Source organism: Bacillus sp. AFS098217 (genome assembly GCF_002551815.1).
In the GTDB taxonomy this organism is placed as follows: Bacteria; Bacillota; Bacilli; order Bacillales; family Bacillaceae_G; genus Bacillus_A.
The window spans coordinates 1-57,671 of sequence record NZ_NVPR01000042.1 but is presented as its reverse complement, the minus strand read 5'-3'; the positions used below and the strand labels follow the sequence as shown (position 1 = coordinate 57,671).

At 37.7% G+C, this 57,671-nt stretch carries 54 protein-coding genes (1 of these 54 running past the window's edge); 12 read left to right on the top strand and 42 right to left on the bottom strand.

The genetic code is table 11. From position 1 onward, the window contains the following. Positions 1-61 carry the beginning of a PTS sugar transporter subunit IIA gene (locus tag COO03_RS12340; RefSeq protein ID WP_097897473.1) on the bottom strand. 437 nt of this gene lie to the left of the window's left edge, so 61 of the gene's 498 nt are visible here — the first part of the coding sequence; the start codon lies at positions 59-61; the stop codon falls past the left edge of the window. A gap of 381 nt (positions 62-442) precedes the next feature. Between COO03_RS12340 and COO03_RS12335 the strand changes: the two genes are divergently transcribed. Then, a complete protein-coding gene (locus COO03_RS12335) occupies positions 443-829 on the top strand; it encodes a DoxX family protein (protein WP_097897472.1) in 387 nt (128 codons plus the stop codon). Between the two features lie 197 nt (positions 830-1,026). Beyond that, positions 1,027-1,638: a flavin reductase family protein gene (locus COO03_RS12330; RefSeq protein ID WP_097897471.1), complete on the top strand. Its 612-nt coding sequence runs from the start codon at positions 1,027-1,029 to the stop codon at positions 1,636-1,638. 438 nt (positions 1,639-2,076) lie between these two features. On the opposite strand, the gene COO03_RS12320 is transcribed toward COO03_RS12330, so the two are convergent. The 14 genes from COO03_RS12320 to spo0F all read right to left on the bottom strand — a co-directional run bounded on the left by COO03_RS12320 (position 2,077) and on the right by spo0F (position 15,776). Then, entirely contained in the window at positions 2,077-2,352 is a 276-nt protein-coding gene (locus COO03_RS12320; RefSeq protein ID WP_097897469.1) for a DUF3935 domain-containing protein, read from the bottom strand. Between the two features lie 256 nt (positions 2,353-2,608). After that, positions 2,609-3,157, bottom strand: a complete 549-nt coding sequence (locus tag COO03_RS12315) for a manganese efflux pump MntP (protein WP_097897468.1) — start codon at positions 3,155-3,157, stop codon at positions 2,609-2,611. 103 nt (positions 3,158-3,260) lie between these two features. Beyond that, a complete protein-coding gene (locus tag COO03_RS12310; RefSeq protein ID WP_097897467.1) occupies positions 3,261-4,304 on the bottom strand; it encodes an L-threonylcarbamoyladenylate synthase in 1,044 nt (347 codons plus the stop codon). Between the two features lie 108 nt (positions 4,305-4,412). Continuing rightward, positions 4,413-4,871, bottom strand: coding sequence for a mechanosensitive ion channel protein (locus tag COO03_RS12305; protein WP_097897466.1), 459 nt, complete (start codon positions 4,869-4,871; stop codon positions 4,413-4,415). Positions 4,872-4,921: 50 nt separating this feature from the next. Next, the gene (spoIIR, locus tag COO03_RS12300) at positions 4,922-5,815 is read right to left on the bottom strand and encodes a stage II sporulation protein R (protein ID WP_373605247.1); all 894 of its coding nucleotides are present in this window, start codon (positions 5,813-5,815) and stop codon (positions 4,922-4,924) included. A gap of 465 nt (positions 5,816-6,280) precedes the next feature. Beyond that, positions 6,281-7,132 carry a peptide chain release factor N(5)-glutamine methyltransferase gene (gene prmC, locus COO03_RS12290; protein ID WP_097897463.1) on the bottom strand — a complete coding sequence of 284 codons (852 nt, stop codon included), beginning with the start codon at positions 7,130-7,132 and terminating at the stop codon, positions 6,281-6,283. Next, entirely contained in the window at positions 7,132-8,199 is a 1,068-nt protein-coding gene (gene prfA / locus COO03_RS12285; RefSeq protein ID WP_141523333.1) for a peptide chain release factor 1, read from the bottom strand. The genes prmC and prfA overlap by 1 nt, the downstream gene beginning before the upstream one ends. Positions 8,200-8,517: 318 nt before the next feature. After that, positions 8,518-9,102: a thymidine kinase gene (locus COO03_RS12280; protein ID WP_097897461.1), complete on the bottom strand. Its 585-nt coding sequence runs from the start codon at positions 9,100-9,102 to the stop codon at positions 8,518-8,520. A gap of 110 nt (positions 9,103-9,212) precedes the next feature. Further along, positions 9,213-9,458: a type B 50S ribosomal protein L31 gene (locus COO03_RS12275; protein WP_000643436.1), complete on the bottom strand. Its 246-nt coding sequence runs from the start codon at positions 9,456-9,458 to the stop codon at positions 9,213-9,215. A 364-nt stretch (positions 9,459-9,822) separates the two neighbouring features. Beyond that, a complete protein-coding gene (gene rho / locus COO03_RS12270) occupies positions 9,823-11,094 on the bottom strand; it encodes a transcription termination factor Rho (protein ID WP_097897460.1) in 1,272 nt (423 codons plus the stop codon). Between the two features lie 383 nt (positions 11,095-11,477). Next, positions 11,478-12,443, bottom strand: a complete 966-nt coding sequence (glpX, locus tag COO03_RS12260; protein ID WP_003209232.1) for a class II fructose-bisphosphatase — start codon at positions 12,441-12,443, stop codon at positions 11,478-11,480. Positions 12,444-12,603: 160 nt separating this feature from the next. Continuing rightward, a complete protein-coding gene (gene murA / locus COO03_RS12255; protein ID WP_097897459.1) occupies positions 12,604-13,893 on the bottom strand; it encodes a UDP-N-acetylglucosamine 1-carboxyvinyltransferase in 1,290 nt (429 codons plus the stop codon). A gap of 446 nt (positions 13,894-14,339) precedes the next feature. Then, positions 14,340-15,197, bottom strand: coding sequence for a class II fructose-bisphosphate aldolase (locus COO03_RS12250; RefSeq protein WP_097897458.1), 858 nt, complete (start codon positions 15,195-15,197; stop codon positions 14,340-14,342). A 210-nt stretch (positions 15,198-15,407) separates the two neighbouring features. Then, positions 15,408-15,776, bottom strand: a complete 369-nt coding sequence (gene spo0F, locus COO03_RS12245; RefSeq protein ID WP_097897457.1) for a sporulation initiation phosphotransferase Spo0F — start codon at positions 15,774-15,776, stop codon at positions 15,408-15,410. Positions 15,777-15,980: 204 nt separating this feature from the next. Here spo0F and COO03_RS12240 point away from each other — a divergent pair, with 204 nt between their 5' ends. After that, positions 15,981-16,508: a DUF2529 domain-containing protein gene (locus tag COO03_RS12240; RefSeq protein WP_097897456.1), complete on the top strand. Its 528-nt coding sequence runs from the start codon at positions 15,981-15,983 to the stop codon at positions 16,506-16,508. Between the two features lie 37 nt (positions 16,509-16,545). On the opposite strand, the gene pyrG is transcribed toward COO03_RS12240, so the two are convergent. The 8 genes from pyrG to COO03_RS12200 all read right to left on the bottom strand — a co-directional run bounded on the left by pyrG (position 16,546) and on the right by COO03_RS12200 (position 26,666). Continuing rightward, on the bottom strand, positions 16,546-18,153 hold the full coding sequence (pyrG, locus tag COO03_RS12235; protein ID WP_097897455.1) for a CTP synthase: 1,608 nt from the start codon (positions 18,151-18,153) through the stop codon (positions 16,546-16,548). A gap of 257 nt (positions 18,154-18,410) precedes the next feature. Then, positions 18,411-18,932 carry a DNA-directed RNA polymerase subunit delta gene (gene rpoE, locus COO03_RS12230; protein WP_097897454.1) on the bottom strand — a complete coding sequence of 174 codons (522 nt, stop codon included), beginning with the start codon at positions 18,930-18,932 and terminating at the stop codon, positions 18,411-18,413. Positions 18,933-19,187: 255 nt separating this feature from the next. Then, positions 19,188-19,817 (bottom strand): TetR/AcrR family transcriptional regulator, encoded by a 630-nt coding sequence (locus tag COO03_RS12225; RefSeq protein WP_097897453.1) that lies wholly within the window; start codon positions 19,815-19,817, stop codon positions 19,188-19,190. 63 nt (positions 19,818-19,880) lie between these two features. Then, positions 19,881-21,020, bottom strand: a complete 1,140-nt coding sequence (gene acdA / locus COO03_RS12220) for an acyl-CoA dehydrogenase AcdA (protein ID WP_097897452.1) — start codon at positions 21,018-21,020, stop codon at positions 19,881-19,883. Positions 21,021-21,166: 146 nt separating this feature from the next. Next, on the bottom strand, positions 21,167-22,297 hold the full coding sequence (locus COO03_RS12215; RefSeq protein ID WP_097897451.1) for an acyl-CoA dehydrogenase: 1,131 nt from the start codon (positions 22,295-22,297) through the stop codon (positions 21,167-21,169). Between the two features lie 94 nt (positions 22,298-22,391). After that, positions 22,392-23,243, bottom strand: a complete 852-nt coding sequence (locus tag COO03_RS12210; protein WP_097897450.1) for a 3-hydroxybutyryl-CoA dehydrogenase — start codon at positions 23,241-23,243, stop codon at positions 22,392-22,394. An 18-nt stretch (positions 23,244-23,261) separates the two neighbouring features. Then, positions 23,262-24,545 (bottom strand): acetyl-CoA C-acetyltransferase, encoded by a 1,284-nt coding sequence (locus COO03_RS12205; RefSeq protein ID WP_097897449.1) that lies wholly within the window; start codon positions 24,543-24,545, stop codon positions 23,262-23,264. A 12-nt stretch (positions 24,546-24,557) separates the two neighbouring features. Beyond that, positions 24,558-26,666 carry a (Fe-S)-binding protein gene (locus COO03_RS12200; protein ID WP_097897448.1) on the bottom strand — a complete coding sequence of 703 codons (2,109 nt, stop codon included), beginning with the start codon at positions 26,664-26,666 and terminating at the stop codon, positions 24,558-24,560. 254 nt (positions 26,667-26,920) lie between these two features. Between COO03_RS12200 and cls the strand changes: the two genes are divergently transcribed. Together cls and COO03_RS12190 are read left to right on the top strand one after the other, a co-directional pair. Further along, positions 26,921-28,114: a cardiolipin synthase gene (cls, locus tag COO03_RS12195; RefSeq protein ID WP_097897447.1), complete on the top strand. Its 1,194-nt coding sequence runs from the start codon at positions 26,921-26,923 to the stop codon at positions 28,112-28,114. A 205-nt stretch (positions 28,115-28,319) separates the two neighbouring features. Next, the gene (locus COO03_RS12190; RefSeq protein WP_097897446.1) at positions 28,320-30,998 is read left to right on the top strand and encodes a DUF4084 domain-containing protein; all 2,679 of its coding nucleotides are present in this window, start codon (positions 28,320-28,322) and stop codon (positions 30,996-30,998) included. 16 nt (positions 30,999-31,014) lie between these two features. On the opposite strand, the gene COO03_RS12185 is transcribed toward COO03_RS12190, so the two are convergent. Further along, the gene (locus COO03_RS12185; protein WP_097897445.1) at positions 31,015-31,161 is read right to left on the bottom strand and encodes a quorum-sensing peptide PapR; all 147 of its coding nucleotides are present in this window, start codon (positions 31,159-31,161) and stop codon (positions 31,015-31,017) included. A gap of 87 nt (positions 31,162-31,248) precedes the next feature. Continuing rightward, positions 31,249-32,109, bottom strand: coding sequence for a helix-turn-helix domain-containing protein (locus tag COO03_RS12180; protein WP_097897444.1), 861 nt, complete (start codon positions 32,107-32,109; stop codon positions 31,249-31,251). Positions 32,110-32,277: 168 nt separating this feature from the next. Here COO03_RS12180 and COO03_RS12175 point away from each other — a divergent pair, with 168 nt between their 5' ends. Further along, a complete protein-coding gene (locus COO03_RS12175; protein ID WP_097897443.1) occupies positions 32,278-34,035 on the top strand; it encodes a M4 family metallopeptidase in 1,758 nt (585 codons plus the stop codon). 238 nt (positions 34,036-34,273) lie between these two features. Here COO03_RS12175 and COO03_RS12165 read toward each other — a convergent pair whose 3' ends face one another. From COO03_RS12165 to COO03_RS12150, 4 genes are read right to left on the bottom strand one after another with little or no spacing between them, the layout of a single operon-like run. Then, the gene (locus COO03_RS12165; RefSeq protein WP_097897441.1) at positions 34,274-34,876 is read right to left on the bottom strand and encodes a response regulator transcription factor; all 603 of its coding nucleotides are present in this window, start codon (positions 34,874-34,876) and stop codon (positions 34,274-34,276) included. After that, positions 34,873-36,003, bottom strand: a complete 1,131-nt coding sequence (locus COO03_RS12160; RefSeq protein ID WP_097897440.1) for a sensor histidine kinase — start codon at positions 36,001-36,003, stop codon at positions 34,873-34,875. The genes COO03_RS12165 and COO03_RS12160 overlap by 4 nt, the downstream gene beginning before the upstream one ends. Next, on the bottom strand, positions 36,004-36,738 hold the full coding sequence (locus COO03_RS12155; protein WP_097897439.1) for an ABC transporter permease: 735 nt from the start codon (positions 36,736-36,738) through the stop codon (positions 36,004-36,006). Further along, positions 36,735-37,637, bottom strand: a complete 903-nt coding sequence (locus COO03_RS12150) for an ABC transporter ATP-binding protein (RefSeq protein ID WP_097897438.1) — start codon at positions 37,635-37,637, stop codon at positions 36,735-36,737. Before COO03_RS12150 ends, COO03_RS12155 begins: the two co-directional genes overlap by 4 nt. Before the next feature lie 157 nt (positions 37,638-37,794). On the opposite strand from COO03_RS12150, the gene map reads away from it, so the two are divergent. Continuing rightward, positions 37,795-38,589 (top strand): type I methionyl aminopeptidase, encoded by a 795-nt coding sequence (gene map / locus COO03_RS12145; RefSeq protein ID WP_097897475.1) that lies wholly within the window; start codon positions 37,795-37,797, stop codon positions 38,587-38,589. A 702-nt stretch (positions 38,590-39,291) separates the two neighbouring features. On the opposite strand, the gene argS is transcribed toward map, so the two are convergent. Then, positions 39,292-40,962 (bottom strand): arginine--tRNA ligase, encoded by a 1,671-nt coding sequence (gene argS / locus COO03_RS12135; RefSeq protein ID WP_097897437.1) that lies wholly within the window; start codon positions 40,960-40,962, stop codon positions 39,292-39,294. Further along, positions 40,962-41,399 carry a DUF1934 domain-containing protein gene (locus tag COO03_RS12130; protein ID WP_097897436.1) on the bottom strand — a complete coding sequence of 146 codons (438 nt, stop codon included), beginning with the start codon at positions 41,397-41,399 and terminating at the stop codon, positions 40,962-40,964. Before COO03_RS12130 ends, argS begins: the two co-directional genes overlap by 1 nt. Positions 41,400-41,602: 203 nt before the next feature. On the opposite strand from COO03_RS12130, the gene COO03_RS12125 reads away from it, so the two are divergent. Beyond that, entirely contained in the window at positions 41,603-42,589 is a 987-nt protein-coding gene (locus COO03_RS12125) for a S66 family peptidase (RefSeq protein WP_097897435.1), read from the top strand. Between the two features lie 25 nt (positions 42,590-42,614). On the opposite strand, the gene COO03_RS12120 is transcribed toward COO03_RS12125, so the two are convergent. Further along, a complete protein-coding gene (locus COO03_RS12120; protein ID WP_097897434.1) occupies positions 42,615-42,977 on the bottom strand; it encodes a YxeA family protein in 363 nt (120 codons plus the stop codon). A 235-nt stretch (positions 42,978-43,212) separates the two neighbouring features. Here COO03_RS12120 and COO03_RS12115 point away from each other — a divergent pair, with 235 nt between their 5' ends. Further along, entirely contained in the window at positions 43,213-44,250 is a 1,038-nt protein-coding gene (locus COO03_RS12115) for a PTS sugar transporter subunit IIC (RefSeq protein WP_097897433.1), read from the top strand. 228 nt (positions 44,251-44,478) lie between these two features. On the opposite strand, the gene speB is transcribed toward COO03_RS12115, so the two are convergent. From speB to COO03_RS12100, 3 genes are all read right to left on the bottom strand, one after another. Beyond that, positions 44,479-45,351, bottom strand: coding sequence for an agmatinase (gene speB / locus COO03_RS12110; protein WP_097897432.1), 873 nt, complete (start codon positions 45,349-45,351; stop codon positions 44,479-44,481). Positions 45,352-45,671: 320 nt separating this feature from the next. Continuing rightward, positions 45,672-46,499: a polyamine aminopropyltransferase gene (speE, locus tag COO03_RS12105; protein WP_097897431.1), complete on the bottom strand. Its 828-nt coding sequence runs from the start codon at positions 46,497-46,499 to the stop codon at positions 45,672-45,674. 185 nt (positions 46,500-46,684) lie between these two features. Next, positions 46,685-47,107 carry a MerR family transcriptional regulator gene (locus tag COO03_RS12100; RefSeq protein ID WP_097897430.1) on the bottom strand — a complete coding sequence of 141 codons (423 nt, stop codon included), beginning with the start codon at positions 47,105-47,107 and terminating at the stop codon, positions 46,685-46,687. Between the two features lie 236 nt (positions 47,108-47,343). On the opposite strand from COO03_RS12100, the gene COO03_RS12095 reads away from it, so the two are divergent. Both COO03_RS12095 and COO03_RS12090 read left to right on the top strand, forming a co-directional pair. Continuing rightward, a complete protein-coding gene (locus COO03_RS12095; protein WP_097897429.1) occupies positions 47,344-48,069 on the top strand; it encodes a glycerophosphodiester phosphodiesterase in 726 nt (241 codons plus the stop codon). A gap of 95 nt (positions 48,070-48,164) precedes the next feature. Next, complete coding sequence (locus tag COO03_RS12090) at positions 48,165-50,216, top strand: transglycosylase domain-containing protein (protein ID WP_097897428.1); 2,052 nt, start codon at positions 48,165-48,167, stop codon at positions 50,214-50,216. 168 nt (positions 50,217-50,384) lie between these two features. On the opposite strand, the gene COO03_RS12085 is transcribed toward COO03_RS12090, so the two are convergent. Further along, a complete protein-coding gene (locus tag COO03_RS12085) occupies positions 50,385-50,894 on the bottom strand; it encodes a YwhD family protein (RefSeq protein WP_097897427.1) in 510 nt (169 codons plus the stop codon). Between the two features lie 25 nt (positions 50,895-50,919). Continuing rightward, positions 50,920-51,594: a site-2 protease family protein gene (locus COO03_RS12080; protein ID WP_097897426.1), complete on the bottom strand. Its 675-nt coding sequence runs from the start codon at positions 51,592-51,594 to the stop codon at positions 50,920-50,922. Between the two features lie 112 nt (positions 51,595-51,706). Here COO03_RS12080 and COO03_RS12075 point away from each other — a divergent pair, with 112 nt between their 5' ends. After that, positions 51,707-51,892, top strand: a complete 186-nt coding sequence (locus tag COO03_RS12075; RefSeq protein ID WP_001147171.1) for a 2-hydroxymuconate tautomerase — start codon at positions 51,707-51,709, stop codon at positions 51,890-51,892. A gap of 41 nt (positions 51,893-51,933) precedes the next feature. On the opposite strand, the gene COO03_RS12070 is transcribed toward COO03_RS12075, so the two are convergent. From COO03_RS12070 to COO03_RS12050, 5 genes are all read right to left on the bottom strand, one after another. Beyond that, the gene (locus tag COO03_RS12070) at positions 51,934-53,238 is read right to left on the bottom strand and encodes an HD domain-containing protein (RefSeq protein ID WP_097897425.1); all 1,305 of its coding nucleotides are present in this window, start codon (positions 53,236-53,238) and stop codon (positions 51,934-51,936) included. A gap of 285 nt (positions 53,239-53,523) precedes the next feature. Next, positions 53,524-54,465: an ABC transporter substrate-binding protein gene (locus tag COO03_RS12065; RefSeq protein WP_097897424.1), complete on the bottom strand. Its 942-nt coding sequence runs from the start codon at positions 54,463-54,465 to the stop codon at positions 53,524-53,526. A gap of 201 nt (positions 54,466-54,666) precedes the next feature. After that, a complete protein-coding gene (locus COO03_RS12060; RefSeq protein ID WP_097897423.1) occupies positions 54,667-55,479 on the bottom strand; it encodes an ABC transporter ATP-binding protein in 813 nt (270 codons plus the stop codon). A 15-nt stretch (positions 55,480-55,494) separates the two neighbouring features. Next, positions 55,495-56,511, bottom strand: a complete 1,017-nt coding sequence (locus COO03_RS12055; RefSeq protein ID WP_097897422.1) for a FecCD family ABC transporter permease — start codon at positions 56,509-56,511, stop codon at positions 55,495-55,497. Beyond that, a complete protein-coding gene (locus tag COO03_RS12050) occupies positions 56,508-57,563 on the bottom strand; it encodes a FecCD family ABC transporter permease (protein ID WP_097897421.1) in 1,056 nt (351 codons plus the stop codon). The genes COO03_RS12055 and COO03_RS12050 overlap by 4 nt, the downstream gene beginning before the upstream one ends. Positions 57,564-57,671: the final 108 nt, after the last annotated feature.

Here is a 57,671-nt window from a genome sequence, read left to right as displayed (position 1 = left end):
ATGGAGCTACGATTGTTTCTGCATTTGTTTTTGAACCAAAACCGAATAATTTTTTAAACATAGGATAGTCCTCCTTATAATTGGCTTAAAAACGTATATTTCAATCTGTAGTAAAGATTGAAATATACGTAAGACTTCATACTTCAAATACTATACTGTAAAAACGCTTTCGAAATAAATCGCATCATTACCAATAGAATCTTATTGTATCGCTTTGCAAAATTCCAGTCAATTCAGATTATCTGAATAACAATGAACTCCTTATCTTATATCTTCTCTGTTTTCTTCCTACTTATCTAGATATCTTGACAATATATTTGTTTTTTATAAATGATTTGTAAAATTTCTTCATGTTTTGATCGATATCAACTTGACTAAAGTAAGTAACTGATTTATTATAACTTACATAAGATAAGTAAATAACTTTTTGGAGGTTTTATAAATGATGAACATCGGTCTTCTTATTATTCGTCTTATTATCGGAATTACAATCATGGGTCATGGTACTCAAAAATTATTTGGTTGGTTTGGTGGCCACGGCCTGAAAGGAACAGCTGGCTGGATGGAATCAATCGGCTTACGTCCTGGCGTATTTATGGCATTTATGGCTGGAGCGACTGAATTATTAGGTGGTTTCTTATTCGCAGCAGGTATCTTTACTTGGGTTGGTGCATTATTTATCGTTGGTACAATGCTAGTTGCAATCTTTACAGTTCACGGTAAAAACGGCTACTGGGTAACACAAAACGGGTTTGAATATAACATGATCTTAATTGCTATTGCAGTTGGTGTTGCATTAACTGGACCTGGTGCTTACGTTTTACTTTAATCAACTATCTCAGTTTCAAAATATTTATAGATCCTAAAAGAGCAGCCCCCATTCTATACAAGATAGGGAGGCTGCTCTTTTTCTTTTTAAACCATTTACAAAAAGCGTCAAAAAAATATTTTTTTAGCAGGAGTTTTCCTTCATTATCTTGTAAACAAACAAAGAAGTATTCATATGAAGGAAGGGAGATTACAAATATGCTTTCGATTAACCCAAATGAACAAACAGAAAAAGATAATTATAAACTATTAACAGGGAGTATTATTCCGCGACCAGTGGCATTTGTGACTTCTATGACAAAAGATGGCGTTTTAAACGGGGCTCCATATAGCTACTTTAATATTGTTGCTGCTAATCCACCGCTCATCTCTGTTTCTGTACAACGAAAAGAAGGTGTGCGAAAAGATACTTCACGAAACGCAATTGAAAAGGGGGAATTTGTTGTACATATCTCCGATGAATCCTATGTGGAGGCTATTAACGCAACAGCTGCAAATCTCCCTCCAAATCAAAGTGAAATTGAATTAGCAAAACTAACTCCTATCGACAGTGATGTTATTTCAGTTCCAGGTGTAAAAGAAGCAAATATTCGAATGGAATGTGTATTAGAGCGTGTTATCCCACTCGGCGGAACAGAAGACTCCCCAGCATGCGACCTATTAATCGGCCGCGTTGTCCGTTTCCACATTGCAGAACATCTATACGAAAATGGACGCATTCATGCAGAAGAACTAAAACCAGTAAGCCGACTAGCAGGGCACAACTACGCAAAACTAGGAGAACAATTTGAACTTGTAAGGCCTATTTAAAAGTGGCGACGGCCCGTTCAGCTCTGACTGGCTAAGGTTCCTTCGCCCCAAAGGCGCTCTTTTCCTTTTGGGGCGGAAGGTTCTTAGACACGAAGAGCTTGCCGTCGGAACTGGATATCTTTAAAAGTGGAAGCGGCTCGCTTAGAATCGAAGGTGGATGGAGCCTCTGACATAGAGGCGACCTTTGCCTCGTAGGAAGACGCGAAGCCACCGACCATTCTTGCCGCTGGAACCAGATATACCTCAAAAATCCCCCGCCATTATAGGCGGGGGATTCATAAAAGAAGACAAAAAAGAATCAAAATTGGTCATTGCTCTCTCTAGCTATCATTGGTTATTAGTAACAAGTAACAGATATACTTTTCAACTTCACAGCTTCCGCTAGAGAAGTTTTAGACATGACTCCTACTCCTTTATTACACACGATTTTTTATTTAATTATACTTTCTCAGGCTTCTCTTCGAACGTAGGTACATTCTCTTTCTTTGGCTTTCCAAGCTTTACAACGAAGAAATATAAAGAAAGTAATGTAATTAGAAAAACGATTAAGAAGGGATACGGTGAAGAAAACATACGTGCTGTTTCTGTTTTACCCACAATAAATTTTAAAGAATCTATATCTAAGAACTCAGCAAACATCTGTACACCGAGCATACTAAACCAAAATACGAAAAAGCTAATAATGATACCAAAAATTTGTTTTATTCTTGTCATTCATATCATCCTTTCTATGTATATGGGCTATTTTATTATAACGAATATGAATAGAAACAATATGTCATACAGAAAGGAACTTATTTTACCATTCACGAATTAATTTAATCTAACCAAGTACTGCAGTTTGTAAAATAGCACCCCAAATGATTAGTCTACGCAGCCACCTTGGAAAAAAAGTTAACAGCTTAATATACCATTCCAACAATTTCTTCATACCCCTCACCTTTTCCTATTTTCTTACATAATAAAAGGGTTATACCGGAAAAAGAAGGATCAATCCAAAACCGACAAGAATGATACCGCCAAGTATTTCACCGTATGTACCGAGCATACGCTTTGCATGTCTCCCAATTAACAAACCAATCCACGCTAATATCATGCTAATGAATCCAAAGAGCAATATTGTTATAATCATTTGCGCTCCATAAATCCCAAGACTTAATCCAACCGAAAAGCTGTCGATACTCACACTAAATGCGAATACAAACAAACTAATCCCAGCAGGAGTAGACCTTGTATCTTCACTTTCTAAAATAGAAGAGTAAACAATATAAAAACCTAATCCAACTAATAAAATAGCCCCGGCAATCGTAGCAACTTGGCCAAATTTTTCCGATAAAAAGCGTCCAAGAATCATACCGAAAAATGGCATAAAAATATGAAACGCCCCTATTATCACACCGATATAAATAATTTGCCGCATTCTTAATGCTACCATACCCATGCCGAGGCTTACAGAAAATGCATCCATCCCTAAAGCGAATGCCATAATAATTAAAGGTACTAGTTGTTCAACCGTCATCCTTGTCCCTCCTCGGACGTGCTACTTCAAAATATGCTCATCCGAGGAGAAATAGAATCTATGAAAGTATTCTATTTATTAGAAAGACAAGTTACATACTCACCTACTCTTCAGTAATAATGTGATGTCCTGCCGCTTTCGTTAAGCGATTCATAATCGCATTCCCAATTCCTTCATTCGGAAATGATTCACTAAAAATAACATCTACTTTGCTTGCATCAAATGTTCTAAGTACGTCATATAATTTAGTCGCAACGGTTGCCAAATCACTTCTTACCCCACAAGATAATACAACATCCGCTTTATACACATGTTGATATTCCTCTGTCGTTAGTATACCGACTGTATATCCTTGTTCTTTCTTCTCATCCACAAGTTGTTGAATAAAATCACGAGATCCTTCGACAATACTAAGAGGTGCTTTCGGCGCATAATGCGTATATTTCATTCCTGGTGCTTTCGGTTTTTCGGTTTCATCCTTTAATGCAGGATCTAAAGAAACTGTTCCGATCACTTCTTCTAACTGCTCCTTCGTAATCCCTCCCGGACGTAAAATCGTTGGCACTTCACTCGTACAATCAATGACTGTTGATTCAACACCAACGCCTGTTGCACCGCCATCAACGATACCAGCAATTTTTCCATTTAGATCTTCATATACGTGAGAAGCAAGCGTCGGACTTGGTCGTCCAGAACGATTAGCGCTCGGTGCTGCCACAGGAACATTTGCTGCTTCGATAAGTGCCAGTGCCACTTCATGATCAGGCATTCGAACCCCAACTGTATCTAGTCCTGCTGTAACCTTCTCTGAAATCCCGTCTTTTTTAGGTAAAATAATTGTTAATGGTCCTGGCCAAAAGTGCTCCATTAATACTTCCGCAACTGGTGTAATTTCTCTTACAATCCCACTTAATTGTGATTTTGCACCAATGTGGACAATCAGTGGATTATCACTTGGTCTTCCCTTTGCTTCAAAAATTTTCGCAATCGCTTTATCGTTCATGGCGTTTGCCCCTAGCCCATACACCGTTTCTGTAGGAAAGGCGACCGCTTCATTTTCCCTTAATAATCTTGCTGCTTCTTGTAATTGTGGATAATCTTTTTTTGTTTCCACAACATTATCCACAACCCACATATTTGTATGCATTTTTTTCCACGTCCTTTTCTTCCATGAAATACTTGTCTATTTGTAGTTTACTATGAGATTTATCCAAAAGACAAACAAGGTTTATCCACAAAATGTGGATAAACCTGATTAATCAGTGGATAACTCTGTGAATAGCTGACAATTTAGTATTATTACATTCTGTTGTTTTATATTTTCACAAAAATGTTCTAGCTGTTTAATATCATCCGGAACTTTATCCTTTTCCACAGTTGTAAAGTCAAAAAACTGAAAGATTGTCACGGATTGTGGATGATTTGTGAGTAAATACAATTGCTGCATCCTTTTTTCTTTCATATACTGCAAAAACATTTCAAAAAAATATAAGAAGGTTTTATTATCCACAGTAGGTGTGAACAAACAAGAGCGAACAAGTGCATTCATTCCTTTTTGTTCATAACCAATGACAGCCTGTATTTCTCCCTCATCTTCCAATATCATAAATTGTTCATACAACTCATTTATTTTATCATCTTTTTTGTTAGCTTGTCCGAAAAAAGAATGTAATCTTTCAATATCAGCGTTTGTAGCAAAATAAGTCTTTTTCACAATAAATCCCTCCTCATTTCTATATATGAGAAGGGATGTACAAGTAGTACTTATTTAGAAAACAAAGAGGAAAATGCTTCTACAATAAACAGTTTTACTTCCGGTTCTTTTTCTTGCTCTTCTATTTCCACCGTTTGTTTTTGTTTCTGTTCCACAGGTTTTTCTGCTTTTTCCACAACTTCTTTTTCTTCTAGTTTTTCACTTCTCTCTTGGGCAGTCTTTGCATTTTTTACTTTCACGGCGGTTTGCACTTTTGTAGCAATTTCTTTTTCCGTTTCTTGCTTTGGAACAACTTCCTTATTTTGTTTTCTTACTTCTTGCTGTGATGTATTTTTTGCATTTGTTTTTTTCGATACTTCTTCTTTTTCTTGTTGTGGTACTACTTGTTCTTCTTCAACGGATTCTGCTTTTACAACATGCTCTTCTTTCTTTACAGCTGTTCCACTAGAGAAATCCAGAAAGCACATTGGCGGAAACAATACACACCACCAATTTGCTCCTTCACCCTTACCAATTGTAATCAGCACCGCTTCATATTCTCCTGCCGGATAAATGAAATTCCCGTATACTTTTGTAGGAAATTTTATATGTTTTCCAAATGTAACTTGAAATGATTCTTTACTTCCTTCTCGTTTTAACGTACTCGCAACTGTTTTTTCAATTTCTGGGATGTGACTCTGGATGACTTGGCGTGCTTCTTCAAACGATTTTAAATCGGCTACCCAACTATCAATTTGCATTTTTACTTCATCGCGCACTTTACGTTTTAGCGCTTGATCTTCATTTGAATCGCTATTCGCTAAAATGCGTAATCGAACCGCTTCCTTTGGAATAACAGCAGGTCCCTTTGCATCAGCTTTCATATATCCAAACTGCACAAGTAACTGTGCACCAATTAATAATAAAATAAAATAAGCAATCACTTGTTTTTTCATCCTCTGCACCGTCCCTTCTGTAAACAGTGTAGACACACTTACTTCTTTCTAAACTATTAAATTCTAAATCTATAGAAAAACTTTCAAGGAACCGATACAAACCTTTTCCTTTTTGAACGGGCGAGAGCGTCCGACCATGCATAGATGCGGTCAGTTCCTTTTTTTGCCCCATGCCATGTGAAAACACAAGGAGAAAATGAGCGGAGGTCTTCTTTTACTTTCATACCCGCGACTTGTATGCTAGGAGATATTTATGTATACATACAAATTGAAAAAACGATATAAGGCCTTTCTTTTTTTGATTGGAAGAGAGCGTCCAGCCATGCATAGAAGCGGTCAGTTCCTTTTCCTGCCCTATGCCAAGTTAAAACAAAGAGAGAAAACGAGTACAGGTCACCTTTTGTGCTTCGTGACAGCGACTTATGTGTTAAAAAGCCAAAATGGATTTATAAAAAAATGGAGTAAGGTTCTACCTTACTCCATTTCCGCAAATACCATACGATCTTTTCCGTTAATATCAAAAGCAACTTCTACATGAGCTTGTGGAAAGGCCTGCTCCAATAACCCTTTTACATCTTCCCCTTGCCCTACACCTACTTCAAAAGCAACAATTGCTTTTTTCTGTAACACCCTCGGTAACTCCTCCATAAAGCGACGATAAAAATCAAGCCCATCTTCTCCACCAACAAGTGCACGCTTTGGTTCATGCTCTTTCACAACCGAAGAAAGCCCTCTCCAGTCCTCTTCTGGTATATATGGAGGATTTGAAACAACAACATCTAACTTTTGCCCCGTTTCATAAAATGGCGATAATAAATCACCATGATAAAACGTCACATTCGCTCCTAACGCCTTTGCATTTTCTTTCGCAACCTCAATTGATTCCTGTGCAATATCTACTGTATACATATGAAGACCTTTATTTTCTAAAGCAAGTGTAATTGAAATCGCTCCGCTTCCCGTTCCAATGTCAGCTACATGAAGTTCCTGCTTACCAAACTTACGCTGGATTCTATTTAATACACCTACGATAAGCTCTTCTGTTTCTGGTCTTGGTATTAATACCTCTTCATTTACGAAAAATGAACGACCATAAAACATTTCGTATCCAAGCATATATTGAACAGGAATCCCATCAACATGTTTGTGGATAAATTCCGTAAAAGCCTTGTCTTGTTCCTCAGGTATCTCTTCACGCATGTTCATCATTAAACCTGTTCGATTCGTCTTTAATACATGACAAAGGACGATTTCTCCCGCATTTTCATCTCGTCCATTTTCTTGTAAAAAAGAAGAAGCCCATTTCAGGGCTTCATAGACACGCATTACTCAGCTGCCTCCATCTTTTGCGCTTGATCTTCCATCACTAAGGCGTTAATGAAATCATCTAACTTACCTTGTAAGATTTGATCTAGCTTTTGAATCGTTAAACCGATTCGATGGTCTGTAACACGGTTTTGCGGGAAGTTATACGTACGGATACGCTCTGAACGGTCTCCTGTACCAACAGCTTGCTTACGGTTTTGATCGTACTCAGCCTGAGCTTCTTGTTGGAACTTATCATAAACACGCGCACGTAATACTTTCATTGCTTTTTCTTTGTTCTTAATTTGTGACTTTTCATCCTGACAAGATACAACTACACCAGTCGGTAAATGCGTTAAACGCACCGCTGACATCGTTGTATTAACACTTTGTCCACCAGGTCCACTAGAAGCAAACGTATCAACACGAACATCTTTTTCATGAATATCAATTTCTACTTCTTCCGCTTCTGGTAATACAGCTACAGTTGCTGTAGAAGTATGGATACGTCCCCCAGACTCTGTTTCCGGAACACGTTGCACACGGTGTGCACCATTTTCAAATTTCAATTTTGCGAAAGCACCTTTACCGTTAATCATAAAGATAATCTCTTTATATCCACCTAATTCTGTATAGCTTGCCTCGATAATTTCAGTTTTCCAACCTTGCACCTCAGCATAACGGCTATACATACGGTATAAATCACCAGCAAATAAAGCAGCCTCATCGCCACCAGCAGCACCACGTACCTCCACGATAACGTTTTTATCATCGTTCGGATCTTTTGGAACAAGTAAAATTTTCAGACGCTCTGATAATTCCTTCTCTTGCCGCTCTAACTCAGAAACTTCTTCCTTTACCATTTCACGCATGTCAGCATCTAACTTATCTTCTAACATTGCTTTTGCATCTTTTAATTGCTCACGAACATCCTTATACTCACGGTATACCTCTACCGTTTCTTGAATATCAGATTGTTCCTTTGAATATTCACGAAGCTTATTCGAATCACTAATAATCTCTGGATCACTTAATAATTCGTTTAACTTCTCATAACGATTTTCTACAGCTTGCAAACGATCTAACACATCATTCACCTCAACATCCTAGTATCTAATATTATTAGTATATGGTACAAAATCAAAAAAACGCAAATTATTATTTTAAAAGCGTAGCCACCGACCATTCTTGCTGCCGGAGCTAGATATATTTAAAAGCGGAAGCAGCTCGTTCAGCTCTGACCAGCTAAGGTTCTTCCGCACACAAGGTGTTCTTTTCCTTTTGTGTGGAAGGTTCTTAGATGCGAAGAGCTTGCTGCTGGAGCTGGATACCTTTAAAAGCGGAACCGACCCGTACCACTCTTCATCTATTTTCGAAAAAAACCCGCTCTATGAAGCGAGTTTCACTTATCCTTGTTTTAGAGGTACTGCATGGCAATGACGACAGCGCGGCTCATACGACTCTGAAGCGCCAACTAAAATAATTGGATCATCAAATACAGCTGGTTCTCCATCGATTAAACGTTGTGTACGGCTTGCCGGAGACCCACATACAGAACAAACTGCTTGCAGCTTTGTTACATGTTCAGCAATCGCCATCAGCTGAGGAACTTGTCCAAATGGTAGACCACGGAAATCTTGGTCTAAACCGGCTACAATGACACGATAGCCACGATTTGCCAATATTTGCACCACTTCCACAATGTCCCCATCAAAAAATTGCACCTCATCGATTGCAATAACGTCCATGTCTTCTGTTATATGTTTAAATATATCCTTTGAAGCTGAAACAGGTACTGCTTTTACCTTTAATCCATTATGTGATACAACATCTTCTTCACTATAACGGTTATCAATACATGGTTTAAATACAATTGCATGTTGCTTTGCAAATTGTGTACGGCGTACACGGCGGATGAGCTCTTCTGATTTTCCAGAAAACATACTCCCGCAAATCACTTCAATCCAACCGTTTTGATTTATTAAGTACATTGAGCTCTCCTTTCATCCACTTTTATTATACAAAGTAGGGTAAAGGTTTAATATTTTCGCAAAAAAAACAGACAAGCGAATACATACACTTGCCTGTTTTATGTTTTTTATTACTTAAGACCGTATTTCTTGTTGAAGCGGTCAACACGTCCGTCTGCAGTAGCAAACTTCTGACGTCCAGTGTAGAATGGGTGAGAATCAGAACTGATCTCAACTTTTAGTAATGGATAAGTGTTTCCATCTTCCCATTCAACCGTTTCGCTAGATCCTTTAGTAGATCCGCTTAAGAATTTGAAGCCTGTGTTTGTGTCCATAAATACAACTTTCTTGTAATCTGGATGGATTCCTGCTTTCATTCTTTTCATCTCCTTCCGCCCTGAATCATTTTCGAAACAGAGTTTTTCATCTTTAGCTGCAATCACAACTATATTGATGAAACACATATGATGAAATTATAACAAGGCTAACTTCATTTTGCAACTACCTGTTTTTGTCTTTTTATAAATAAAAAGCGAAGGTGGCTCGTTTAGAATCACAGGACATTGGAGCTCCCGAGAGAGAAGCGCTTTTTACTTCAACTGATGAAGCGAAATGGCCGGAGATTCTTGCCGTTGCAGCTGGATATACATGAGCTCGCTTCGCTCTAACCGGTGAAATTCCTCTCACAAAAAGCATAAAAAAACTCGCTTAATATAATAAGCGAGTCCTCATCATTTCCCTTTACTTCGTTGTTACATATCTTTTAGAATCTGCAACAATGTTTTGTAAAAATTCTTCATTTGTTTTCGTTTGGCGTAGCTTACGTAAGGAATTTTCAACAAAGTCTGGTGTATCGCGCATTGTTTTACGAATGCCCCATAGCTTGTCTAAATGTTCCTTCGGAATCAATAGATCTTCTTTACGCGTACCAGAACGGCGAAGATCAATCGCTGGGAAGATACGACGCTCAGCTAACGAGCGATCTAAATGAAGTTCCATATTACCTGTTCCTTTAAACTCTTCGTAAATCACATCATCCATACGAGACCCTGTATCAACAAGCGCTGTTGCTAAAATTGTTAAGCTACCGCCTTCTTCGATATTACGAGCAGCCCCGAAAAATCGTTTTGGTCTATGGAAAGCAGCTGGGTCAATACCACCCGATAATGTACGTCCACTTGGTGGAATAACAAGGTTGTAGGCACGTGCTAAACGGGTAATACTATCCATTAAAATAATAACGTCTTTTTTATGTTCTACAAGACGCATCGCACGTTCTAATACAAGCTCAGCCACTTTAATATGGTTCTCTGGCACTTCATCGAATGTAGAACTTACCACGTCACCTTTAACAGAACGTTCAATATCCGTTACTTCCTCTGGACGTTCGTCGATTAAAAGTACAATTAATTCCGCTTCTGGATGATTCGTTGTGACACTGTGAGCAATTTCTTTTAACAAGATTGTTTTACCAGCCTTTGGAGGCGCAACAATTAAACCACGTTGTCCAAATCCAACTGGTGCCATTAAATCCATGATGCGTGTTGATAATTTCTTCGGCTCCGTCTCCAATTTCATTTGACGATCTGGATATAACGGTGTTAATGCAGGGAAATGCACACGCTCTTTTGCTGATTCTGGATCATCACCATTTACCGCTTCAACCTGCAGTAATCCAAAATAGCGTTCGTTTTCTTTCGGTGGTCGTACTTTACCAGAAACTTTATCTCCATTACGCAAATCGAAGCGACGAATTTGCGAAGCCGAAATATAAATATCTTCTGAGCTTGGAGAATAGTTGATTGGACGTAGGAATCCAAATCCTTCTGATTGGATAATCTCCAGTACACCTTCCATGAAAAAGAAACCTTCTTTTTCTGCTCGAGCTTTTAATATAGCAAAAATTAACTCTTTCTTTGTTAATTTGCTGTAATACGAAATCTTGAACTCTTTTGCAAGCTCATATAACTCTTTTAATTTCATGTTTTCTAATGCTGCAATTGACAAATTCATTTAGACACCACACTTTAATATTATTCTCTTTTCACATGGGTAAAGGGGAAAAAATACGGAAGGCAAATACATAGTAATGAAAGGCAATAAGTTCAAGTAGGGTAATATTCACTATTGTAACCTTTTTGTCTAGTTTTAATCAATACGTTGTAACACAAATACAAGAAGCGCAGACAAGAAATTTTGTCTCCGCTTTTTATATTGCTTCTGTTTTTTCTATTTATCTCATTTTGCAGAAGGCTGTGCGAGCCATTTCCACTTTTATTTAATCCAGCTCCGGCGGCTAGAAGGATCGGTCATTTCACCCCTTCCTGCGAGGCAAAAAGCACCTCTTCTTCAGGAGTTCCAATGCCCTTCCCTTCTAAATGAGCCGCCTCCGCTTTTTACTTAATAACCAAATTAGGTTTTTTATTTAAGCTATGGCGTCCATCAACGAAGCGAACTGTTCCAGATTTTGCACGCATAACAAGGGATTCTGTTGTACCAACGCTGCCTTTAAATTGAACACCGCGTAGTAATTCACCATCTGTGACACCTGTTGCTGCAAAGATTGCATCGTCACCTTTCACTAGGTCTTCCATGCGAAGGATACGATTTATATCTTCAATACCCATTTTTTTGCAACGTGCTAACTCTGCTTCATTTTGCGGAAGAAGTTTCCCATGAATTTCTCCACCTAAACATTTTAATGCAACAGCTGCAAGAACCCCTTCAGGTGCGCCACCAGAACCAAATAAAATATCAACACCTGTACGATCAAATGCTGTATTAATGGCCCCAGCTACGTCTCCATCATTGATTAACTTGATACGAGCACCCGCTTTGCGAATTTCTTCAATAATCGCTTGATGACGTGGTCGATTTAAAACTGTTGCCACAACATCTTCAATATCTTTATTTTTTGCCTTTGCCACGGCACGTAAGTTATCAATAATAGGTGCATCAATGTCGACCGCACCAACTGCTTCTGGGCCAACCGCGATTTTATCCATGTACATGTCAGGAGCATGTAACAAATTGCCGTGATCCGCGATTGCAATAACAGCAAGTGCATTCCAGCCTCCAGCTGCTACAATGTTTGTACCTTCTAATGGATCAACTGCAACATCGACACGTGGGCCATATCCTGTACCTAATTTTTCTCCAATGTATAGCATTGGCGCTTCATCCATTTCTCCCTCACCAATGACAACTGTACCTTTCATCGGAATTGTATCGAATACATCACGCATTGCTGATGTTGCTGCACCGTCTGCCTCATCTTTTTTCCCGCGTCCCATCCAGCGCGCTGATGATAATGCTGCAGCCTCTGTTACACGTACTAACTCCATAGATAAACTTCTTTCCACAATAATCCCTCTCCTTTAAGTCTGAATATTTATGCCGTATTTTGTGAACTGTTTCTTTCTATTAAAGTGCAGCTTCCGTCAGTAGTGATTCTTCGTTCCCCATTAACGGAAGCACCACCACTTCATTTGTATTTTTTACTAGCTAGTAAAAAATACACTATTATGCATTTTTCATTTCTTCAATCTCTTGCTGCGTCATTTGTTCCCGCCAAATATTTGCACCAAGCCCCTTAAGCTTGTCTACTATATTTTCATAGCCTCGATCAATATGTTCGAGACCTGTCACTTCTGTAATTCCATCAGCCATTAATCCTGCGATTACAAGCGCAGCTCCTGCTCGCAAATCGCTAGCCTTCACCTTTGCTCCTTGTAACAATACCGGACCCGTCACAATGGCAGAACGGCCTTCTACTTTAATTTGTGCATTCATTCGGCGCAATTCATCAATATGTTTAAAACGAGCACCGTAAATTGTATCCGTTACAACTCCAGTTCCATGTGCCTTTGTTAAAAGCGTTGTAAAAGGTTGCTGCAAATCCGTCGGAAAACCTGGATATACAAGTGTTTTTATGTCAACCGTCCTTAACCTACGATTGCCATTCACCGTAATTTGATCATCATTCGTTTCAACTTGCACACCAGCTTCTCTTAGTTTTGCAGTAATTGACTCTAGATGTTGCGGAATGACATTATCAACCGTTACCTCTCCGCCAGATGCGGCTCCTAAAATCATATACGTACCCGCTTCAATACGGTCTGGAATAATAGAATGGTGACAGCCGTGCAAGGAATCTACACCCTCGATACGAATCACATCTGTACCAGCACCTTTAATTCTCGCACCCATACTTGTTAACAATGTAGCTACATCAATAATCTCCGGCTCTTTTGCCGCATTTTCAATCACAGTTCTGCCTTTTGCCCGTACAGCTGCCAGCATAATGTTAATCGTAGCTCCCACACTTACAACATCCAAATAAATGCGCGCCCCTCTTAGTTCATCTGCTCTTAAATAAATGGCACCTTGCTCATTTGTAACATGTGCACCTAGCGCTTCAAACCCTTTAATATGCTGATCGATTGGTCTTGGTCCTAAGTGACATCCACCAGGAAGCCCAATTACAGCTTTTTTGAAACGACCAAGCATCGCGCCCATCAAGTAATAAGAAGCACGCAATTTTTTTACTTTTCCATTTGGTAAAGGCATCGCAACCATTTGGGAAGGATCAACCGTCATCTCTTCCTCCTGACCATACGTTACAACTCCCCCAATTTCCTCTAATAGGTCTCCTAACATCTTCACATCTGAAATATTAGGTACACCACCGATGGTTACTGGAGTATCAGCCAAAATTGTCGCTGGAATTAGAGCAACAGCACTGTTTTTTGCACCGCTCACGCGAATCGATCCGTTTAAAGGTCTTCCACCTTCAATCAGCAACTTTTCCATGTTGAGCTCCCTTCTTATGAATGTATTTCCTTTCGGCTTTTCTTTTTAATAAAGAAAAACGAAAATCTTTCCTTAAGAATCTCATTCGTTCAGCAAACTAGCAACATAAAGCTTCCATTCGTTTTTATTTCTTCCCCGCCCTAAACTTAACAAGCAGTAAGACCTCACCTGAAAATGGTTATGCCTTAAAGAAATAGATGAAGACTAACTGCCTATCAAGCTTTGTTCATCGATTGCCTTAGATACATTATCACATTTATTAATAGGACTATGCACATTATGTTCCACTTTATATTTATAAAAGAAGTAAAAAAATCTCTATCATATATAGGTAATATGAAGAAATGTATAAATTTAATTAATCTTAAGACTTGTTCACGCTTTCATTATACAACGAAAGGAAACCGTCTAAAAGACTAGACGGTTTCCAAAACGGAATTTTATTCTTACGCTTTACCGTTAGAACCGAATTCACGAATTTTACCAATAACAGTTGTTTTGATAGCTTCGCGGCCAGGTCCGATAAATTTACGAGGATCGTAAACTTCTTGGTCTTTATTTAATACTTCACGAACAGCTTTTGTAAACTCGATTTGGTTCTCAGTGTTTACGTTGATTTTTGAAGTACCTAAAGAAATAGCTTTTGTGATGTCAGCAGTTGGGATACCAGTACCACCGTGAAGTACTAAAGGTACACCAGTGAAGTCACGAACTTGTTCCATTTCTTTAAATCCTAAGTTAGGCTCACCTTTGTAAGGACCGTGTACAGAACCTAAAGCTGGAGCTAGGCAATCGATACCTGTTGCTTCAACAAGGTGTTTACACTCTTCAGGATCAGCGTAGATAACGCCCTCAGCGATTACGTCATCTTCTTGTCCGCCAACTGTTCCAAGCTCAGCTTCTACAGATACATTACGAGCGTGTGCATATTCTACTACTTTTTTAGTAGTTTCTACGTTTTCTTCGAATGGGTGGTGAGAAGCGTCGATCATTACAGATGTAAAGCCTGCATCGATTGCTTCTTTACATTTTTCAAAGCTTGAACCATGGTCAAGGTGAATCGCTACAGGAACAGTGATGTTCATTTCTTCGATTAAAGCTTTAACCATAGCTACAACTGTTTTGAAACCAGTCATATGACGAGCTGCACCCTCAGATACACCTAAGATTACAGGAGATTTTTCTTCTTCCGCAGCAGCTAAGATAGCTTGAGTCCACTCTAAGTTGTTCATGTTGAATTGACCAACTGCGTATTTTCCTTCTAGTGCTTTGTTTAGCATTTCTTTCATGGAAACTAAAGGCATGATGAATCCTCCTAAAAAACGTTTTTTGTATCCGATAAGTTCTTATCGCTGGTAGTATGACCAGGATAAGGAAAAATATGTATATCAACATACCGGACTTTTTTCTACACTCAATAGGATAACAACTTGTACTCAAAAACTCAACTGTATTCACCTGCTCATCAGTCCATGTAAACGCTTTTTTTCGTATTTTTTATAAAAAATTCATTTTTATGCCTCTATAGTGATTTCACTTCTCACTGCCTGACGAATTTCATCAATATCAAACGGCTTAGCAAAGTGCATTAAAGCCCCTAAATCTTTTGCTTCTTGGATCATATCAAGTTCTCCATAAGCAGTCATTAAAATAACTTTAATATCTTCGTTAATTTCTTTTACATGTTTTAAAATCTCTATACCATCCATACCTGGAATTTTCATATCTAAAATAACTAAATCTGGATTATCTTTTTTCACGATATCTAAAGCTTGAAATCCATTTGCAGCTTGGAACGTTTGATAACCTTCTTTTTGGAACACTTCATGCAATAACACACGAATGCCATATTGATCATCAACGATTAAAATTTTCCCTTCCATAATCCCCCAACCTTTCTATGTAAGTACAAGATTAAAAGCTTCTTATATCTTATCCGATTTACTTTCGATATTCTTTATCAAATTCCTTCCTATTCTTTCTTATTTTACCGTTTCCTATTTTGATATGCTACCCCTATTACTTCGCCTTTCTACAAAAATAGGCTATAATGAAAGCCGCCTAACACAATCGAAAGGAGCAGTCCAATGTTAAAAATTTTTTCTACTCAGCTAAGTGGCTATTTCACAAGAATTTCTCAAAAAGAAGAGATGAATATAGAAGATAGTGCCCGTCTACTTGCTCAAGCATTAGTTGGTGATGGCATCATTTATTTACACGGTACAAACGAAATGGAAGGCGTTGTCTCTGAAGCCTTATGCGGCGCAGAGCCAATGAAACAAGCAAAACGCTTAATAGATAATGGAAAACAAACAGAAGTTACCTCCGCAGACCGCGTACTTCTCATCAGTCGATTTTCAACAGATGAAGAAATTGTTTCAATCGCAAAGAAATTGCAAGAAGAAGGCCAATCTATTGTTGGGATTTCAACCGTTCAAGAAGGCTCTGAATCCCTAGAACAATATACAGATGTACATATTGATACAAGGCTATTAAAAGGCTTAATTCCAGACGATGAAGGCAACCGTTATGGATTCCCAAGTTTAATCTTATCTTTATTGGCTTATCACGGCTTAAAATTTACAATTGACGAAATGATTAATGAATATGAATAAAACAAAAAAGGCGCCGTTCAGGACGCCTTTTCTTTTTTTACTTACCTTCTTTATTCGTAATAGAAGCTTTTACGAAATCATGGAACAATGGTTGTGGACGGTTTGGACGAGATACAAGTTCTGGGTGGAACTGTGCTGCCACGAACCAAGGATGATCTTGTATTTCAATGATTTCTACTAAGCGACCATCTGGGCTTGTACCAGAGAAGATGAACCCAGCGTTTTCCATTTCTTGACGGAATTGATTATTGAACTCATAGCGATGACGATGACGTTCATAAACAACTGGCTCATTATACGCATTGTAAGCATTTGTTTCTAAAGCAAGCTTACATGGGTATAGACCAAGACGAAGTGTACCACCTAGATCTTCTACATCTTTTTGTTCTGGTAATAAATCGATAATTGCATATGGCGTGTCAGGATTGATTTCAGAAGAGTTAGCTCCTTCTAATCCTAATACGTTACGTGCAAATTCGATTGATGCAAGTTGCATGCCTAAGCAAATTCCTAAGAATGGAACTTTGTTTTCACGTGCATATTGAATTGCAGCGATTTTTCCTTCTACACCACGATCGCCGAAGCCACCTGGTACAAGGATACCGTCTGTGTCGCCAACTAATTCTTTTACGTTTTCTGCTGTTACATGCTCAGCGTTTACCCATTTCACTTCTACATCTGTATCAAATGAATAACCTGCATGACGAAGTGCTTCTACAACAGAAATATATGCATCTTGAAGCTCTACATATTTACCAACAAGAGCGATTTTTGTTTTCTTAGAAAGATTACGCACTTTTTCTACTAAAGCAGTCCACTCTGTCATATCTGCAGCTGGGTTGTCTAGTTTTAAGTGATCGCAAACGATTTGGTCCATGTTTTGCTCTTGAAGAGATAATGGAACTGCATATAATGTATCTGCATCGCGCGCTTCGATAACTGCTTTTTGATCGATGTCACAGAATAAAGCAAGCTTGTCTTTCATATCTTGAGAAACAGGCATTTCTGTACGAACAACGATAATGTTTGGTTGAATACCTAAGCTACGAAGTTCTTTAACGCTATGTTGCGTTGGTTTTGTTTTCATTTCACCCGCTGCTTTTAAGTACGGGATTAATGTACAGTGGATGTACATTACGTTGTCACGACCAATATCACTCTTAATTTGGCGAATTGCTTCTAGGAATGGTAGAGACTCAATATCCCCAACTGTTCCTCCGATTTCTGTAATAACAACGTCTGCATTTGTTTCGCGACCAGAACGGTATACACGTTCTTTAATTTCATTTGTAATATGAGGAATAACCTGAACTGTTCCTCCTAAATATTCACCACGACGCTCTTTTTGAAGAACTGAAGAGTAAATTTTACCTGTTGTTACGTTGCTGTATTTGTTTAAGTTAATATCAATGAAACGCTCATAATGACCAAGGTCTAAGTCTGTTTCTGCGCCATCATCTGTTACGAATACCTCACCGTGTTGATATGGGCTCATTGTCCCTGGGTCTACGTTAATGTATGGGTCAAACTTTTGAATTGTTACGTTTAAACCACGATTTTTTAAAAGTCTTCCAAGAGATGCTGCTGTAATCCCTTTTCCTAAAGACGATACTACACCGCCTGTTACAAAAATATACTTAGTCATGAAAATGCTCCCTTCTACTTTGTTGTTATATAATCACCGTTGCAGAGCGCAACGTATGTAGATAACACTATATCTATCTTATTGTTAGACTCTTTTTATTTTCTAAACAAAAAACAAAAAAGAAAATTGCTCCCCTCATTACAAAAAGTAATAAGTAGGGAGCAATTTTCTTTTATATTTACACTTTAAAAGTATTATCGTCCTGTTTTAAAGAGCCCAAAAATGATTCTACATGGACGATAATGAAAAGTCAAGAACTACAGTTCTTCCTCTTCCTCTTCTTCTGTTTCATCATACTCAAGTTCTTCATCGGCGAAGTCTTCATCATCATCATCTTCGTCATCTAAATCATCAAGATCTTCATCTTCTTCAAGAACCTCGTCCAAATCTTCTACATCGTCATCATTGTCGTCTTCATCATCGAAGTCGTTTTCATCTTCTTCAATGTAGTCATCAAAGTCATCTTCTTCAACTTTGCGCTTTTTCTTAGGTTTTGGTTGTGGTAGGATTTCTTCATCAATTTGCTCATATGGGTACCAGCTGCGCAAGCCCCAACGATTTTCTCCTAAATTAATGAAACGTCCATCGATATTTAAATCTGTATAAAATTGTGCGATTTTCGCATTAACTTGCTCTTGAGATAGTCCCAGCACTTGAGCGATTTCTTGAACTAAATCCTGGAATGACGTTGCTTGTCTTTTATCCTCTAAAACACTATGTACAACTTCAATCATGGAAAATTCTTGTAGCTCTTCTGGTGAATATTGCTTAAAATCCACTTATGCGGCACTTCCTTTCTTAAAATATAATCCTATATATAACGACCTGTTTAAAAAAATCCATACTATTCATTATAAACAAAACTCCAACAAATATGCTACAAAAAAAACATGAAACTTTCACAAGAGAGTAATAAAAGTTATTACGGATTATAATTTACGAGAGCAACCTTTTCGTAACTAGCTTTCTATTTCGTGCTTCAATCAAGGAAGTACCAATTGAAAGTAAGCCCAGCACCTTCAAATCATTTCACTTTATTTCGGAAGCATATGTGCTCCATGCAATACATACCTTATTTGCATCTCTGTATATTCCTCTAAAGTGTAAAGTTTTTGCAGAGCCCATCGTCTAAATCCCCACATTTGTCCTTGAATAAAAATATTATGAGCAAGTAGCTGAATTTCCTTCTTCGTTAATGTAAACGTCCCATTTTTCGTACACTGCTCTAAAATATTCTCAAACATTCCCACCATTTGAAACTCTTTTTCTAACACGTATGGGAGAGATTCTTTCGGTAAAAACCGAACTTCTTGATACATAATTAATACTTCTTCCTGCAGTTCGTCCATTACTTTAAAATAATTTGTTATCGCTATTTTTAAACTTTCAACGCTTCCTTTTTCTGTGCAGACCACTTCTTCTAATCGTTCTTTTACATGTTCATAAATGCTATCACATACTAAATACAAAACATCATCTTTCGTACGGATATATTCATAAAGTGTACCGATACTAAAACCTGCTGCCCTGGCAATTTCCCTCGTTGTTGTACGAGGAAATCCCTTTTGCTTAAAAAGTTGCACAGCTCCTTTAATCATCTGCTCACGTCTTAATGCAACTAATTTCTCATCTTTTACCGATGCATGCACATTATGTTTAACCATCCCCTTCACCTCTCTCTACCATTTGGAAGGAAAAAGCGTAGGAAAATACCTACGCCTTCTCTCTTATTTCGTTAACATACGGGAAATGACAAGCCTTTGTATCTCTTGTGTTCCCTCATAAATTTGCGTAATCTTTGCATCACGCATGAAACGTTCTACTGGATAATCCTTCGTATAACCATAACCGCCAAATACTTGCACCGCCTCAGTCGTTACCTTCATCGCCGTATCCCCAGCGAACACTTTTGACATTGCGGATTCTTTCCCGTATGGAAGCCCTTCTGATTCTAGCCAAGCAGCTTGATAGGTTAGTAGCCGCGCTGCTTCTACATTCGTTGCCATATCTGCTAGTTTAAAACCAATTCCTTGCTGCGCGGCAATCGGCTTCCCAAATTGATGTCGTTCTCTCGCATAATCAACAGAAGCATCTAAAGCCCCTTGCGCAATACCAACAGCTTGCGCCGCAATGCCATTACGTCCACCGTCTAGTGTCTGCATAGCAATTTTAAATCCCTGTCCTTCTTCGCCAAGCAAATTCTCTACAGGAATGCGGCATTCTTCAAACATAATTTCTGTCGTTGGTGAAGAGCGAATGCCAAGTTTACTTTCTTTCTTACCAACGGAAAATCCTGGTGTATCACTTTCTACAATAAATGCACTTGTTCCGCGCTGCTTCGATTCTGGATCAGTCAATGCAAAAACAACATAAATATCAGCGATTCCACCGTTTGTAATAAAAATCTTAGAACCGTTTAAAATGTAATGATCGCCATCACGTTTCGCTGTAGTTCTCATTCCACCCGCATCCGAGCCAGAACCCGGCTCTGTTAAACCATATGCACCAATTTTCTTTCCTTCTGCCATTGGGCGTAAAAACTTTTGTTTCTGTTCCTCTGTCCCAAATTTAAAAATGGGCCACCCAGCAAGTGAAGTATGTGCAGATAGCGTTACACCTGTCGAAGCACAGACACGTGATAACTCTTCCACCGCAATCACATAAGCCAAGTAATCGCTTCCAATTCCGCCGTATTCTTCAGGCCACGGAATCCCTGTTAAACCAAGTCCCGCCATCTGGTCAAATAAAGAGCGGTCAAATCGCTCCTCTTCATCACGCTCTGCCGCTGTTGGTGCCACTTCATTCCTTGCAAAATCTCGAACCATTTTTCGTATCATTTCATGTTCTTCTGATAATTTAAAATGCATGTTTCTTTCCTCCCCACTTTCTAACCTTTATCCTGTAATAACAATCCGTAAGATATCCACCTTAAAATTCAGCAAAAACAAAGAAGCCAGGTGACGGACCAATTGTCCGTAAAAGTCCGATTGATTCAACTAATTAAAGTTTCACTTTATAAAGCCCTGCTAATCACAAGCCTTTGTATTTCGCTCGTTCCTTCATAAATTTCACAAATTTTTGCATCTCGGAAAAATCTCTCAACCGGATAATCTTTTGTATACCCGTATCCGCCGAATACTTGCACTGCCTCAATCGCAACCTCAACCGCTGTTTTAGAAGCAAATAACTTCGCAATAGATGCTTCCTTTCCACACGGAAGCCCTTGTGCTCTAAGCGATGCCGCCCTATATACAAGTAACCTCGAAGCCTCTACACTTGTCGCCATATCCGCTAACTTAAAACCAAGTCCTTGCTGCGCGGCAATTGGCTTCCCAAATTGCTCACGCTCCTTCGCATAATCCACTGCACAAGTTAACGCTGCTTCAGCAATTCCAAGTGCCTGTGCCCCAATGCCAATACGACCAACGTCTAAATTTGCCATTGCTACCTTAAAACCTTGTCCTTCTTCACCAAGTAAATTTTCTGCTGGCACCTTCATATCTTCAAATGTAAGCTGTACAGTACGAGAACCAAGTAACCCCATCTTATGCTCATCTTTTCCAACGATTAAACCTGGTGTATCTTTCTCCACAATAAACGCGGAAATCCCACTTTTCCCTGCATCTGGATTTGTAGAAGCAAACACGATATATGTATCTGCCTCACCTCCATTTGTAATAAAAACCTTTGATCCGTTAATCACATAATGATCGCCCTGTTTTACGGCTCTTGATTTCAAGCCACCTGCATCAGATCCTGCACTCGGCTCCGTTAAAGCGAATGCACCTAAATATTCACCCGTTGCTAGTTTAGAAACATATTTTTGCTTTTGTTCCTCTGTTCCAAAATATAAAATTGGATTTGTTCCAACCGATGTATGTACCGCCAAAATAACACCAATTGTTGCACTCACCTTCGATAGCTCCTCAATAGCTAATATATAAGAAATAAAATCCATTTCCGCACCACCATATTTTGCTGGTGCTGGAATCCCCATTAATCCAAGCTCACCCATTTTCGTTAAAATCTCTCTAGGAAACACCCCTTGTTCCATATTTGGAACAAAGGGAGCGATTTCCTTTTGTGCAAAATCTCGAACCATCTTTCTCATCATTTGCTGTTCTTCTGTAAAATGAAAATTCATATGCCCCGCCTCCATTTGCTATATATCTTTTTTCAATCACCGGGTAAGACCACTACTTTGTAAAAAAAGAGGGAGACCTACCTTTCCTTGTTTCCTATTCGTATACGTAGAAGCCACGACCTGTTTTTCTACCTAACCAACCCGCATTTACATATTTACGTAATAACGGACATGGACGATACTTACTATCCCCTAGCCCTTCATGCAATACTTCCATAATGTATAAACACGTATCTAAACCGATAAAGTCTGCTAATGTTAATGGCCCCATTGGATGATTCATACCAAGCTTCATCACTTCATCAATCGCTTCTTTTGTTGCTACCCCTTCATATAACGTATAAACCGCTTCATTGATCATCGGTAATAAAATACGGTTGGATACAAAGCCAGGGAAATCATTCACTTCAACAGGTACTTTACCAATTTTCTTTGTAATATCTTCAATTGTTTCGTATACCACATCATCTGTTGCAAGCCCTCGAATAATTTCAACAAGCTTCATAACTGGAACAGGATTCATAAAATGCATACCAATCACTTTCTCTGGACGTTTTGTTACCGCAGCTATTTCTGTGATTGGTAAAGAAGATGTATTGGTCGCCAAAATTGCATGTTCTGGAGCAATTTCATCTAAATTCGCAAAAATTTTCTTTTTAATATCCATCTTCTCAACAGCTGCCTCAATAACTAGATCAGCCTCTTTTACACAATCCAATTCAATCGTTGCTGTAAGACGATTTAACGTTGCTTCCTTAGAAGCTTCATCCATTCTGCCCTTCTCTACTTGGCGTGCTAAATTTTTTGTAATAATAGCTAATCCTTTATCTAATTGCTCCTGCTTTAAATCTTGCATATACACGTCATAACCTGCCATTGCACATACTTGTGCAATACCTGATCCCATTTGCCCCGCACCAATTACAACAATTTTTTGTACACTCATCTTTTCTCCCCCTCTTAATTAATGAACCTCAATCATAATTGCATCGCCTTGGCCACCACCGCTACAAATCGATGCGATTCCAATTCCGCCGCCGTGCTGCTTCAGCGCATGAATAAGTGTAACGATAATACGTGCACCGCTTGCTCCAATTGGATGTCCCATCGCAACTGCACCGCCGTTTACATTGATCTTTTCAGGGTCAATCCCTGCGATTTCCGCGCTGGCAATTGCAACTGCTGCGAAAGCTTCATTAATCTCAAATAAATCAATATCTTCTATTGTTTTACCAGTCTTCTTCAAAAGCTCGTTAATCGCATAACCTGGTGTTCTTGGGAAATCTTTTGCCTCTACTGCAATCGCGGTATGCCCTAAAATCGTTGCTAGCGGTTTTCTTCCTTCTTGCCGCGCTCTGTCCTCGCTCATTAATACGAGTGCCGCTCCGCCATCATTTAGTCCTGGCGCATTCCCGGCTGTTACTGCTGCCGTTTTATCAAATACAGGCTTTAACTTCGCTAACTTTTCAACCGTTGTATCTTCACGCGGCGCTTCATCTTTGGCAACAACAATCGGGTCTCCCTTTCGCTGCGGTACAGATACAGGTACGATTTCCTCTTCAAATCGCCCTTCCTTCTGCGCGGCAATTGCACGCTGATGACTACGATACGCCCATTCATCTTGCGCTTCGCGAGAGATCCCATCTTCCTTCGCAACTTCTCCACCATACACACCCATATGTATGCCGGAAAATGAACATGTTAAGCCATCTACTATATTTAAATCGGCAACTTCATTATGGCCCATCCGGTATCCCCAGCGCGCGCCTCGTAAAATATAAGGACTATTACTCATCGATTCCATTCCGCCTGCCACAATAAGCGTTTGATCGCCAGTGCGAATAATTTGATCGCCTAACGTCACAGCACGAAGACCTGATGCACAAACTTTATTTACAGTTTCCGTACGCGTCTCCCATGGAAGTCCTGCTTCTCTCGCGGCTTGACGCGAAGGAATTTGCCCCTGTCCTCCTTGAATAACCGTTCCAAATATAACTTCTTCAACGTCGCCCTCAGAAACATTTGCTCGTTCAAGCGCAGCTTTAATCGCAATTCCTCCAAGTTCCGTTGCTTTTACGTCCTTTAAAGATCCCCCAAACTTTCCAACCGGTGTTCTTGCAGCACTTAAAATAACTGTTCTGACCAAGTTTCTTTCCCCCATTTCTTTTTTCGGCGCTGAGCGCCCGCTCGATATTACTACGTTGAGAAGAGGTGCAAATCTTGCACCTCTATCTAAAGTTGTATGAATTCTTACATATGATTACATTGCTTCTTTCTTCGGCCCGATAACAGATCGTTCTAAAATCTCCGTTACATCAAGCGTTTGAACTTGTTCTTCTACTTCTTTTGCTTTCGTACCGTCACTAATCATTGTTAAGCAATACGGACATCCCGTACCAATAATTGACGGTTTCACAGCAAGTGCTTGTTCTGTGCGTGCAACGTTAATACGTGAACCTGTTGTTTCTTCCATCCACATCAGTCCGCCACCTGCGCCACAACACATACCTGTTTCGCGATTACGCTCCATTTCAACAACAGTTACGCCTGGAATCGCTTTTAAAATGCTGCGCGGCGCCTCATATACTTCGTTGTATCTTCCTAAATAACAGGAATCATGATACGTGATTGTTTCTTCAATTCGGTGAACTGGCGCTAAGCGCCCTTCTTTCACCCACTGTGCTAATAATTCTGTATGGTGATAGACTTCTGCTTGTAAGCCAAAGTCTGGATACTCATTTTTAAACGTGTTATAAGCATGCGGATCAATCGTAACGATTTTCTTCACACCTGCTTTTTCAAACTCCTCAATGTTCTTCGTCGCCATCTCTTGGAACACGAATTCATTTCCGAGGCGGCGCGGCGTATCGCCGGAGTTCTTCTCTTTGTTACCAAGAATCGCAAACGAAATGCCTGCTTTATTCATCAGCTTTGCAAATGATATTGCAATTTTCTGACTGCGATTATCATATGATCCCATCGAGCCAACCCAGAATAAATATTCAAATTCTTCGCCAGTTTTTGTTTTCTCTTTCACAGTCGGAACCGTTACTTCATCATCGCCTTGTCGCCATGTTTCACGCTCTTTACGATTTAGCCCCCATGGGTTCCCTTGGCGTTCAATATTTGTCATGGCACGCTGCGCTTCCGCATCCATCTTACCTTCTGTTAAAACAAGATAACGACGTAAATCAATGACTTTGTCAACGTGTTCATTCATAACTGGGCACTGATCTTCACAGTTACGGCACGTTGTACATGCCCAAATTTCTTCTTCTGTAATGACATCTCCAATTAAGCTTGGATCATAAGAAAGTGCCGCTGCCGATTCTTGTTGTCCTTGCCCCGCTGCCATCATCGCTAACTGATTTCCTTGTGTATTGTTAAACGCAACTGCCGGGACCCATGGTACTTTTGATGTCACCGCTGCCCCCTTATCAGTCAAATGATCGCGAAGCTTTACAATTAAATCCATTGGTGACAACATCTTGCCTGTCCCTGTTGCCGGGCACATATTTGTACAGCGACCACATTCTACACAAGCGTATAAATCAATAAGTTGTGTCTGTCTAAAGTCTTCAATTTTTCCAACACCAAATGTTTCTTGTGTTTCATCTTCAAAATCAATTTTTTCAAGTTTTCCTGGATTAGACAGACGTGTAAAAAACACATTGACCGGCCCAGCGATTAAATGTGCATGCTTTGATTGTGGAACATAAACCAAAAATGTTACCAAAATAAGTAAATGCACCCACCAAGAGAAATAGAACACCGAAATAGCTACGGTTTCATTTATCCCTGAAAAAACGTAAGCGATTCCAGAAGCAATTGGTTCGCTCCATGAAAGCTCCTCGCCATGCCATATAATGCCCATTCCGTTACCAAGTAGTACAGAAAGCATTAAGCCTCCGATAAAAATAAGAACAAGGCCTGATTTAAAATTACGTTTTAAACGAACAAGTTTTTCAACGTATCTTCTATAAAAAGCCCAAAAAACTGCGATTAAGATCATAAGTGTGATAATTTCCTGGAAGAATGTAAATGCAGGGTATAGTGGTCCAAGTGGAAGATGTGATCCTGGTGCTAGTCCTTTCCAAATGAAGTCAATTGCTCCAAATTGGACAAGAATAAATCCATAAAAAAACATAACGTGCATGATACCGCTTTTTTTGTCTTTCAATAATTTTTTTTGACCGAAAACGTTGACCTTGAGAATATCCCATCTCTCTTTAAAGCGGCGGTCAAATTCTACTTTTTTTCCTAATTGTATGTAGGCCATCCTCGTTCGTATAAGATATACAAACAAATATCCCGCATAAGCAATAACAACAATGGCAGCCAGCCAATTTACGATTAGTAAGCTATTCATTTTATGCTACCCCTCTCTTTGTAAGCCCTCTTTCTTTTAGAATCTTCAAAAATATAAAATTTTCTGAATTGTATCCCCTATTCCCATTATATAATGAGTGAGCATTCAGTCAACAGTTTTTTGTTATACAACAACACATTTTTTTCATAAAGCTATTTATTTAGGTGAAACTACAAAGTGAAACTTTAATTCGTAATGGTCTTACAATCCACAACTAGCAAAGTGAAAATAAATACGAGGGAAGGAGCTTAGTAATGGTCTTTTTATCTCTCTTACTAATATGTTTTGCCCTTTGGTTCATAATAGACCTTTTGTATGGAAGAATACTTCATTTAAAGCGACTAAAACCTCGCGCTTTTCCATTACGACGAAGCGACTTTCACCTTTATACATGTGGAACAAACTTATACAATGATTTATTTCATGACATCAAACAAGCAAAACACCATATCCATATTTTATTTTTTATTGTTAAAAACGATGAAATAAGTCAAACCTTTTTACAATTACTAATTAACAAAGCAAAACAAGGAGTCGAAGTACGTCTCCTCCTTGATCGTATCGGGAGTCATCAATTATCGAGAGAATCCATTCGCTCGTTACAAAAAAACGGTGTCTCTTTTTCGTTTTGTCACAAAGTAAAATTACCATTTCTCTTTTTTTCAGCGAATCAAAGAAATCATAGAAAAATTACGATTATTGATGGAAAAATTGGTTATATCGGCGGCTTCAATATCGGTGAGGAGTATTTAGGGCACAATTCTAAATTAGGGCTATGGCGCGATTATCATTTACGCCTGACTGGAGAAGGCGTACAAGATTTACAAAAGCAATTTTTACATGACTGGCGCGATGACACTTCTCAAGATTTACTAGAAAATGCGATTTATTTTCCAAAACAACAACCAGGCACCATGCTGCACCGTTTTATTCCAACAGATGGCGCTTACTTACAACAAACATTCTTAAACTTGATTGAGAGCGCTAAGAAAGAACTATACATAGGAACACCTTATTTTATTCCCGGAAAAAAAATTATGGATGCCTTATTACAAGCGAAAGGCCGAGGAGTTCATGTTACCATTCTTGTTCCTCATAAAGCCGATCATCCTCTCGTTCGAGAAGCAAGGCTGCCATATTGCCGAAAACTCATACAAGCTGGTTGCGATATTTATTCATTTCAAGAAGGATTTTTCCACGCAAAAATCATCATGGTAGATAACCATATTTGCGATATCGGAACAGCTAATGTTGATATGAGAAGTTTGTATCTCAATCACGAAATAAATTGCCTCTTATATGATGAAGCCTTTATAAAGAAAATTAAAACCGAAATTAACAAAGATATAGAAGCATCTACATTACTTTCTTGGAAAGATGTTACCTCCCTCACTATTGTTGATAAAGGAAAAGAATGGATTGGGACAATACTAGCGTTTTTCTTATAGAACCATTGAGCGTAAGCAAAAGGATTTGGCACTCTGATGGGCTCTCTTCTATAAGGAAAATAAAACGCAAAAACAACGTAACGTTACGTTGTTTTATGTTAAAAGAAGACGTCGTTTTTATAATGACAAAACCTTTACTTTATATGCTATTATTTAAATTAGCATTTTCCCCTTAGATTCAACTTTATTGAAACGGAGTAATAATATGATTAATCAAAGAAAGTATGTAAATTTTGTTATCATGTATATTCTTATATTTTTCCTTTGGATTATGTTTATTCCTAAAGGCTGGAGCGGAAAGGAGTTTGGCATTATCTTCTTATTTTCCTTCGCTGCTATTTTCTCCTGCGCTTGTTTGTATAAAGCTATCCACAAGATGAAAAGTGGAGAAAAATTATTTTGGATCTTAATCTTATGTACATGTTTATGCAGTTTCATAATGGAAATCACTTTATTTTTACAGTCTTTTTCTATTTATAAACAATCTATACTTTCACACGAGGCAGTTCCCTTTTTCATCATACAATACATTTTATTATTTACTGGTTTTGCAATAAAATTCACAAAACATTATTCTATTAAAGGTCTTTCCCAGTTTTTATTCGATAGCATATTTATCATTATTATGAATATCTATTTTATCCTTACTATCATACTCAACATTTCACAACTTAGCGACATAACAAACGAAATGTGGGTTATAACGGGATACTTCATTGCGCAATCATTAATGATATATGCTGTCATTAGCCTATATAGAAGAGAGCAGCATTCTTCTAGTAGAATTGCGTTAATTATCGGTTTTGCTATTATACTTATTTATGGATATGTTTATATTTTCCAACTAAATAGAGGTGTAGAAATCTCTGCTGAATTTACTTATTTCATCCATACCGCTTCTATACTCTCAATTGGTTTATCCTCACTACTGTATGTATTCAATAAACCAATTCAGCACGAAACAAAGATGAAATATTATCCATTTGATTATGTACGATTTATTTTGCCGTACTTTAGTCTAATCATAACTTTTATCTTTATAATCTCAGAGCTTGCAGACAAAAAACCTATGTTAATTGGATTTGCACTATCTCTTATCTTATTATTCTTAAGACAATTATACATGTGGAAAGCTAATCAAAAACTAATTAATACATATGAAAAGTTGACTACACAATTAGAAGGTAAGGTCGAAGAAGGAGCATTCGCTCTTTCTAAAAGTGAGCAAAGATATAAATCGCTATTTGAGGATCATCCCGATGCTGTATTTTCACTAGATATGGATGGAATTTTCCAGAGTTCGAATAAAGCTTGTGAAAGTCTCTTTACAGCCTACTACTGTGAAGTCACCAGCTATTCTCTTTTACATTTTATTGATGCACAAGACCATGAACTTCTAAATAGAGCATTACAAGTTACAAAAGAAGGCAGGCCCCAAACACTAGAAGTACGAACAAAGAAAAAAGAAGGCTATTACTATTATCTTCAGGTTACACTCATTCCAATTTCAATTGAAAAAGAAGTGGTTGGGATGTTTGGTATTGCTCGTGATATTACAGCTTTATATGAGCAACAAAAACAAGTCGAACATTTAGCATTTCATGACGCACTTACAGGACTACCGAATCGTCGAAAATTTGAAAAAGACTTACGCTCTGTTTTAGAGGAGGCACAAACGAATTTAAACGATGTTGCTGTATTGTTCCTTGATCTAGACCGATTTAAAAAAATTAATGATCGTCTAGGACATGATGTTGGGGATTTATTATTGATTGAAGTAGCAAAAAGGTTGAGAGGTTGTCTGCGCTCAAAAGATATTGTTGCACGTCAAGGCGGGGACGAATTCACAATTTTACTGCCGGATATGTATTCTGAGAAAAGTGCCTCTTTTATAGCTGATCAAATATTAACAGTATTAAACAAGCCATTCTTTATCCAAGATGAAGAACTTTCTATTACACCAAGTATTGGCATTGCAATGTATCCCGATTATGGCACTCACGCTACAGAATTAATGAAGCATGCAGACATGGCTATGTATCGTGCAAAGGCAAGCGGAAAAAATACATATATTTTCTTCTCAAAAGAAATGAGCATTGCCGAAAATGAAATACACTTTTTAGAAAGCGAGCTTTCTAAAGCGCTACAACAAAATGAATTTTTCCTTGAGTACCAGCCTCAAGTCAATATGAAAACAAAACAAATCATTGGATTTGAAGCATTAATTCGTTGGAAACATCCAAAGCTCGGTACTGTATCCCCAGCACAATTCATCCCGCTGGCAGAGGAAACAGGATTTATTATTGAGCTTGGAAACTGGATTCTCCGTACCGCTTGTTTAGAAGCGAAAAGATGGCACAACCAAGGTTTTACTCATTTAAAGGTTGGCGTGAACCTATCTGTCGTACAATTTAATCATGCAGACCTCATTCCAACTATTTCAAAAGTATTAGAGGAAACAGAATTAATCCCAGAAGCATTGGACATTGAAATTACAGAAAGCATTGCCATCAATAAGAAGCAATCTGTCATCGAAAAACTAGAACAACTTCAGAAACTCGGTATTCAAATTTCAATCGATGACTTTGGAACTGGCTATAGTTCTTTATCTTATCTAACAAAATATCCTATTAATACATTAAAAATTGCAAAAGAATTCATTAGTGAAATTAAAAATAGTCCTCTAGAAGAAGCAATTATTTCTTCTATTATTACATTGGCAAAAAAACTACAGCTGAATGTTATTGCTGAAGGCGTTGAAACACATGAACAATGGTCATTCTTACACAATCAAAATTGTGACCACATTCAAGGATTTTTAATTAGTAAACCTGTTTCTAGTAAAAATGTCTGGATGTTACTTCAACAAAAAACAACCGTCTAAATTTAGACGGTTGTTTTTAATATTCAAAAGGCAGATCAGAAGCTAATTGTACCTCTTGATTATTAGCAGGGATTACATGATTTTTTTCTAAAGCTGTACCTCCTGCTGAAATACCCCATGCCATCGCTAACGTCAACAAGCTGCCAATAAGTAACTTTTTCATATTCCATCCCCCTTATACTCTTTATTTTAATATATCATTAAAACTTATCTATATCGTATGCAATTATGCATATCCAATTTTAGGTAATTATTTGTTTATCTTTTTATTTAAAAGTATATCTTTATAGGCATGTAATTCTAATAAATCGAAAAAGAAATAAGCTTTTTCATAAGATGAACGAATTTCTTCCTCTGTATATTTTAATTTTTCAAGACACTCACCTTTTTGATAATATAGTTGTCCAATCAACACCATACTGTTAATTCGACAAGAGATTTCGATCGCCTTTTTAACTTGGTAAAGAGCTTCCTCATATTGATTATCTCTATATAATGCCTTAGCATGATTATATCTAACCTTCACAACAAACTCTTCATTGCTATGCAGGGATTCTAATTGTTTCAATATATCCTCAAATAACTCAATACTCTTTTTGAAATATCCATTCTCCGCATAAATATTAGCGATAGCATTTTCTATGTACAAGTTTTGAAACATGTCGATTCCTACTAATTGTTGATGCAGTAATTTTTTTAATTCCAAAATACAATATTCATAATTTATCTTTTTTAACATATATGCTGCTATATGGTACTGCCAATGAAGAAATTGTTGAAATTCAGGATGACATTCATCCTTTTTTAATTCAGTCCAAACCTTATCATAAATTTCCTTATACTTCTTTTGCTTACACAATAATATAATATGATCCTTGAATTGCTTCTTTCTTTCAATATCAGAATAAATGAGAACTTCATAAAAATGAATTATGGGAACTTGTAATTTCGCTGCGATTCCTTGCAGTATATCCATACTTGGATATACTGCACCTGATTCAATTCTACTTACTTCCGATTGATGACATATATTATCAGATAACTGTTTTTGCGTTAAACCCCTCATCATTCTAATCTTCTTTATTTCGCTTCCTAACTTTTCTGCATGCATGTTTGCTCACCATCCCATTACAGTAATCTAATTTTTCTAAGTGGTCATACCACTACAATAATTCTTTTTCGACAATTTTTGATATGAAATAATGCATAATATATATATAATTCAGCAGATTTTTCATACAATTCACCTCATACGAATACAAGATTAGGAGTGTTAGAGATGAATTATAAAAAAATCGCTAGTGCTTTTGTTGCTTTTGGTCTTCTCTGCCCTTTATCAACAGAAGTGATTCACGCCCAAGAAGTTGATAAAAAGGAAGTAAAAGTTGAAATTGCTCAACCCGGTTTAACAATCGGAACGTTAACAGAACCGCAAAATGATACGAAAGAAAATATTGCAAAAAAATACTTAAAAGGTGAAGTACACGGGGCCAAAGCACAGCAAGACCAAGTTACCACTGACAAAAACGTTGATTTTCAACCTACAAACAAAGAAACAAAAGAAAATCAAACAGAAATACGTCTTGCACAAACATATAAAAATTACAAAGTATACGGTCAAGATCTCATTGTTAAAGTAGATAAAAATGGAGTAATTACGACTGTTAGTGGTAAAGTAGCCCAAAATTTAGAACAACACCCTAATCTTACTATAACAAATTTTTTGTCGAAAAATGAAGTGAAATCTACATTACGTAATACTCTTCAAGTTCCAGATAATGCAGTAGAAAAAGAATTTTCTAGTGAAACTTTCGTTTATACGAAAAAAGATGGAAATTATACATTTGCAGAGGTAATGACATTTACATATGAAAATGATGCTCAAATTATAAACGGTCACGCAATCATTGATTTAAAAAATAGTGACGTACTCTTCCAAGAAAAATTTATTAAAAATAAAGAAAATAAATCTATTAATCAAGTAACAGCTCCTCGGTTATCTCCAGCTAAAGAACAAGGAACCGGCATAAATGCACTACAAGAAAATGTATCGTTTCATATCGCAAAAGGAACTGATGGAAAATTTTATTTAGCTGATCTATCTCGCGGAAATGGTATTTACATTTACAATGCAAATTATGCAGATGCAATGGATGGAACAAGTCAAGCTGGTTACCCAGGTACACTTATCTCTAGTAACACCGCTAATTTTACAGACAAAGAAGCAGCTGGTGTAATGAAAAATATGAGCAATATTTACGATTACTTTAAGAAAGAACATAATTTAAAAAGCTATGACAATAAAGATTCAAAAATCATTGCTAGTGTACATGGATTTGATTCTGCTGATGTGAAGGGTGGCATTAAAGAAAACTATGTGAATGCATTTTGGCATCCAGTTTGGAATCAGATGGTATTTGGTGATGGTCTAAACGGAAAATTAACATCTGCTTTAGACGTAACAGCTCACGAATTTGGACATGCCGTATTTAGTGGTGCAACAAAAAATAAAGTCGTAAGATATCCAAATCTTGAAACAGATGCCCTTAACGAAGGTCTGGCCGATTTCTGGGGTACACAGATTGAAATTTATGTAAAAAAAGATAAGGGAAATTGGATAATGGGGGACAGTTTAGATGAAGTAACCCGAGATATTCCAAATGAAATCGGTGACCATGGACGTAAACTATATACAAATTTACAAGACTTTTATAACGATGGAAATAATCAAGAACCTCATGTAAATTCAGGCATTATTAGTCATGTATTATACCAATTGGCTGAAGGCAAAACATACAACGGTGTATCTGTTCAGAAACAAGGAAACAACAAAGTAAGTAAAGTCGTTATGCGCGCTCTACAAAACTATGCAACTTCAGCAGAAGATTTCGAGTCACTTCAATCTCACATTGTACAAGCTGCTAAAGATTTATATGGTAATACAACTGCAGCAGAGTTTGAAAAAGCATTCCAAGCACACGGATATAAACCTTTAACAAACATAAATAAAGTGGTAGAAGTACAAAAAGAAAACTAATATATACATCAATTAAAAAACCGACAAAAACTCCTCTTTTCAGGTGGGAGAAAGCATCTGGCCATGCATAGAAGCGGTCATGACCTTTTTCTGCCACATGCGAAGTAAAAGCAGAAAGAGCAACCGAGTGTAGGTTACTTTTTGCTCTGCATAACAGGGATTTAGATGTCGAAAAATTAAAATGGATTTATATAATAAAAAAAGATGTTTTACCAATATATCTGGTAAACATCTTTTTTTATATCCATCCCTTTTCCTCTGCAATCGTGATGGCTTCAATTCTGTTTTTAGCATCTAGTTTTGTTAATACCTCTGAAATATAATTTCGCACTGTACCAGGTGAAAGATAAAGAGCCTTCGCGATTTCATTTGCTGTTTTTCCTTCTTTCGCTAATAAAAGTACTTCTTTCTCACGATCTGATAATGGATTTTGTTCTTGCCATAACCCAAACATTAATTCAGGGGAAATCTCTCGTTTCCCCTGCATTACATTACGGATTGCGGCTGCTAAATCTTCACTTGGGCTATCTTTTAATAAATACCCGTGAACCCCCGCTTTCATTGCTCTTTCAAAATATCCTGGACGTGCAAATGTCGTTAAAATCATTACCTTACATGATGATTTTTTCTTCTGCAATGTTTCAGCAACATCTAAGCCACTTTGAATCGGCATTTCAATATCCATAATACTAATGTCTGGCTGTAATGATTCAATTAACTTTAAAGCCTCTTCCCCATTTGCCGCTTGTCCAACTACTTCAATATCATCTTCTAAATCAAGCAGGGCTCCTAGTGCCCCGCGAAGCATTCGTTGATCTTCAGCAATAATAATTCGAATCATGCCCTCACCTCATCTTTTCCTGTTCTAATTACGATCGGAACTTTTACCGTTAAAAGCGTCCCAGGATGTGCCGCGCCTAGCTCAATTGCCCCATCAATAAGTGCAATTCGTTCTTTCATACCGCGAATGCCATTTCCATCATGACTTTGCCCTTGTAATCCCACACCATTATCCTTAACTTCCAAAATAAGTTCTCCTTGTGCTTCAAATATAGAAACTGTACACATCGTCGCCTTACTATGCTTGACAACATTTGTTATAGCTTCTCTTAAACACATACCTAAAATATTTTGTTCAAGCGGTGACAATGTACTAGAACTCGCCTTCTGTTCTACTTCTAGCGTAATATTAGCCGCTTGCAAAATTGCCTTTATTTGATCAAGCTCTTCCTCAACCGTAATCATCCGCATATCAGAAATTAATTCACGAAGCTGCTTTAAAGCTGTACGTGATGTTTGTGTAATCTCCTTTGCTTCTACACTTGCACGCTCTGGATTTTTCACAATCAACTTCTCAACAAGCTGACTTTTTAGAGTAATAAGAGATAACGTATGCCCTAACGTATCGTGAAGGTCTCTCGCGATTCGCTGACGCTCTTCACGTTTTACTAGTTCTTTAATTTGTTCGTTTGCTTGATTTAATTGATTCTTTAGCATCTTTTTTTGATTAAAATTACGCATTCCAAATGGTGTAAGGAGCATTAAAATAAACATTGGAACTATATTAACTAAACTTGTAGTTGTTAGTTGCTTAAAATATACAAATATAAAGGCCCCAAGCATTACAATTAAAAGGCCGAACAATACTTGAAATACTTTTTTACTTGGTGCAAATCCCATTGCACTTGCCGTAAAAAAGCCAAAAAAGATCATAAAAGGATTATAAAATAAAGCAAATAAAAATATGAATAGCATTTGAATACACGCCCATAAAATAAACGTCTTATTCACAAAATAAAGTTGACGGTATGTGACGACGAAAATCATCAACATACCGATCCCTATTAAAAGCTTCCATCCTGATACTTGCGTTAAATTGTAAATCGGGAATAACAGATACACAAACCACATATAGGGGAAAAACCCCATATGTTTCGGAAAAATCTCAAACTGCTTCTTCTCTATCATTTATACCGCTTCCTGTCTCTTTCTTATATATATTGATATTACAACAAATATAAGGAAATAGCCTCCTAAAATCGCGATATTTTCCCATCCTATCGATTTCCCAGCAACAATATCCCATGCGCCGCTTCCAAAATGATATGTCGGTGTCCATTCTCCAATAGATCTTAATACTTTCGGAAATACTTCAATTGGCATCCATAAACCGCCTAGAACTGCTAAACTCATATTTAAAATGTTAGCAAGCCCCGCAGCTGCGTCTGCTTTCTTAATTGAACCAATAACTGTTCCTAGCGCTAAAAATGGTGTAACCCCTAATAATAACCATAATCCAGCACCAATCCATTGCCCAACTGTTAACGATACGTCATTAATTAATATCCCTGCAATAAAGATCACGAGTATTGAAAAAGCATTTACCACTGTTTGAGAAATAATTTTAGCCGTTAAATACGCTCCCTCTGGAAGTGGAGTAATCTTTAAAAGGTGTGTCCACCCTTGCCCTTTTTCCTGAGAGATTCTCACACCGAAACTAAAAAGTGCAGTCCCTACTATACTGAAAGTTGCCATTGAAATTAAATAATGCGCTTTCCATGCATCTCCGTTTTGCGGTACTTGAATAACATTTGTAAAAATGTAATAAAACATAACTGGCATTAATAATGAGAAAAAGATAAATAATTTATTGCGGAATGTACGTAAAATCTCTATTTTGCATTGCATCCATAATGCTTTCATGCGATTCCCTCCTTCTGATTTGCGACAAATTGTTCAAAAGCTTCATCAAGACTTCCTCGTTCAACTGAAATATCGGTAACAGGTAAATCTTTCTTAAAGATTGCTTGCAACGTAGCATCCGTATCATCTGTTGTTAAAATAACGCGCCCTTCATGAGACTGCACTCCTGTTACATGTGGTAATTCCTTCAACAGGCCTGTAGGAATTTTTTCTTTCGAATAAAATGAAATTGTTTTTCGAGAAATCGTTGCTTTCATTTCCTCTGGTGTACCATCTGCAATAATCTCTCCGTTTGCAAACAATAAAATCCGATCTGCTAGTGCATCCGCCTCTTCTAAATAATGCGTTGTCAAAATAATCGTTTTCCCCTCACTTGCTAGCTTTCGAATCGTCTCCCAAAATGTTTTTCTAGATGTAATATCCATTCCTACAGTCGGTTCATCTAAAAATAATAAATCTGGATTTCCAGCAAGCGCGAGTGCAAAATTTAATCTTCTTTTTTGACCGCCTGATAATTTTTCACATCTCTGTTTTCTTTCTGACTCTAAGTTTGATAGCTGAAGTAATGTTTCTTTCGCAATTGGATTTGTATAATAACTGCGAAATAGCTCAATTGCTTCCTCCACTGTTATGCTATCAATAACACTTACTTCCTGTAACATTGCACCAAGGCGATTACGAACACTTCGATGTTTTGGACTCTTTCCAAATATCATGATGCTTCCTTCTGACGGATCTTTTAACCCAAGCATCATCGAAATCGTTGTTGTTTTCCCTGCACCATTTGGTCCAAGAAGTGCAACAATTTGCCCCTTCTCTACATGAAATGAAACGTTATTTACTGCTTTTTTATGTTTAAATGTTTTTGAAACACCATTTACTTCAATAATCTTTTCCATCTCTCCACCCCCGCCGTTTCTTATATTTACATTGTATACACTGGAAGAGTTAGGAAACAGTATGATGCGTCATGACATGCATATGACAATTGTCATGTATTTCCTATTAGAGGAATCAACTTGCATATCGCACGCAAGTAGCAGGACAAAAATAAACATGATACAATCGTGTAAGATAGATATTCGAGGAAGGACAGTGGTTTTCATGATTATTCGTAATGAACAAGATTTAGAAGGTTTACGAAAAATCGGCCGTATCGTTGCACTTGCACGCGAAGAAATGAAAAAACAAGCGAAGCCAGGCATGACAACGAAAGAGCTTGATTTGATCGGTAAAAAAATATTAGATGAGCACGGTGCTATTTCTGCACCTGAAAAAGAATATAATTTTCCGGGTGTAACTTGTATTAGTGTGAATGAGGAAGTTGCCCACGGTATTCCAAAAGATCAAGTATTAAAAGAAGGCGATTTAGTAAACGTTGACGTATCTGCAGCACTTGACGGCTATTATGCAGATACAGGTATTTCTTTTGTTCTTGGACAAGATGAAGAAAAGGAAAAACTTTGCCAAGCTGCAGTAGATGCATTTTGGGCAGCAATGAAAAAAGTAAAAGCTGGTTCAAAACAAAACCAAATTGGTCGTGCTGTTTCTAATTTCGCACATAAAAATGGCTATGCAGTCATCCAAAACTTAACTGGACACGGAATTGGTCTTAGCCTACACGAAGCGCCAAATCACATTTTAAGCTATTATGATCCAATGGATAATGCGCTTCTGAAAGACGGTCTTGTTATCGCTGTAGAACCATTCATCTCTATGAAAGCTGACCATATCATCGAACGCGGTGATGATGGCTGGACATTCGTAACACCAGATAATAGCCTTGTTGCACAGTGTGAACATACAATTGTTGTAACGCGCGGCGAACCAATTATCTTAACAGAACTATAATCAAAAACACAGAATTATAGTGATCTTAACAAAATAAAAAGATGATACCTCAAAGTATCACCTTTTTAACGGGAGGAGACTGTTCAAATGATGAACAGTCCCCTCTTTTTATATGGATGCCTTACATATATCACTGATGATAATCATGAAATGTGGGAACATGATTATCACGCTCACAAGGTTCAAGCAATAAGAAAAAGAAATCCTAAGCTGGAGGATCTCTTTTCTTTACATAATCTAAAGTTTGGGTACACTAGATTCATGCAATTTAGGGACTTTCAAAGTAGAAAGCGAACCTTTATCTAAAATAATAGCATACATATCCCTGCTTAAAATATGCAAATATGCATATTTTAAGTCCTCAATGGGATTGATTGAAAATACCAAAAAGTATATATACACCAATTTAAAAACCGACATAAAACCCCTCTTTTTAGGTGGAAGAGAGCATCTGGCCATGCATAGAAGCGGTCAGGGCCTTTTTCTGCCACATGCGAAGTAAAAACAGAAAGATCAAATGAGGGTAGGTTACTTTTTATTCTGCTTAGCAGAGATTTAGATGTCGAAAAGTTAGAATAGATTTATATAGAATAGAGTCGTTATCCGTCTTCTTTTGTCAGCCAAGGACAATAGAAGCATGAGAAAGAAAAAAGCAAAAAAAGAGACCGCGAGCGATCTCTTTTTTGCCTCTACTTTTCTTTATTACATTTTCTCCGGCGCAGATACTCCAACTAATGATAATGCATTTTGAAGTGTGATGCGCACTGCACGCATTAAGTCGTAACGAGCTTTACTTAATTCTAAGTTATCTTGGTTTAATACTTTTTCTGCATTGTAGAAGCTGTGAAGCGCTGCTGCTAACTCAAATGCATAGCTTGTAATGCGATGTGGCAGACGTTTTTGCGCTGCTTCTGCAACTGCCGCTGGGAATTCACCAAGCTTTTTCAGTAAATCTACTTCTTTTTCAGAAGTAACAAGTTTGTAATTTACATCACCGCCTGCAGCTAATCCAAGTTCTTCACCTTGGCGAAGGATACTGCATACGCGTGCATGAGCATATTGTGCATAGTATACAGGGTTTTCATTAGATTTTGATACAGCTAAGTCCATATCAAAGTCTAAGTGAGAGTCACCACTACGCATTGCAAAGAAGTAACGCATTGCATCCACGCCTACTTCTTCCATAAGCTCACGAAGTGTAACTGCTTTACCTGTACGCTTACTCATTTTTACTTTTTCACCGTTTTGGTATAGTTGTACCATTTGGATGATTTCTACTTCAAGCGTTTCTTTATCGTAACCAAGCGCTTGGATTGCCGCTTTCATACGAGGAATGTAACCGTGGTGGTCAGCACCCCAAATGTTGATTAATTTATCAAAACCACGCTCTAATTTATCACGGTGATACGCGATATCTGGCGTTAAGTATGTGTAAGAACCATCGTTTTTAATTAACACACGGTTTTTATCATCACCATAAGTCATAGAACGGAACCAAGTCGCTCCATCTTCTTCAAATATTTCATCGCGCTCTTTTAATACTGCAAGAGCCTCATCAATTTTTCCGTTTTTGTATAGTGATGTTTCAGAGAACCATACATCAAACTTAACACGGAAGCTTTCTAAGTCTTTTTGCAGTTTTGCTAGTTCATATTTCAAACCGTACTCACGGTAAAATTCATAGCTTTCTTTCTCATCAGCTTTTGCATAACGATCGCCAAACTCTTCTGCTAAACGTTTTCCGATTCCAACAATGTCCGCACCATGGTAACCGTCTTCTGGCATTTCTTTTTCTAAACCTAACGCTTGCATGTAACGAGCTTCAACAGAAAGAGCTAAGTTATGAATTTGGTTACCAGCATCGTTAATATAATATTCACGAGATACATCGTATCCTGCTTTTGCTAATACGTTACATAATGTGTCACCTACTGCTGCTCCACGTGCATGTCCTAAGTGAAGGTCACCTGTTGGGTTTGCAGATACGAACTCAACTTGTACTTTTTCACCTTTACCAGTGTTTGTCTCACCGTAAGCTTCACCAGCTTTAACAATTGTTGGGATTAAATCTGTTAAGTAGCTGTTATCCATGTAGAAGTTAATAAAACCAGGACCAGCAATTTCAATTTTTTCAATAGAAGCTTTTGCTTTATCGAAGTTTGCAATTAACTCTTCTGCGATCATACGAGGTGCTTTTTTCGCAACACGTGCAAGTTGCATTGCCATGTTTGTAGAGAAATCACCATGTGTTTTATCTTTCGGAGATTCTAATACAACGTTTGGAATTTGTTCTTCTGTTGCTAATTCTGCTTTTAATACTGCAGCTTTAATTTCTTCTTTGATCAATCCTTTTACTTGTTCTAAAGAATTCATTATTTTGCCTCCTTCAAATTAATCGTAATTGTATATCGGCCCGCTTCTTGTTCACTTAGAAGCAATGCATACGTTAAAAAGAGTTGTCCTTTTTTCTTCTCGTCCGACCATTTAAAAAGAACATTATCAGTTTTCGTTTGCAATGCAAACGTACCAAGTTCACTCGTATACGTACCAGTTGTCCATTCACCTTTTGCATGTATTTGACGCATGGAAACGGCACCTGAACGCATGATGAGAACTTGTTCACCTTGAATTTTGATGATTGTCTTTACTTCGCCTTGTTCGTTCGGCTCTTGAAACGTTACATATGTACTTTGACCTTTTACATAGTATTGACCATTTGCGTCAAAAGCAATTGTTTCCTTTCGTGCCCCTTCACGGATTTCTGTTACGAAATGAACGTGTACTGGCAAGCCTGCAAGTTGTTTCTCCACGTCTTGCACACCTTTCAATATGTTATAGATATTAGATAAAGTTTATAATAAATCACTTTTCCTATCATATCAAAAAAAGCCTATGTCTGTCTGCTGAAAAATCAGGAAAACTCTGTTACAAAAAAACAATTTATAAAGTTCTATCTTCTATGATAAAATATCTTTTAAATCAAAATTTTCTTTCATTTAAAGGGGGGCTCCAAATGATTCCACCAAAACTAAAACAAGGTGATGAAATTCGAGTTATTTCACCTGCCTGTAGTTTAAGTATTGTTTCCGATTATAATCGTGATCTTGCTATTAAGCGGCTCACAGATATGGGCTTTCGTATTACCTTTTCAAAAAACGCTGAAGAAATTGATCGTTTTGCTTCTTCTTCCGTTTCTTCACGAGTGCAAGACCTCCATGAAGCTTTCGCCGACTCCAATGTAAAAGCAATTTTAACAACACTTGGAGGATATAATTCCAACGGACTGTTACAGCATATAGATTATGACTTAATTCGCAAGAACCCTAAAATTTTCTGTGGTTATTCTGATATTACTGCTTTAAGCAACGCTATTTATACAAAAACAGGTCTCATTACATATTCAGGACCTCACTTCTCTTCATTTGGAATGGAGAAAGGGCTTGATTATACAGTAGATTACTTTTTAACATGCATGACTTCTGCAGAACCTATCGAAATACATCCCGCTGAAACGTGGAGCGATGACCCTTGGTATATTGACCAAGAAAATCGAACTTTCTTCCAAAATGAAGGATATGTTTCTATACATGAAGGTGAAGCAATTGGAGAAATTGTTGGTGGTAATATGAGTACCTTTAATTTACTACAAGGCACATCATATATCCCGAACTTACGAGATAAAATATTATTTTTAGAAGAAGATGCTCTCACAGGAAAAGCCACGGTTAAAACTTTTGATCGTTACTTACACTCTCTCATTCAACAACCAGATTTTGAACATATAAAAGGCATTGTGATTGGAAGACTGCAAAAAGGATCTGAAGCTGTCATAGAAGATATCCAAGAAATAATTTATTCAAAACAAAAACTTTCCCACATTCCTGTAATTGCAAATGCCAACTTTGGACATACAACACCGATTTTTACTTTCCCAATTGGTGGACGCGTAAAAATTATTTCCAGCCAAACGCACACATCCATTACACTTTTAACACACTAAAAAAGGAGCGAATCATTCGCTCCTTTTATACTTTTTGCAATTGCTTTAAGGCTTTTTCTGGAACTTCTTCTTTTGAAATTTCAGCCCAGCTTTTTCCTTGCATTCCCTTCGCATAAATTTTTATAAAAGTACCTGTATGTAATTGACGATTCACCATTTTTTTGATGACTTGCGGCTTTCCATCCTCTGTATATCCTTTAAATGTATACAAATATTCATCGTCTTTTTTCTCACCCTTATTTATAACCGCGTAATAATCTTGTATCTCTTTATTTGAAAAGAAATTATCGACAAAAGCCCCGACACCTTCTGTTTTTGTTTGCAAATAATATGCCGTACCACCTAAAAGGATAGCAAAAACGGCTAAAACCCGAATTACCAATTTCATATATGCGCCTCCTGTTGATATATCTTTTGATCCGTTACATACTCATATCCGTATTATACGGGAAAGGGGATACTATACTCTATTGAAATGTATTACATTTTCCTTACACTATCGTAAGAAAAATGCTCTTTGTAGTATTTTCCTAATAAAAAATTTTTCCATTCGAGCAAATTCTGTATTATTATTGAATAATACAAATTTTTATAACAAATATCAAAAAGGAGACAGTTTTCAAATGGCTATCTTGCAAGGTTTAGCACTACTACTTGTTGTACTTTTTCTTTTCACGCTCTTTAGTTACCGTGCTCCTTACGGAATGAAGGCAATGGGTGCTTTAGCTAACGCTGCAATCGCAAGCTTCCTTATTGAAGCATTTCACCGTTATATCGGTGGCGAGATGTTTCATAACAGCTTTTTGCAATCGGTTGGGGAAGCCTCCGGTAGTATGAGCGGTGTCGCAGCTGCCATTTTAGTGGCACTCGCAATTGGTGTATCCCCCGTATATGCTGTTTTAATTGGGATTGCCACTAGTGGATTTGGTATTTTACCAGGCTTTTTCGCTGGATATGTTTGCGCCTTTGTCGTAAAATTCCTCGAAAAGAAATTGCCAGCTGGTGTAGAATTTTTAGCAATCTTATTCATTGCAGCACCACTTTCACGCGGAATGGCCATGCTTATGGATCCCGTTGTAAATGCAACACTTGGAAAAATCGGCTCTATTATTTCAATCGCAACTACAGAAAGCCCGGTTATTATGGGGATTATGCTTGGCGGGCTCATCACAGTTATCTCTACATCTCCATTAAGCTCCATGGCACTAACTGCTATGTTAGGACTAACAGGCTTACCAATGGCTATTGGTAGTCTTGCAGTAGCGGCCTCTGCTCCAATGAACTTTATTTTCTTTAAACGTTTAAAGATTTGTTCAAAGAAAGATACAATTGCGGTAGCAATTGAACCATTAACACAAGCTGATGTTGTCGCAGCAAATCCAATTCCAATCTATACGACAAATTTTGTCGGTGGTGCACTTGCTGGTATTATTACATCCTTATTCCAGCTGGTAAACAATGCCCCTGGTACAGCATCACCAATTCCAGGACTTCTGGTTCTCTTTGGATTTAACGATGTAATGAAAGTAGCAATTGCTGCTGTACTATGCGGAATCGTCACTACAATCATTGGCTATATCGGAACAATCGTTTTCCGCAAATATCCAATTCGTTCTGCTGATGAAATTCGCGGCATCACTTCAAAAGAAAAAGCTGCATAGGAAAAAGGAGCTAGTCTCAAATAATGAGACTAACTCCTTTTTTCTTATAAGCATATATCGAACTTTGCAGAAGCATCGATATATGAGATACGAGCCGCTTCCGCTTTTACTTTTATCCAGCTACGCCTCCTAGACCCTTGCGTCTAAGAACCTTCCCTGCCAAAAGGTAAAGAGCACCTTTTGCAGGAAAGAACCTTAGCCACCTGGCCTAAATAGTCGGCTTCGCTTTTACTTTACCCAACCAAGCAGCATTTCCCGCACGAATTTGCTTGCTGCGATTGGTGTTTGATCACTATGGTCGTAGATTGGAGCTACTTCTACTAAATCCGCTCCGACTACATTTATATCTGAATTTGCAATTGCTACGATGGAATCTAATAATTCTTTAGATGTGATACCGCCAGCTTCTAATGTTCCTGTTCCAGGAGCATGTGCTGGATCCAATACGTCGATGTCAATTGTGACATAAACTGGGCGTCCTGCAAGTTTTGGCAATACTTCCTTTAACGGTTCTAACACTTCAAATTTATATAAATTCATGCCCACTTCTTTTACCCATTCAAATTCTTCTTTCATACCAGAACGAATCCCGAAAGAATATACGTTTTCCGGACCAATCAAATCACATACTTTACGAATTGGCGTAGCATGGGATAAAGGCTCTCCTTCATATGACTCACGTAAATCAGTATGAGCATCCATATGAATGATTGCTAAGTCCGGATATTTTTTTGCCATCGCCTTAAAAACTGGCCAAGACACTAGGTGCTCACCGCCAAGACCTAGTGGAAACTTACCGGCATCTAATAGTTTTGTTACATATTCTTCAATCATGTCTATACTGCGCTGTGGGTTTCCGAATGGTAGCGGAATATCACCAGCATCAAAATATTTTACTTCTTCTAGTTCACGATCTAAATATGGACTGTATTCCTCTAGCCCAATTGATACTTCACGAATACGTGCAGGGCCAAAACGAGAACCTGGACGGTAACTTACTGTCCAATCCATTGGCATCCCGTAAATAACTGCCTCTGCCTCTTCAAAACTTGGATGACTTTTAATAAATACTTTACCTGAATAAGCTTCATCAAAACGCATATTCTTTTCCTCCTTATGTGGAACCTAAGGTATCCCAACCTTTCATTATTTCTCAAATTTGGAGCGCTGTGCTCCTCTTTCTCGATTTACCTCAATCTTCTTTTAGCGACGAGAAGATTATTTTATTTATCGAAGTGTAAGTAGCTAGCATGCTCAAATCTTTTGGACGCGCACCTTAAATGAGCTACTTACACTTTCATCTATTGTCCAGCTATAGCGGCTAGAATACTCCGTGGCTTCGCTTCTTCTGCGAGGCAAAAAACGCCTCTACGTCTGAAGCTCCATCCCCCTCCTATTCTGAACGAGCCGCTTCCACTTTTCTATTTAATTAAATCCCCAACGAATTTTGGTAATACAAATGCTGCTTTATGCATTTCTTTTGTGTAATATTTTGTTTCGATTTCGTGGAAACGCTCTTCACTTACTTCTAATGGATCATGCTTTTTAGATCCAATTGTGAATGTCCAAAGTCCACTTGGATACGTTGGAATATTTGCAGTGTATAGACGTGTAATTGGGAAAATTTCTTTTACGTCTTTAAACACATTTGAAATTAATTCCGGTGTAAACCAAGGGTTGTCCGTTTGTGCAACGAAAATACCGTCTTCTTTTAATGCTTTAGAGATTCCAGCATAAAATCCTTTTGTAAATAAGTTTACTGCTGGCCCTACTGGCTCTGTAGAGTCAACCATGATTACGTCATATTCGTTTTCGCTTTCTGCGATGTGTAGGAAACCGTCGCCTACTTTCACTTCAACGCGCTCATTATCTAACGCACCTGCAATTGATGGTAAGTACTGTTTAGAGTACTCGATTACTTTACCATCGATTTCAACAAGCGTTGCTTTCTTTACGCTTGGGTGTTTTAACACTTCACGAATAACACCACCATCGCCGCCGCCTACAACTAATACATTTTCAGGGTTTGGATGCGTAAATAAAGGTACATGAGCTACCATTTCATGATACACAAACTCATCCTTTTCCGTTGTCATAACCATGCCATCTAAAATAAGCATGTTTCCGAATTCTTCCGTTTCAACCATATCAAGCTTTTGAAATTCTGTTTGCTCCGTATGTAACGTGCGGTTAATACGCGCCGTAATTCCAAAATGTTTTGTTTGTTTTTCAGTGAACCATAGTTCCATCGTACAATCACGCCTTTCGCTGCAAATTTATAATAGGACATCATTAATGTCCCCTAACAAAAATAAAACAAAACATACAAAAAGTATAGTTAAAAGTACAAAAATACCGAAAATACATTTTAGTCAGACCGTTTTTGTTTGTGTATAAAGAAGATTCCTTCTATGACAACAAAGAAAACCCTTTCTTAAGAAAGGGCTTTTGTCTCTCCTTTTGTGTCCTCTAAAAATTTATTTGCGCGCTCTAAACTATTCTCTAATTCTGCTTTCACGCGCTGCATTTGCTTCATTTTTATATCTAGTGTTTGCACTTGATTCTCGAGCATGTTCTTAATTTCTTGAATAACTTCACGATCACGTGGATTATCACTATTTCGCCTTTGCTCCATGCGCTCTTTTAATGATAAGAAATGCTGCATTTCTTGAAGGGTGATTCCTAGCACTTCTTTTGCTTCTACAATTTTTTTAATACGTACAATGTCCTCATCTGTGTAAAGACGAATATTCCCTTCACTACGCTCTGGCGGATGAATTAAACCAATTTCCTCATAATAACGAAGTGTACGTTTTGTTAATCCAACTTGCTTTGTTACTTCATCAATTTTATACATGTTTATTCCTCCTCTCATTACATTATTATATTTTACGTTAACGTTAACTTTAATGCGAGTATTATATGTAAATGTTTGTCATATATATAAATCCATTTTAATTTTTCGACATCTAAATCCCTGCNNCACCTAAAAAGAGGGGTTTATGTCGGTTTTTTAATTGATGTATATATAGATTGTATTTTTTTTATAGCAGTTTCATAATGGAAGAAATGAAACGATAAGGAGATTCTTAGATGAAAAAACCACTTATTTTTGCCCATCGCGGAGTTAAAGGAACACACCCAGAGAATACAATGATTGCGTTTCAAGAGGCCGAGCGTATTGGTGCTGATGGCATCGAACTTGATGTTCACCTTTCAAAAGATGGGGAGCTTGTTGTCATTCATGATGAAACGGTTGATCGTACAACAAATGGAGTGGGACTTGTTTCTGAAAAGACAGTGAAAGAATTACAAGCTCTTGATGCTGGTAGCCATAAAAATCCTTCTTTTCACGAAGCAAAAATTCCAACATTACGTGAAGTATTCACTTGGCTCTCTACAACAAATTTGCAATTAAATATCGAATTAAAAACAGATGTCATTCACTATCCAAAGATCGAAGAAAAAGTTGTCGAGCTTGTACATGAGTACCATTTATCGAATCAAATTATATTTTCATCATTTAATCATGATTCTGTTTCCGTGCTTGCAAAAATTGCTCCTGAAATTCCGAGAGCTATTTTATACGATGAACCCCTTGCTGATCCAATTGCTGAGGCAAAAAAACGAGAAGCAGCTGGATTACATCCTAATTTCCGGCTGTTAACAAAGGAATTTGTTCAATCAGCCCAGCAGCAAGGATATGTCTTCCGTCCTTATACAATCAATGAATATAAAGATTTACAAACCATGATTGATTACGGCATAGACGTTATTATTACAGATTGGCCTATGCGCGCTTTTGAGCTCCTTTCTTAATTGGAAGGGCTCTTTTTCATTTTGCACACTTCGTTGTTTAAAATACGAAAAAACCCTCAATACTAGTAAAAGTATATGATGAGGGGATGAAAAAGATGGACCAAACTGTGAATCCAAAACTAAAAAAATATAAACGTCTTTTCTTCACCGCACTTTTTTCATGTGTTCTTTTGTTCGTTTTTTCCTTTTTTATTATCATTATAGCGGCAAAAATTATGGGGCCTCCTCCTGTTGCGGTTCCACAAACGAGCTTCTTCTACGCTAATGATGACACTGTTATGGGACAAAGCAATGGCATACAAAAACGCTATAACGTCTCACTTGAACAAATTTCTCCTTACGTTAAAGATGCAACACTTTCCATTGAAGACCAAAGATTCTATCACCATCATGGTTTCGATATAAAGCGAATTGCCGGTGCAATCATTGCAGATATAAAAGCAATGGCAAAGGTACAAGGTGCTAGTACGATTACACAGCAATACGCTCGTAATCTGTATTTAGATCATGATAAGACATGGAAACGTAAATTATTAGAAGCAATGTATACCATTCGACTTGAAGTCAATTATAGTAAGAATCATATTTTAGAAGGATATTTAAATACGATTTATTACGGGCACGGCGCTTACGGTATTGAAGCAGCTTCTCGTATGTATTTCAATAAAACAGCAAAAGACTTAACATTAGCAGAAGCTAGTATGCTCGCTGGTGTTCCAAAAGGGCCTAGCCTGTATTCACCTTATTTAAAGGAAGCACGGGCGAAACAAAGACAATCACTTATTTTAGATGAGATGGTCGAGCAGGGCTATATTACAAAAGAGCAAGCATCCTCTGCAAAAAAAGAGAAGCTTGCATTTGCTTCATTAGATACGAAAGAAGTCGCAGAAGTGGCGCCTTATTTTCAAGACGCTGTACAAGCCTCTCTCCTTCACGATGCTGGGCTCGATGAACAAGCATTACAGCGCGGTGGACTTCGCATTTATACAACACTAGATCCAAAGCTACAAGCAATAGCGGAGCAATCCATTAAGGATAATATTCCAGAAACAACGGATATACAAACGGCTCTTGTCTCAATGAATCCGAAAACGGGAGAAGTAGCGGCCCTTGTAGGTGGAAAGGATTATGAAGCAAGTCAATTTAACAGAGCGATTCAAGCTGCTCGTCAACCAGGTTCCACTTTTAAACCATTTCTATATTACGCTGCATTAGAAAAAGGATTTACACCAGCAACCCGTTTAAAGAGTGAATATACCGTGTTTACATTAGGAGATGGTGTTTCTAAATATAAACCGAAAAACTATAAAGACTATTATGCGGATGATTTTGTTACAATGGCACAAGCCCTCGCGGTATCAGATAACGTATATGCTGTAAAAACAAATTTATTTTTAGGGGAAGATTCTCTCACAAAAACAGCGAAACAATTTGGTATTACAAGTTCATTAAAAGATGTCCCATCCCTTGCCCTTGGTACTTCTCCTGTAAAACCAATTGAAATGGTTAATGCCTATAGTATGTTTGCCAACGGAGGAAAACAAATAAAACCGACCTTTATTCGCCGCGTTGTCGATCACGAAGGAAACATTTTATACGATGCGCATTTAGAGAGTAAACAAGTACTCGATAAAAATAATACGTTTGTCATGGAAGAAATGATGACGGGTATGTTTAATCAAAAGTTAAGTGGGTATGCTTCTGTGACAGGGCAATCACTCCTTCCAAAGCTATCGCGCACATACGCAGGAAAATCTGGCTCCACTGAAACGGATAGCTGGATGATTGGTTTCACGCCGCAGCTCGTAACAGGCGTCTGGGTCGGATACGACAAGCCGAAATCTATTTCCAATCCAGCCGAACAGGGCTATGCCAAGAAGATTTGGGCTGATACGATGGAAAAAGGATTAGACGGTCAGCCTAAAAAAGAATTCAAACAACCAAGTGATGTTGTGGCTTTAGACATCAATCCTGAAAATGGGAAAATCGCAACAAAAGGATGCCCTACTTCTGTAAAAATGTATTTCACAAAAGGAACAGAACCGACTGAATATTGTATGGATCATGTCGATGATAAAGAAGAATTCGAGAAGGCTGGAAAAGAGAAGAAAAAGGACAGCTGGTGGAAAAAGTATTTTCCGTGGTAAATTTGTACCATCATTATATCGGTACCTAAGCAATATGCAGCATAAATAATAAAACAAAGGCTACCAGGAATACCCCTGGTAGCATAAAAAGTTTCCCCCGATTCATGATTCATGAGGGCTGATAAATCAGCGGGGAATTTTAAAAAAACCACTGATTAAAGTTTCACTTTATTCTCCTAATAATGCATGACGCAATTCTTCACTAGATTCGTTCCAAATTGCTTCATTATGTTCTTTTAAGAACGTTCCAAGCACCTTTTTAGACGCATCATCCATATGGTCAACCATGATGTGACGCTTTAATGATTTATCCATCTTGTTCACGTGCTCTGGAAGTGACTTATAACCACGGCGAATTTCACGATCAACTGTCATCTCACAAGCTGTTACACCTGCATAATAAGCACCTTTTGCCGTTCTTTCAATCGTTACCCATACAAGCCAATATGGCTTTCCGTTTGGAACTTCATCCTTATTTGTTAAGAATTTAATTCCCTTTTCTACAGTGCTACGCGCATGCATTGCGCCAATATCAACGAATGCATTTTGCTCTAATACATCTACGAAAACAGGTGAAATATTTTCTAAGCTTAACGCTCCAACACCAAAGCCACCATGCCCATCTGTTGAATCGTTCTTCACGATATTAAAACCAATTTTTTTCTTTTTCTCTGTCATATGTAAACTCCTCCTCACTCATGTATTACATTAACCCAAATATAGGCGCAATGATACTTTGTAAAAACCCATACACATACGGGATTACTACATTGAAAATGGGTTGAATTGTATAATTACTAAGTGGTGTAATAACAAGAATTAATAACGCAATTGATCCATATTTTTCATACTGGGTCATTTTCGTACGAACATTTGCTGGTGCTAAGTCTTCAATTACACGATACCCATCGAGCGGCGGAATCGGTAATAAATTGAAAACAAGTAACACAATATTAAGGAAAATAAAAATTTGGAAGAATTGACCTAATGTATCTGCCACCGCAAATGGAATAGCATTTAGTACTCCAAACTTTAACAAACTGCACCAAATAATTAAACCGATAGCACTTAGGATTAGATTACTAATCGGTCCTGCAATAGAAACTAGTACACCAGCAAGACGTGGTTTTTTGAAATTATACGGGTTAACAGGTACTGGACGTGCCCAACCAAAACCAAGAATTAATACAGCAATCAGCCCGATTGGATCTAAATGAGCCATTGGCGATAATGTTAAACGGCCCTGTCTTTTCGCTGTATCATCACCAAACTTATATGCAACATATGCATGTGCAAATTCATGTACAGATAACGCAATAATAATCGCCATTGCTACCAGTGGAATTTGGTGCAGTGGATATCTAAATAACTGATCCATACTTCATCTCCTCTTCATTCTGTCAAAAAAAGAAAATATTTGTTTTTTCGATTGTTCTTCCTTAGAATCCGTTATAATAAGATTGTAACTTACATAAAAGGAGCGATTGTACATGCCATACGTAACAGTGAAAATGTTAGAAGGACGCACAGAAGAACAAAAGAAAGCTCTTGCTGAGAAAGTAACTGCAGCAGTAAGCGAAACAACTGGTGCTCCTGAAGAAAACATCGTTGTTTTCATCGAAGAAATGTCTAAAAATCATTATGCAGTTGGCGGAAAACGCTTAAGCGACAAATAATTTTAGGTTTCTTTAATAAGAAGCAGTCCTGAGGCTGCTTCTTATTTCTTTCCTTCTAATAGCTGAATAATTTTTTCTTTATATTTCCCTTTCCTTCCACCTTCATAGATTAAATCATGTGGATAAAACAACTTTTGATCCGTTCTCTTCTTACCAGTAATCGCCTCGACAATATCCGATTCACGAGAAAGCTCCCTGAGCTCTCCGTTTGGCATAAGAAGTAAGATTGGAAGGCGTTCTTCTTCTTCTCCTGCTCGGTAAAAGTCATACGGTAAATCCGATGTTGAATCAACAACTAAATAGTATTCTGGATCAAGTCCAATCTTTTTGAATAGACTACTTAATTCCATCCAATTATCTAAACCATGTTTCTCTGTGAACTCTACGTATTTAAAGAGATTTCGATTCATAAAGCGACGACATAAATCGCTTAAAATTTGATCGTCTTCATCTTGCCATACTTGGAAGTAGTAATACATTACGTTCTCATCTAACTTTAAATAATCCTCTACTGTTACTTCTTCTTCAAATAAAGAATAGAAATGAACAGGGTGATACTTAAATGTGTAATACTGCTCATGCAATGTTTTTGCACGGTGTAAAATTTTTGTTAAAATCACTTCAGCACTCCGCGTTACTGGGTGAAAATACACTTGCCAGTACATTTGATAACGACTCATAATATAATGCTCAACAGCATGCATACCGCTATTTTTAATGACAACTTGATCGCCATATGGACGCATAACACGCAGCATACGCTCCATATCAAAATTCCCATACTTTACGCCAGTAAAATAAGCATCTCGCAATAAATAATCCATACGATCTGCATCAATTTGGCTTGAAATCATACTAATAGCTAATTTATTATTAGAAGTCTTAGCAATGACATCTGCCACCTTCTGCGGAAACTCACGGTCCACACGGCTTAACACATCATTGATTTCCGTATTACCAACAATAATTTTTTGAGTAAACTTCTCATGATCTAATGAAAAAACCTTTTCAAACGAGTGAGAGAACGGGCCGTGGCCAACATCATGAAGTAATGCTGCACATAAACATAACAATCTATCTTCTGCATTCCAATTTGGCCTACCATCAAATACATCATCAATCATACGACGAATAATCTCATATACACCTAATGAATGAGTAAAGCGACTATGTTCCGCACCGTGAAATGTAAAAAATGTCGTTCCAAGCTGCTTAATACGGCGCAGACGTTGGAATTCTTTCGTTCCGATTAAATCCCAAATCACGCGATCACGCACGTGTACATATTTATGTACTGGGTCTTTAAACACTTTTGTTTCGCTGAGTTTGTCATTTAAATATACCATTGACATCCCCCTTTCTTTACTGCATTCTTACTTCATTATAAACGAAATAGGAAAGAGAAAGAAATGAAAGACTATATAAAGTAAAACTTTAATCAGTGGGGATTCTTCATCCCCACTGATTATTAGTTGAACCAATCGGGCTTTTACGGGCAGTTTATCGCCCACCTAACCTCTTTGCTTTCGACGAATTTTGAGGTGGGAGTATTACTGCCCGTTAATGCGGGATAAATCCCCTAATATAAAGAAAATCACCTTTACCAAAGCAAAAGTGATTTTCTTTATATATTATTTTCCTAAAACAAAATCAGCAACTTCGTCTAAGACCATTTCTTTACCAAGCGGGAAGTATCCTTTGTTTAGGTCTTCATTCTTGATTGTAAATACGCGGTTGTTCTTAACAGCGTTCATGTTCTTCCAAATTGTTTCTTCTTGGAATTCTTTTAAGCGTTGAGAACCATCGCCAGTTGTAAATACGAATAAGTAATCTGGGTTGTAATCGATTAATGCTTCTTTTTGTACTTGTACGAGCGGTTTGTCAGTTGGTGTACCTTGAACCGCTGGTAATTGTAAGTCTTTGAAGATTACGCTACCGTAACCATAGTCACCATATACGCGGAATGCATTTGGATATGCAGCCATTTCCATGAATTTCGCATAGCCAGTTTTTGCAATGATTTTATCATGTAATTTGCTTGCTTTTTCATCATATTTCTTCAACCATGCTGTTGTTTCTTTTTCTTTATCGAAGATTTTACCTAGTTCTTCAAACTTTGGACGCCATTGATCTAGTGGAGTTTTTAACATGACTGTTGGCGCAATTTTAGATAATTGATCATAAATTTTTTCTTGACGATTGTTCACAAGAATTAAATCTGGTTTTGCAGCCGCTACTGCTTCAATGTTAATTTGGTCACCCCAAGCAGAGCCAACTGGTTTTACACCTTTTAATTTATCAGCAATATGTGCATCGATTTTTTCTTGGGTTGTGTTTGCAGTAATGATTGGTTTCATGCCAAAGATTAACAATTCTTCTGTTGAACCACTAAGGTCAGCAATTTTCTTTGGATTTGCAGGAATTTTAATTTCCCCTTTTGCATGTTGTACAGTGCGCTCTTCAACCTTCGCATCCGCCTTCTTTTCTTCTTTCTTATTGGAAGAACAAGCTGCAAATAGCACAGAAGTAACTACTAGTACCATTGCTAGTAATGCTGCTTTGAATCTCTTCATAATTTCCACTCCTTCTGGATATATTTCTCTTACAAGTTGTATATAACTATAAGAAACTACAAACAACCTTAAATTGTTATATATTTATTAATTGTTGTATGCAACCCGTCCTAACGGGCGTTCAACTTCCCATCTCGAATGAGAAGCTCAACGTCCATTAGAATGGTCCCTCCTATTAAGAGTAGGAGAGGAATCATTCATCTATGCTTTCTTACGCAATTGATTATTAATCATCATTAAATCGTATGTTAAACAAATCGGTTTACAGTTCACCGGACATGGAACAATTTGTGCTTCAATTTCAAACACTTTACGAAGTGTTTCACTTGTCATAACTTCATCTGGTGTTCCTTGTTTCATTAGCTTGCCAGCTTTTAATGCAATCATATGATCTGAAAAACGAGATGCATGATTTAAATCATGGATAACCATAACGATTGTACGTCCTTCTTCTTGATTTAACTTCTTCAATAAATTTAATACTTCAAGCTGATGAGCCATATCTAAGTATGTTGTCGGTTCATCTAGCACAAGTAAATCCGTTCCTTGCGCAAGAGCCATTGCAATCCATACACGTTGACGTTGACCACCTGATAAAGCTTCCGCTGGACGGTTTGCAAATTCAGTCATCCCAGTTACTTCAAGTGCCCAGTGAATGTAACGATAATCTTCTTCTTTCAACGTGCCAAATCCCTTTTGATGAGGAAAACGACCATACGAAACAAGTTCAAATACAGTAAGACCTGTTGGCACTTCTGCAGTTTGTGGTAAAATCGCCATTTTCTTTGCGATTTCTTTTGTTGACTGCTTCTCAATTGCTTTCCCATCAAGATAAACAGTGCCTCGTTTTGCCTTCAAAATACGAGAAGCTGTTTTTAACAACGTTGATTTCCCGCAGCCATTTGGTCCAATAATCGTTGTAATTTTCCCTTCTGGAATTTCCACCGATAATCCGTCAATAATTAACCCTTCATTATAGCCAACAGATACCGAATCAACCGCTAAAGTTGCCATACAAAAAGCCTCCCTTTATTTTGTCCTCATAAGTAAATAAATGAAATATGGTGCACCAATTGCAGAGATAACAAGGCCGACTGGTATTTCTGACGTCGTTAGTACACTTCTTGAAATCAAATCTGCAAATAGCAGCAGAAATGTTCCAATTAATGCCGCTGTCGGCAACATAATTTGATGTTTTCCACCGACAAGGCGCCTCGCTAAATGCGGTGCCATTAAACCAATAAAACCAATTCCACCCGCAACCGCCACAGATGCACCTGCTAAACAAACTGCAATAAATAATAATTTACGTCTTTCTTTTTCTACATTTACCCCAAGACCAACCGCGGCTGAATCTCCTAGGTTCATTACATTTAGCACATGCGCTTTACGAATCGCGAGTGGTAAAAAGATGAGCATCCATGGAAGTACACTTAATACAAACTTCCAATCTGTTCCCCATAAACTACCTGCTAACCAAATCGTTGCAAAGCGGAAGTCATTGGATGTCATTTTCATCGAAAAGATTAAATTAACAGCACCAAATCCAGCTGCAACTGCAATACCAACAAGTATTAAACGAGTTGATGAAACGCCGTCTTTCCATGCCAGCACATAAATAATAACTGCTGCTAATATGGCACCGACCAATGCGAAAAATGGAAGAATGAATACAGATAAAAGCGTACCAGTCCCAACTTTTCCGAAAAAGAAATATACGAAAACGACAACCGTTAATCCTGCCCCAGCGTTAATACCGATAATGCCTGGATCAGCGAGTGGATTTCGTGATAATCCTTGCATAATTGCACCTGATACAGCTAACGCTGAACCAACTAAGATAGCAATGACCATACGTGGCATACGAAACTCAAATAAGATAACTGATTGCTCTTCAGCACCTAATCCAACCAATGATTTCAATACATCTATTGGTGGTATTTTATATGTTCCCGTATTTAAGCTAATCAGAAATACGGAAAAAATTAATCCGGCTAAAATTGCTAAAATTGTAATGTTCTTTTTTGTTAAGACACTCATCCTCACATTTTTCCTCTCCCTTCATTACGAGCTAAGTAGAGGAAGAATGGGACACCAATTAATGCAGTAATCGCTCCGATTGGTGTTTCAAATGGTGGATTAATAATTCGCGATAACATATCAGCACATTCAATTAGCAACCCACCTAATACAGCTGAACATGGAATAACCCACCTATAATCTGATCCAACAAGAAAACGCGTCATGTGCGGAATGACAAGTCCAACAAATCCAACTGATCCTGCCATTGATACGGCTGAACCTGTTAGCACAAGAACGAGCACTGTTCCAATAAATTTGATAAGCGTTGTATTTTGACCAAGCCCAATCGCAATTTCTTCACCAAAACTCAAAATTGTAATATATCTCGACATCATAATTGCTATAACGAGACAAACCATTCCGATTGGCAATAACATATCAATACTTTCCCACTTCACACCAGAAACACCGCCTGCATTCCACATACTCACCTCTTGAGAAAGGTTGAAATACAAAGCAATTCCAGAAGAAACAGCACCAAGTAAAGCACTGATTGCCGCCCCAGCTAACGCTAACTTAACAGGTGTTAATCCGCCTGGTGAAGAAGCACCAATACCGTATACAATACTTGCACCAAATGCTGCTCCAACGAAAGAAGCAATAACAAACATTAAATATGGCGAATTGGGGAAAAATGCATACATAATTGCAATCCCAAACACAGCTCCATCAGTAATCCCCATTAATGATGGCGATGCGAGTGGATTTCGCGTCATCCCTTGCATAATTGCACCTGATACAGCTAAAAAAGCACCTGCGACCACGCCACCAATTGCTCTAGGCATACGAAGCTCCCAAATAACATTGTGATGTGTTAAAGACCCATCAAACTGAAAGACAGCTTGCCATACAGTCTTCAAACTAATATCTGCTGCTCCAAATGAAATAGAAACAGCCATGCTTAAAGCTAATAAAATTGTGCCCGCTATTAAAATAATAGAAGCAATGAGCGGTCTACTCTTAACCTCTTTGACATTCATTTCTTGTTGCTCTATACTCCTCGCGCTTGCTTCCATCCCTCAACCATCCTAACCAACAACGTATATTTAACAAAATGAGATTCATTCTCAATAAACACCAAAAAGAAAAGTGGGATTACCCACTATCCATTTTAATTTTTCGAC

Bases quoted from the DNA above. Each gene is read 5' to 3' on its own strand.
- COO03_RS12215 (WP_097897451.1), bottom strand. From the start codon at position 22,297: ATGAATTTTCATTTTACAGAAGAACAGCAAATGATGAGAAAGATGGTT.
- COO03_RS12095 (WP_097897429.1), top strand. From the start codon at position 47,344: ATGAAAAAACCACTTATTTTTGCCCATCGCGGAGTTAAAGGAACACAC.
- prmC (WP_097897463.1), bottom strand. From the start codon at position 7,132: ATGCGTGTCTATGAAGCCCTGAAATGGGCTTCTTCTTTTTTACAAGAA.
- map (WP_097897475.1), top strand. From the start codon at position 37,795: ATGATACAATCGTGTAAGATAGATATTCGAGGAAGGACAGTGGTTTTC.
- COO03_RS12100 (WP_097897430.1), bottom strand. From the start codon at position 47,107: ATGTATAAAATTGATGAAGTAACAAAGCAAGTTGGATTAACAAAACGT.
- COO03_RS12330 (WP_097897471.1), top strand. From the start codon at position 1,027: ATGCTTTCGATTAACCCAAATGAACAAACAGAAAAAGATAATTATAAA.
- argS (WP_097897437.1), bottom strand. From the start codon at position 40,962: ATGAATTCTTTAGAACAAGTAAAAGGATTGATCAAAGAAGAAATTAAA.
- rho (WP_097897460.1), bottom strand. From the start codon at position 11,094: ATGAATTTGTCAATTGCAGCATTAGAAAACATGAAATTAAAAGAGTTA.
- COO03_RS12065 (WP_097897424.1), bottom strand. From the start codon at position 54,465: ATGAAGAGATTCAAAGCAGCATTACTAGCAATGGTACTAGTAGTTACT.
- murA (WP_097897459.1), bottom strand. From the start codon at position 13,893: ATGGAAAAGTTGCTGATTGAAGGTGGAAGACCTTTAAACGGATCGATT.
- speB (WP_097897432.1), bottom strand. From the start codon at position 45,351: ATGCGTTTTGATGAAGCTTATTCAGGTAAAGTATTTATTAAAAGTCAT.
- COO03_RS12310 (WP_097897467.1), bottom strand. From the start codon at position 4,304: ATGCATACAAATATGTGGGTTGTGGATAATGTTGTGGAAACAAAAAAA.
- COO03_RS12315 (WP_097897468.1), bottom strand. From the start codon at position 3,157: ATGACGGTTGAACAACTAGTACCTTTAATTATTATGGCATTCGCTTTA.
- COO03_RS12060 (WP_097897423.1), bottom strand. From the start codon at position 55,479: ATGGCAACTTTAGCGGTTGATTCGGTATCTGTTGGCTATAATGAAGGG.
- cls (WP_097897447.1), top strand. From the start codon at position 26,921: ATGGTCTTTTTATCTCTCTTACTAATATGTTTTGCCCTTTGGTTCATA.
- COO03_RS12335 (WP_097897472.1), top strand. From the start codon at position 443: ATGATGAACATCGGTCTTCTTATTATTCGTCTTATTATCGGAATTACA.
- COO03_RS12280 (WP_097897461.1), bottom strand. From the start codon at position 9,102: ATGTACTTAATAAATCAAAACGGTTGGATTGAAGTGATTTGCGGGAGT.
- COO03_RS12180 (WP_097897444.1), bottom strand. From the start codon at position 32,109: ATGCATGCAGAAAAGTTAGGAAGCGAAATAAAGAAGATTAGAATGATG.
- COO03_RS12200 (WP_097897448.1), bottom strand. From the start codon at position 26,666: ATGAATAGCTTACTAATCGTAAATTGGCTGGCTGCCATTGTTGTTATT.
- COO03_RS12080 (WP_097897426.1), bottom strand. From the start codon at position 51,594: ATGGATCAGTTATTTAGATATCCACTGCACCAAATTCCACTGGTAGCA.
- COO03_RS12210 (WP_097897450.1), bottom strand. From the start codon at position 23,243: ATGAGTGTACAAAAAATTGTTGTAATTGGTGCGGGGCAAATGGGATCA.
- COO03_RS12125 (WP_097897435.1), top strand. From the start codon at position 41,603: ATGATTCCACCAAAACTAAAACAAGGTGATGAAATTCGAGTTATTTCA.
- COO03_RS12155 (WP_097897439.1), bottom strand. From the start codon at position 36,738: ATGAAAGCATTATGGATGCAATGCAAAATAGAGATTTTACGTACATTC.
- COO03_RS12240 (WP_097897456.1), top strand. From the start codon at position 15,981: ATGTTAAAAATTTTTTCTACTCAGCTAAGTGGCTATTTCACAAGAATT.
- COO03_RS12185 (WP_097897445.1), bottom strand. From the start codon at position 31,161: ATGAAAAAGTTACTTATTGGCAGCTTGTTGACGTTAGCGATGGCATGG.
- COO03_RS12150 (WP_097897438.1), bottom strand. From the start codon at position 37,637: ATGGAAAAGATTATTGAAGTAAATGGTGTTTCAAAAACATTTAAACAT.
- COO03_RS12320 (WP_097897469.1), bottom strand. From the start codon at position 2,352: ATGACAAGAATAAAACAAATTTTTGGTATCATTATTAGCTTTTTCGTA.
- COO03_RS12050 (WP_097897421.1), bottom strand. From the start codon at position 57,563: ATGGAAGCAAGCGCGAGGAGTATAGAGCAACAAGAAATGAATGTCAAA.
- speE (WP_097897431.1), bottom strand. From the start codon at position 46,499: ATGGAACTATGGTTCACTGAAAAACAAACAAAACATTTTGGAATTACG.
- COO03_RS12120 (WP_097897434.1), bottom strand. From the start codon at position 42,977: ATGAAATTGGTAATTCGGGTTTTAGCCGTTTTTGCTATCCTTTTAGGT.
- spo0F (WP_097897457.1), bottom strand. From the start codon at position 15,776: ATGGAAGGGAAAATTTTAATCGTTGATGATCAATATGGCATTCGTGTG.
- COO03_RS12165 (WP_097897441.1), bottom strand. From the start codon at position 34,876: ATGATTCGAATTATTATTGCTGAAGATCAACGAATGCTTCGCGGGGCA.
- COO03_RS12115 (WP_097897433.1), top strand. From the start codon at position 43,213: ATGGCTATCTTGCAAGGTTTAGCACTACTACTTGTTGTACTTTTTCTT.
- COO03_RS12075 (WP_001147171.1), top strand. From the start codon at position 51,707: ATGCCATACGTAACAGTGAAAATGTTAGAAGGACGCACAGAAGAACAA.
- COO03_RS12175 (WP_097897443.1), top strand. From the start codon at position 32,278: ATGAATTATAAAAAAATCGCTAGTGCTTTTGTTGCTTTTGGTCTTCTC.
- COO03_RS12275 (WP_000643436.1), bottom strand. From the start codon at position 9,458: ATGAAAGCAGGAATCCATCCAGATTACAAGAAAGTTGTATTTATGGAC.
- COO03_RS12160 (WP_097897440.1), bottom strand. From the start codon at position 36,003: ATGATAGAGAAGAAGCAGTTTGAGATTTTTCCGAAACATATGGGGTTT.
- COO03_RS12085 (WP_097897427.1), bottom strand. From the start codon at position 50,894: ATGACAGAGAAAAAGAAAAAAATTGGTTTTAATATCGTGAAGAACGAT.
- COO03_RS12225 (WP_097897453.1), bottom strand. From the start codon at position 19,817: ATGGTTAAACATAATGTGCATGCATCGGTAAAAGATGAGAAATTAGTT.
- COO03_RS12250 (WP_097897458.1), bottom strand. From the start codon at position 15,197: ATGCCTTTAGTTTCCATGAAAGAAATGCTAAACAAAGCACTAGAAGGA.
- COO03_RS12070 (WP_097897425.1), bottom strand. From the start codon at position 53,238: ATGGTATATTTAAATGACAAACTCAGCGAAACAAAAGTGTTTAAAGAC.
- COO03_RS12190 (WP_097897446.1), top strand. From the start codon at position 28,320: ATGATTAATCAAAGAAAGTATGTAAATTTTGTTATCATGTATATTCTT.
- acdA (WP_097897452.1), bottom strand. From the start codon at position 21,020: ATGCATTTTAAATTATCAGAAGAACATGAAATGATACGAAAAATGGTT.
- COO03_RS12090 (WP_097897428.1), top strand. From the start codon at position 48,165: ATGGACCAAACTGTGAATCCAAAACTAAAAAAATATAAACGTCTTTTC.
- pyrG (WP_097897455.1), bottom strand. From the start codon at position 18,153: ATGACTAAGTATATTTTTGTAACAGGCGGTGTAGTATCGTCTTTAGGA.